Below are 42,622 nucleotides of genomic sequence, written 5' to 3'. Positions count from 1 at the left end.
TGCCCCCATCGTTTTGCCCCCATCGTTTTGCCCCCATCGTTTTGCCCCCATCGTTTTGCCCCCATCATTCTGCCCCGAATCATTCTGCCATCCCTCCCCTCCATCCCACCGACTTGCCATGTCACGAAGAATCCTTGATAACCAGCCACCAAGCCATCTCGTTTAACATCGCCACCTGACTCCTTCATGCCTTCTTCGCCCCCCGAATCGCTCGAACAAATCGACCATCAACTGCTGCAGATGATTCAACATCGCCGCAGCCTGGTAAAAACCTTGGCCGATCAGCAATCGCTTCCTTCGGTGGGCGAATCAAATGCCCGACAGGACCAAACGCTTCAGTCCTTTTGCAGCGATTCAAAACAATCGATTGCCCCCAAAGAAATCGACGCGCTGCGGCAAACCCTGCGGCACATCGACAGCGTCTGTCGCCTCGGGGTCGGGCCGGGGGCGATCAGCTTTCTTGGCCCCCAGTACAGTTACAGCCACTTAGCCGCGATCAAGTATTTCGGGGACGCGGCGCCGTTTACTCCCGTGGCGACGATCCCGGCGGTCTTCGATGCCGTCCAGCGTGGGGACGCGGTCAGCGGCCTGGTGCCGATCGAAAACAGTACCGACGGGCGGGTCGTCGACACGTTGGGCATGTTCGCAAGGCTGCACATGCCGATCTGTGGTGAAGTCCTGTTGCCGATCCATCACAACCTGCTGGCCAGCGGAACACGCGAGCAAATCACCGAAATCCATAGCAAGCCCCAAGCGCTGTCCCAGTGCCGGGGCTGGCTGGCGGCCAATTTTCCGGCCGCCTCGTTGATCGAAGTCGGCAGCACGACCACGGCCGCCGAGTCCGCCGCCCGGAACGCCCATATCGCTGCGGTCGCCAGCCTGCCCGCCGGGCGTGCCTATGGCTTGGATGTGTTGAACCAGAACATCGAAGACAACAAAGACAACGTCACTCGATTCGCCGTGCTCGGTCGCGACGAACCCGCTCCCACCGGCAAAGACAAAACGTCGTTGCTGTTCCAAGTCGAACATCAGCCCGGCGCGCTGGCCGGCACGATGAAGATCTTCAGCGACGCACAGCTAAACCTCACCTGGATCGAATCGTTCCCGCTACCGGGATCGCGCAACGAGTACCTGTTCTTCGTCGAACTGACCGGCCATCGCGGTGAGGATCGTGTCGCCGATGCGATCGAGCAACTCGCCGCCATCACCCGGCGACTGGAGATCTTGGGGTCCTATCCCGTCGCCGTGCTCTGACCGGCGGAAATCCATTGCTCTTCGTAGCTACGCTCGATGCGAGCGTGGAAACGCAGACGGACCATCTGGGCTGCGCAAAATCGTTCGATTTGTTTCCGTTTTCGTTCGCAAGATTTTGTCGTTTTCGATTCCGCGAAACCCTGTTGGGATCAGCCGTTTGGCGCCAGCCTACGGGCTTCATGGACACGGGGGCTCCACCGACTCTGGTGCCCGAACGCTTGCGCGAATCGGCTGATGTCACTCGTGTTTCGTCGCCCGATGGCGGCTGTGAGTCGACCTTCCGTCGCGGAATGAATTCGCTTGAATTCTGAACCACCGCGGAATCTCGATTTTGCGCAGCGCACGCGCCACCTTCTGGCGAAGGAAGCGACGTTCGGACGTCAGGCTGTAGGCTATCGTCGATCAGCCATTCGCGACGCTTTACAAACATCGGCCTGGCGATTCCGCATCCGCCTCACACGCACTCCGCAACGTCAATTCGCAAGTTTCACGGCGAAAGTTTCCTATCTGACCTTTCTTCCACTCCTGCGAATCTCTAAGACTGGATCGTTACCCGGTCGACCAAGGAAGGTTTGATGAAGACTTTACGAAAATACCGCGGCGCATCCAGTGACGCAGATCGCGACGACGGCCCCCGCCAGCCCGGGGCCCTGTTTGACTACCCGGTCCGCTTGCTCGTCTACGCGATGGTCGCGTTCTTGGTCTGCAACCTCGTATTGCTGGCGGCGCGCGGTTATGGGCCGGAAGTGATCGCGCAGGAGAACGGCCCGGTCGAACTGTCCCAAGCCTTGATGGCCATGTTCGCCGCCGGTTGCCTGTTTCTGGCGGCGTCCAGAATGCAGTTCGGACGCCCGCTGCTAGTCGTCTGCGGCTGCCTGGTCGGCTACGCGGCCGCGCGAGAGTGCGACGCCTGGTTCGAAACCGTGTTCTTTGACGATGCGTACAAGTACCTGGCCGGAATCCCGCTGTTCGTCATCGGGGCCCTGGCGTTGTACCGTGGCCGAAAACAGGCCGTCGACCAATCGCTGGCACTCCTTCGTACGCCTGCGATGTCACTGTTTGTGTTTGCCGGACTGTATGTCTGCACCGTCTGCCAGGCGATCGATGTCCCCGACCTTTGGACGGCAATCGGGCCAAGCGACGCGGCGGAGATGACCAAAGCGGCGGTGGAAGAGTTTTCCGAACTGTTCGGCTATTTGCTGCTGTCGTTCTCCGGCGTCGAATCGCTGGCGATGGCGTTTGCGGCCAGCGAATCCGAGGGCGCCGAAGTCGAAGAAGCGGCCATCGCGATTCGCAAAGCGGCATAACAACGCAAATGTACGATGGCCCGTCCGGGCTGTCGACGGCAAGCCTCTCGGCGCGACGACCTGAAAAGGACGTCGTACCCTCAAAGCCACCGACCGCTGCCGAACGTACGATGGCCCTTCCGGGCCGTCACTAGCCGCGGACGACCCCGGTCACGATGCACTTGACCGATTTCCCGCCGTTCAGGTCGGTGTTGATCTGGATCTCTTGGCCCACGCGATCTTCGACAGCCCCGGCGTTGAATCGCAACGTCACGAAGTGCAGCTTTTTGCTGCCGCTGGGCGCGACGAACTCGAACCGTTCATCGGCACAGAGGATTTCTTTGATCGCGAAGGGCTCGTCGCCGCGGATCACCAACCGTTTTTCGACCGTCGCCCCCGGATCGGCCGTCCCGAAGCTGACCGCCGACGGCGAAACGCTTAACGAAGGCCGGATCCGGCCGTTGATCGACATCTCCGTCGTCGGGAAATCAGAATCATTGCTGATCAACGTCAATCGCTCATGGACGTCCCCTTCGGGCATCGTGCCCAGGATGTTCACCCGCATCCGGTAACGCACCATCCCCGGTGACTTCTGCGGCGCACTCAATTGGACTTCCAAATCATCGCAGAAACTGCGGACGTCCGTGATTTGCCAATCGCGGTTACCGGTGTGCGTGATCACGATGTCCTGGGTGGTGCCGCTACCCGAGGCGATTTCTCCGAAGGCGACTTCCGGCGGATCAAACGTGACATCGGTGCGGATAAATCCGCTGACCTTCAATTGCACTTCGGCGTAATACGGACGATCGATCACCACCGTCACGACCGCCGACTTCTGGCCGATGAACGTGCTGGTGTTAAAACGCGCCACCACCGAAGCCGTTTCGTGGGTCTTCAACGTGTCCTGGGTGACCGTCGGCGTCGTACACCCACAACTGGATCGCACCGCCGCGATGTGAACGTCTTCCTGATACAGGTTCGTGAAATCGAACCGATACTCACACTTGGTCCCGCGTCCGACCGTACGAAAATCGTGAGTGGTCGTTTTGAACATCTTCTCCGCCCAGTTTTCGCCGGAAGACGACGAGGCGGCGGAAGACTGTGCCGTCGCCGGTTCGCCATTGACAGCAAAACAAGCGAGCACACATGCCAAAACCAGCTGCAGGGGCACGCCCGGGGGCAGGAAAGTGCGTCGTGACAACAAGGTGGGAAAACTATCAGTCATCAATTCGGACCGTTCGGTAAGAGTCGATGTCGGCCATCGGCAAACCACCGTCAAACTTTACCAAATCTCACTGGTTTGAAGTAGGCGATTCCGATTGCGTCGCTTCTATGGTTTCGGCAACTGAATCGAAATTTTCCAGTAATTCTTTCAGCCGCTCCATTGGCAGTCCGACAACGTTGCTTGGACTGCCATCGCCAACGATCTCGATCCAATCATTTCCGTCCTGATAGCCGAACGCCCCCGCCTTGCCTTCCCACAGCAAGGTGTCCAGGTAGTCGCGGATCATGGAATCGGAAAGCGAATCCATCTGCAATTCGGTGCGGACGACTTCCACGACGCAGCGCGACGATTGCGACTCCCACAGACAAACGCCGGTGAACACGTCGTGCCGTCGACCGCTGAGCGTCCGCAACATCTCTGCCGCATGGGCTTCGTTGTGCGGCTTACCCAGGATCTGTCCGCCACAGGAGGCGACGGTGTCGGCGGCCAAGATCATCGCCCGGTCGTAACGCCGCACCACACTTTCCGCCTTTCGATACGCATACCGCGCCACCAATTCCGGAGCGGTTTCACGACTACACACGCCACACTCGGCATCGTCGCTGGCCGGATCGATCGTGAATTCATAACCCGCGGCGCGCAGCAGTTGGGCGCGCCGAGGCGAACCGCTGGCCAGCACCAGCGGCATCGCATCGGGAATGGTCGTTGCTTCGAGTCCGCGCATCAGCGGAAGGTCGTCTGAGATTGCCATGGTGTTGGTTGAATCGAGATTCTGGGGCGAGGCAATTCAATCGTAGCTGCTCTTGCCGGTAGCGGAACTCGCCAAGAGTTTCGGGCGTCGCCGGCGAATCGCCGAAAGTCTTGGCGACTTCCGCTACGTTTTGGATCGTGTACTAGCCGTCTGAATCCGTCGGCCCAGCAGGTGGCGGATCCGTCGGCGGTGCGGCGGGCGGCGGCGGGTCGGTCGGCGGCAATCCCTGCCGTCGCTGCTCCAGTTGGCGGACCGCCCCCTTGAGTGATTCCAGCAGCCGCGGCACCTGACCGGCAGCGACAAACACCCGTGCGCTGACCGCGGACTGTGGAAAGAAGCTGGTCAAGAAATCCAGCCCGAATTCAGTCGCACCGTGCCCGATCATCACCCCGTTGGCATAGGTCCCGCTGAGCACCTCGTCGGGCATTTTTAAATCATCGTAGATCTCTTGCGGACTCGGCCGGCGTGCGTCCGGGTTGGGCGGTTGAGGCTGCGGCGTGTGGGGATCCCCGAATCGGCCCCGATACAATTCCAAATTGGTCGTCAACGCCTCGATGAATTGCGGCATCACCTGATGGGGGATCACCACCCGCGCGGCGACCTTGTGCGGACGCCCGATCGTCTGCAGGAAATCGACGATGTATTCGCTCGGCCCGGTCATCACGATCGCACCGGTGCTGAAGGTGCCGCCGGCGACGTGGTCGGGAACCCGCGCCCGCAGCGGCGGATTCGGCTGAGGCTGTGCACCGGGCGGACCGGATTCGGGAGGACCAGATTCGGGCGGATCAGGCGTTTGGTCGTCGGAAGACATGCGTGAGTCGCTGGGGACCGGCACCAAGATCAGCCGTACCGGCGTCTCGCGGTCGGGGATCTTGGATTCAAACGGGACGAATCGCAGCGAGTCGGTATCGGCGCTGCTGGGGATCGCCACGTCCAGCATCGCGCTGGAAANGTTTTGCCCCTCACCGTCCTGCCTCCCATCATTCTGCCCCGAATCATTCTGCCATCCCGCCCCTGCCCCCACCAACCAAATCCCAGCCAACACTTGACACCGCCCGCCCCACATTGTATCACTGAATTAACACAAGGGCACAACTCATGCTGATCCAGATTCAATCCGGCCCCCAGCCGATCTACCAGCAGATCGTCGAACAGATTCGCTTCCGAATCCTCTCGGCGCAACTCAAACCCGGTGACGAGTTGCCGACGATCCGCGGGCTGGCCGAATCGCTGAAGGTCAATCCGAACACGATCGCCCGGGCCTATCGGGAACTCGAACACGAAGGCCTGGTGGAAAAACGCCGCACGACCGGGACCTTCGTCGCGGAGACCTCGGGAAGCCTCAGCCGCACCCAGCGCAAGCAAATCCTGACGCCCGAGATCGACAAGCTGCTGGTCCTGGCCAGCCATCTGGGAACCGACGCGGAAGAGCTCGACGAGTTGATCGCGTCACGTCACCACGCCCTCCAACGAAAGGTCCAACGCCAATGACTTTCGACGACGATTCTCCCGTCCGCGTTCGGTCACTCTCACGTGCCTTCAAAGGGACTGCCGCTCTGGTCGACGTCTCGTTGGACATCCCCCGCGGCTGTGTCTTCGGCCTCGTCGGGCTCAACGGAGCCGGCAAGACGACGCTGATCCGGCACTTGATCGGGTCGATGAAGGCGTTGCACGGCAGCGTCCAGGTCCTCGGCCAAGACCCGACGATTCGCCCCGAAAGGTTACTGGCGAAGATCGGTTACATGAGCGAAGAAGACTCGTTGCCGAAATGGATGCGGATCAGCGATCTGATCGGGTTTTGCCGAAGCGTCTACCCGACCTGGTCGGACGACTACTGCGGCGAGTTGTGCGAGATGTTCGACTTGTCACCGGACGCCAAACTCAAATCGTTGTCCAAAGGCGGACGCGCCCGCGCGGCGTTGTTGGCCGCGATCGCGCACCGGCCGGAGCTTTTGATTCTGGATGAACCCAGCAGCGGGCTGGATCCGATCGCGCGGGCCGACATCTTGGAAGCGATCATCCGCACGGTGGCTGACGAAGGCCGCACGGTCTTGTTCTCCAGCCACTTGCTCGACGAGATCGATCGGGTGTGCGACCACATCGCATTGATTCATGACGGTGTTCTCCTGGAATCGATTCCCGCGGCGAGCTTGCCCGAGCGCTACACCGAGTGTTTTTATCGCACCGACAGCTCCTCGGCTCGCCCGCCGGAGATCCCCGGTTCATTCGGTGCGATAGGCGATGCGTCCGAATGGTCGGTGTTGATCGACACCCGAAACGAGGCGTCTCCATCGACGACCACCTCGATCGAATCCGGCGCCGCGCGCTGGGAATTGGTGCGTCGACAACCGGCGACGGTTCACCGTTGGTTTGCCGGCCGTGTGCAACGCCAGCCGACAGCAGCGGCGTCGCCCCAAACGGAGGGCATGCAACATGTCTGAAATCACCGCGCTGACGCGATTGTTGATCGCCCGCTGTCGAACGGCGCTCATCATCGCGATCACCTACATGCTTTTGATCCACGTTGGAGCCATCGCCTACAGTTTTAGCGACGCCGGGGTCACGATCGCAGGCCAGCGTGCGGTCACTTCGATCGTCGTGATGTTCTCGCTGCCGCTGCTCGGGATCACGTTTGCCTTGTTCGACTTCAGCGAACAAGGCGACATCAGTGGCGGCGCGACGGGATACCTGCCCTGGTTGTTGCGGATGCCGGTCCGCAGTTGGAAACTCGCCGCCGTCCCGCTGGGTTTGAAAACATGCTGGACCTTGGCCGTGTGCGGCGCGATTGCGTTGACGGCCCGTTTTTTCGGAATGCCGCTGGAACGCTGGTTCATCCCCGCGATCGGGATCGCGACGCTGTTCGTTCTTGCCTGCCTGGTCACCTGGCAACCGTTTCGCTGGACCTACACACGCCTCTCGTTGATCGGCATACTGTTCGTCCCCGCCTACGCTTGGCTGATTCTCTCGGTCTCGTTTGCCTTTGCAGACAACCATTCACATCCGCCGGCCGATGCAACCATGGTCACCGCGGCATGGATCGTCGGCCTGTCGACCTACACGGCGCCGGCACTGCTCGCCGCCCGCGCCGTCCGTCTGGCCCGCTGCAACGTCGCCGGACGAATCAGTGAATCGCAGCGTTGGATGTCGTCTGCGTCGACCGCATCGCCGACCTTGGCCGCGAGTCATTCGATCACGTCAAGTCAGAAACGTCGTGCCACGATCTCGCCGATCGGCGCGCTGCTTCGATTTGAAGCGACGAAGCTGGCGGAGTTTGGGACCAGGATCATCGTCGCCAGCTGGTTGCTGATCGTGCTGTTCTTTTCGCTGTTTGATCAGACCGCGACGGACACCTTCGTCTTTCTGGTCGTCGTGTTTCTGTTTCCGGCGCTCTTCTTGAACGAATGGAAACTCTCGGGATTGCACGACCGATTCCTGCAACCGACGCTCGCGATCGCGCCGATCCCCACGACGACGATCGTGTGGACACAACAGCTGATCACGACGGCGATCTGGTTCGCATCGCTGCTGGGCGTGCCGGTCGTGATGCTGATCTGGCATGCCAGCGGCGCGAGCGTGCCGATGATCGACGACTGGCAGCGGGTGATCGGGTCGCAGTTCGACGCGCCCGACGCACTGGGTCGGCTGGGCATCGTCGCTGTCATCGTTGCGGCGCTGCTGGTCGTCCGCCAAACGACCTGGAACGTGGCGGCGACATCGACGGACGAAAAGCGTTTCGTGTACTGGATGATCGCGGCAAAATTTGCCGTCGCCTTCGCCGCGTTCAGCTGGTTCTTGTTCCAATTCTTGCGGTTCCCCGATTGGGAAGCCTGGACGCAGTGGATGTGGCAATCGATCGCCGAGTTACCGGCGATCTTGCCCTGGTTGGCAACGGCCAAAGCGATCCTGGTCATCGCCGCGACAGCGTTGCTGTACCGCTCCGGCTTGGCCAGACCACAAACCGTCACCGGACTGTTGGTCGGCTACCTCGCCTGCACGTTCGCGATCGCGGCAATCGTCTGGCACTTGTTGCCCGGCAACCGCGTCACCTTGTGGCACTGCATGGCCGCGATTGCCGTGTTGATGCCCTACAGCCGGATCGTGCTCGCGCCCCTTTGCCTGGCCTACAACCGCCACGCCTAAATCTTCCGACCTCTCCACTCAGGCAACTTGTCCTGGCGAGTCGGTAGGAATCAAAGGAGGGGTGGCAGAATGATTCGGGGCAGAATGATGTGGTGCGCGTCCGTAAAAGGTGTCGGACACGAATGGCACGGGCATCAGTCAAACGGAACGCAGCATTCGCTGGTGTCCCGGCTTTAGCCCAATACCGCTAAGTTAAGCCCAGCGCGGAGGCCCGGACGCTTGCGCGAACCGACTGATGTCAAACGAATATCAGCCGTTTGGCGCGAGCCTACGGGCCCTCCCCAAAGCAAACGACGCCTAATTTAGCGGTATTGGGCTTTAGCCGCCCACTGTCGCTGCTTCGCAGCGACCGGGAATCGCCTAAAGGCTAGACACCAACGATTGCCTCTTCGTCTTCGCTCTCTGGTGCACTGCAAAAATCTTCCGACTCCACCATCAGCGTCTCGATCTCGTCCAAAAGCTCAACACGCCGGCCGATCCAATCGGTTGGCAGATCAACATCCGATCGCCAAGCCGCCGCATCGAGTTCCTCCAACGCACAAAGTTTCCGCAACAGTCGCAGCGATGGACGGCAGTACTTCATCACGATGTCACGTTCCGAAAGATCCTCGCCGACGACAAGACAGCCCTGACTTCTCAACGCGGCACTGATCTGGGGTTCGCGCTGGATCCACCAAAGCGGTTGATCCGCCGCGACCTCGATTCGGTTGATCACCCGATCGGGACGACACGTGATCGTGATTCGACTGACGTCTCCGCGCAGTCGCTGAATCAACTGCAGACCCCTGAACCGCGACTTGTACACGCCGGGCAATTCGATGACCACGGCGTCGTCTTCGACCTGAGCATCAAGCCCCGTGTCGGAGAGGGCCTGGGAAACCGAGCGAGCATCCCAACGCATCTGCAGAGGAAGGTAAAAACGCATTGGCTTCAATCGCTTGACGGACGAACGAAAACACACCGACGATAAAGACGCCAGTTTAGTACGATGGCCGGTAGGCCGTCCTTTCCAGGTCGTCGTCGGAAGTCCAGCGGACGACGGCCCGGAAGGGACATCGTACTCCACAATGTCCTAACTCGGCCGGTCTTCTAATACAGTGCCATCATGCTTGACATCAAAATCATCCTAGCAGATCTCAGCAACGAAGGGCATCAAATCGCGATCCTTGCGATGATGGACGCGTATTCGGCCGATCCGATGGGCGATGCCCGACCGCTATCTGACTACGCCCGGCAGAATCTGATCCGCGGACTGCGTGAGCATCCGACGTCGTTGGTCTTCCTGGCCTTTCAAGCGGACCAGCCCTGCGGGATCGCCACGTGCTTTCGTGGGTTTTCTACCTTCGCCGCCAAGCCACTGATCAACATCAGCGATTTTTATGTCGTCCCATCGCATCGCAAGCGCGGGATCGGCCGGCGACTCCTGCGCGCGATCGACGACCATGCGGTTGCCAGCGGATGTTGTAAACTGACACTGGAGGTCCAGCAAAACAACGCCCGAGCCCGCGAAATCTACGGCCAGTTCGGCTTCACCCAAGCCGTCTACGCCGCCGATGCAGGTGGCGGCGGATCGCTGTACATGGTCAAACCGATCTGAAGCTGAAAAGGTACCGGGCACGTTGGCGTCTAGCCTTTAGGGACCGTCCAGCTAAGGGCGATGCTCTTCTTGGGGTACGATGGCCCTTCCGGGCCGTCCCCCGTGGGGCTCAGCGCGACGACCTAGAAAGGACGTCGTACACCCCTCCACCGACCACCTCGTACCCAATCGGCCAGATCATTTGGATTCGTCGCGTTTCGCCTCCGCCCTAAGCTGGACGGTCCCTTTAGGCGATTCCTGGTCGCTACTTCGCAGCGACAGCGGCTTTGGCATGGGTCACCTTTTTCACCGGGCACCTAGTTCACTTCCTGTCTTGGAGATCGATCATGAGATTCAACTTTCCCAAACGCTTGCTTCTCATTTCCAGCTGCCTTGTCGTCGCACTTCTCGCGGCAGCTCCGGCCGCCGAAGAATCCATTCGTGTTCGCAACGACACGCTGCTGGAACAGGTCGAACAAGATTGGAGGTACCCGGAAACGGGCTATTCCGGTCGCGGTCGGACTGGAAGCATCAGGACATTGGTCCAACACGCAGAGGCCTCCTATGACAAAGTGTGGCAACACTACGCCGATCGATGTGGATTCGACCAGCGATTCGATGAGGGCCTGTTCGTGCTCGGACGCGAAGTCGACGACACCGTCTATCTGGTTGATGATCGGCGATCCCGAACCGACGGCAAACGAACACAAACCTTCTTCGTCTGCAACGCCCCGAACCACTCCGTCACGGTGATCTTGGAACCGCAATCCGACGACGCGACTGGAATCTTGATGACGATCACCGTTCGCTAAAATCGGATGATCTGGCCGATCTCATGCGGATAAACTGGCGGCACAGACCGTCGACCGGCGCAGAATGGGGCTTCGCTTTCCACAGCGTTCCAAGGGGAATCCTTAGAACGAGACTGGAAAGAAAGCCCACGGATGGCAGTGCGAACCCACGGATGGGTTACGGCCAGGGATCCGTGGGTTCGCGCTGCTATCCGCGGGCTTTCAGAACGTTCCCACCAACATCCTGCGTCGCAACCGCTATTCCTTCAGCTCGCTCAAATCCCAGACGCGGATGGTTCCGTCGCGGCCGCTGGTGGCGATCTGGTGTGCGACCGGATCCAGCGACACATTGTGGACGGCCGATGCGTGACCGGACAGCGTGGTCACAAGCTCTCCGCTGGCCAACTCCCAGATCCGGCACATGCCATCTTGGCTGACCACAACCGCGTGCGTCCCATCCCCGCAAAACGCCACGCTCCAGTTGTCGCCGCTGCTGCCTTCCAGCTGACGTTCTTCCAACCCCGTCGCCGTATCCCAAATCCGAATCGTCTTGCCCCAGCCGACGGTCGCCACTTGGGTTCCCGTGGGTGCGAATTTGACGTTGTAGATCGGACCTTCGTGACCGAGCAGTGTCTGGCGGGTCTCCAGAGTTTCGGCATCCCAAATCCGCACGATCTTGTCGCTACCGACCGACGCGATTAGGCGTCCGTCGGCTGACCAATCGACACTGTAAATGGATCCCGGCTGGGTCACGCTGGCGAGCGGTCGCCCCGAGTCGATGTCCCAGGTATGGATCACACCATCGTGATCGCCGGCCACGATCCGTCGGCCGTCGGGGGAAAAGGCGATGTTGCGGACCGCACTGTGGGCGTCCCATTCCTGCAACAGCTCCAACGAATTGGAATCCCATAACTTGACCATCCCGTCGTTGCCGCTGGTGGCCACGATCGGTTTGGTCGGATGGTACTGAGTCATCCATACGATCCCGCGGTGGGCATCAAAGCTGCGCAACACCTTTTGACTGGCGACGTCCCACAGACGCACACTGCCGTCCTCGATCGCCGCGACCACTTTCTTGCCGCTCGGGTCAAAGTCCACCGCCCAGACCGTTCCCGGGTTGCCGGCCAAGACGGTCGATGGGAATGAGGGGCCGACGTCGGCTTGCACCACGCCATCGGGTTCACTGCGCGTCGCCAAAAACAGGATCGTCGCGCACAGGCTGGCCACACCGATCAGCCCGACCGCCCAGGTGGCGCGGAGCGTGTTGCGCGAGACCAGTCGATGCGAACCGCTGCGCCGCGCCTTTCCCGCCGTCTTGGCGACCGCGGGGACATGCAAGGGCGAAACGGCGCCGAAGCCGGAGATGATTTCGGCAAGCGTTTCGGCGACCAACGCCGCCGACTCGGGCCGACGCGCCGGGTTCTTGTCCATCAACGCCATCGTCAGTTCCGACAGCGGCAACGGGATCTTGGGGTTCAACTTGGCCGGCGACTTCGGCGTCTCGTCCATGATGCGTTTCATCACCCCGACGATCGACGGGGCTTCAAAGGCCGACACGCCGGTCAACATTTCGTACAGCACCGCGCCGAGCGAAAACAGATCGCTCTTTTCATCGGCGGTCGCTCCGGTCGCCTGCTCGGGTGACATGTACAAGGGCGTTCCGGTGACCATGCCGGTCTTGGTCAAACGCACGTCATCGGTCGCGCGGGCCAACCCGAAGTCCGTCAACTTGACTCGTTCGGTGCCCCGCTCGATCAGGATGTTCGCCGGTTTGATGTCACGGTGAACCATGTCGCGCTCGTGCGCGGCCGAGAGACCGGCAGCGATCTGCATCGCGATCCGCGCGGCCTCGTTCGGCGGCAGCGGCTTCTGTTCTTGCAGTCGTTTTTCCAGCGTCACGCCATCGATGTACTGCATCACTAAGAACGCGACTTCACCTTCGTCCTCGCGAGCGACCTGGTGCATCGCCACGACGTGTTCATGTGAGATCGCCGCCGCGGCACGGCCTTCACGGCAGAACCGCTGACGGGCCACATCGTTCTTGGCATACTCGGGGTTCAGCACTTTGATCGCCACGTTGCGCTGCAAGTGCGTGTCGAAAGCTTCCAACACGATCCCCATGCCGCCACGGCCGATCACCCGCGAGACTTCGAAATGATGCAGCCGCCCGATGTAGGCCGGGTCGTCCGACTTTTTCAAGAAGGGCAACGCGACGGGACTGGCCGCTTCGATCGTCGGCGTGTTGTCCGGATCCGACGCTTCGGAAGACTGGACGGCGGCAGCCTGCGACGGTGCCGCCAACGTCTCGTTCGTGTCGTTCGCATCGACGTTGGGCGTGTCCTGGGTTTGAAACTGCCCCGACACCGCCGCGACCGCTTTCCAGTACGCCGAATCGGTCGGCGGCAGCGAACCGACCGCTTGCCCGACCAAATCCTCGATCGGGACATCCTTGGGGACGCCCCCAGTGACACCCCCGGCGACGCCGGAACCGCCGGAGATCGCGACCGATTCCAAGGCGCTTTGGCAATCGGAACATCCGCCGATGTGCTCGGTCGCGCCGCTCGCCTCGGCGTCTGGCATTGAACCGCTGACCAACGCCTTCAACTGTGCCTTGGTCGGGCACGCAGAAACTGTCATCACGCTTCCTCTTCTTGTTCCAGTCGCTCGATTTCCGCTCGCAGACGCGCCGTCACACGACTTTTGGCGACGTAGATCGCGCCCGTACTCATCGACAACTCCTCGGCCGCCTCGGCCGCCGATCGGCCTTCAACGGCCGTGATCCGGAACGCCGACCAGGTTTTGGGATCCGAGTTTTCTTCTACGGTTTTCATCGCGATCGCGGCAAGTGAACGAAGGTGTTCCAATTCCCACTGCTCGCTGAGTTCGTTGCGACCGTCAGCAGCTTGGGACAACAATTCCAATTGAGCCGTGTCGTTTCCCGTCGGGCCGGCTTTCTTTCGCTTCTCAAAATAGGTGTACAAGCGGTTCCGCGTGATCGTGAACAACCAGGACCGGAATCCGCCTTTCTCCTTGTCATATTCCAACCGCCCGATCGCCGAACCGACGCGGCGAAAGACGTCTTGCACGATATCCGCCGCATCGGCGTCCTGCAGTCCCCGACTGCGCACGAACCGATACAACATCGGGCCATAGTCCCGCAAAAAATCGCTCCAGGCTTCGTGATCGTTGGCGTCGCGAAGCCGCAGCAGGAGCGTCGCTCGCGTCACAGGAGAATCGCTCACCCTGTCTGTCTCAGTATTGGAGTTCGGTCCACTCGGCCACCGGCAGCGACGGCGCAAAAAACCAAGCGTGCGATCGTGCAAACAGTATAGCGACCGGACCGAGACTGACAGTCGGCACGTTCCTCCGCTGATGACTACCCCGTGGGAATCGCCTCCTTACAGCAGCGGCGGTAAGTTCCGATTCTTTTGCGTTTCGAAGGCTCCCTCGCGATCCGAACATTCCGCCCCACCGCCCCCCCGATTAGGATTCAGGGCGGAACACGACGCGGGGATTCGCGTCTTTTGCGATCGGCCGATTAGTTTCACCTTCCGGATCCATTTTCCTCCAGCAACCCGCGATTGACGCAGCCACGCCCCGTGACGAGCTTTTCGAAACCATCCGACGGCGCCACGGCCCCCACCACCCCCTCTGGCGATCCGCCGCACCAGCCCCCAAGGTCTCAGGAAGATCGGGGCGCCGATTCGCCGGTTTCGGAAACCGTGCTCTCGATCGCGGCTCGCTCGACCAGCCCGACGGACTTTCTGCAGCAAATCGCCGCGTTGTGGACCGAGACGTTTTCGCTGGCGGCGATCGCGCTGACGCATCCCGACTGGCCCCGGCCGATGATGTTGGCCCGGGACGCCGACTTTGCCAAACGCCTTGACATCGACTTCATCGACCACCTGCTGGCGTCCAGCCGATCGGCCGCCACCGCCTGCGATTTGCCCCTGCGTCGCGCGGCCGCGGATTCGTTGGCTGAAGGAACATCGGCGACTGAAACCCCGCTTGCCCCGACGCGGTCTTCGGATTCGCCGGACGGAGCCCGCGGAATGCACATCCAGTTGTTGCCCCAAAGCGATCGCTGTGCGGCCTTGCTGATCTACTGCAACGATCGACTGCCCGACACTGCCACCCAAATACGCGACTTGAAGCGATTGGCCGATCACGCCCGCTGCTGCCGCGCCGCGCTGGAAGGATTCAGCAACGATCGTGCAAGCGACTCGATTCCGTCGACGATCAGTCTTTCCGACGGCACGCGTGCACTGCGTCACTTCCACCATGACTTGGACCTGACGGGCACGGCCTATCGGATTGCCAACGAAACGCGACGACTGCTTTCACTCGATCGGGTCACGGTTGTGGTGTCTCGCCGAAGCCGGTTGCGGGTAGAAGCGGTCAGCGGCGTCGCGGTCGTCGACCGACGAGCCAACGCGATCACGGCCGCAGCGACGTTGGCCGCGCGCGTCCTGCCCCTCGGTCGCCCGATCATGCTGCCTACGGCCGAACCACTGCCGCCACAAATCGCCGAACCGTTGGATCACTACCTGGAAGCAACCGATGTCGCTTCGGTTTCGATCGTGCCGCTTTACCGACCGTCACCCTCCGCCCCCGATCGCAAAGGGCGACGCAGTCAAGAGTCATCCGACGTGGCCGAACCGATGCCGTCCTCGTTTTTCGATGACGATCGTGGCAACGCCGAACCGATCGCCATGCTGCTGTTGGAATCATTTTCCGATGCCGACCGCGTACCGATCACCCCCGCAATCAAAGCCATCGCTGCCGAAGCCGCGATCGCACTGTCCAACGCCCGCGAACACCAACGAATCTTCGGCCTGCGCGTGTTAAAAACACTCGGCGATTGGTTCGGCGGAAACCGTCTTCCATACAGCACTCTCGGATTGCTTGCGACCGCCGCCTTGCTGCTGGCCGGAAGCATGATCCAAGTTGACCATAAGATCATCGCGACCGGGTATGTCGAACCGGCAGAACAACAAAACGTTTTCGCCCGCTCCGATGGCATCGTCAAACAGATCTTCGTCAGCGACGGGCAACCGGTCACCGCGGGTGACGTGTTGATGCGTCTGGAGAACGCGGACTTGGAAACCCAAGCCGAATCGTTGTCCGGTGAAATCCAAACGACACTGCAACGCCTGACATCGATCGGATCGATGTTGCTCGATCCCGCCACGGATAAAAACCTGTCACAGCGGATGGCGATCGAGCAGCGGCAACTGCAAAGCGAATTGAATCATCTTCAAGGCCAACAGGAACTGGTCGGGCGACAACTCGCCGAACTTGAAATCACCGCCCCGATCGATGGCGTTGTCGCGGCGTGGCAACTGAAACGCAAACTGTCCGGACGGCCCGTCGGCCGGGGCAATCAATTGCTCAGCATCGTTCGCACCGACGGCCCCTGGCAATTGCGTCTTGAAATCCCCGACCAGGACGCCGCCGAAATCACGCGGGCCCGCGCGGTCGAAGGCGAACTGGTGGTTGAATTCGCCGCCGCATCGCATCCCGAGTCGACCTTTTCGGCCACACTGGACTCCATCGCCGGTGTCGCCCGACGCAACGACCAAGGCCGCACCGTGATCGACGCCGAAGCAAGCGTTGATCCCCAAAGCCGAAGCGTTCACGCAAGCGACAACCCAGTCTTTGCGTCGGCCGGTGCCCACAACGGTGTCGACGCGACCGCGAAAATCCACTGCGGACGACGCTCGCTGCTGGCGAGCTGGTTCGGGGACGTCGCCGATTTTGTCAATCGCAACCTGCTGTTCTACGTGCGATGACACCACGCCGATGACGCTTCGCCCCCGCCGCCACCATCACGCCGCGAACACGCCGACCGGACTTCGCAAACGACCGGACCTGGTCGTCGTCCAAACCTTTCACAAACACGATTCGGCGGTGGTCGTCAAAGACCCCGTCGCGATGAAGTATCACCGTCTGCGCGACGACGAATGGTTCGTGCTGGAACGACTCTCGCCCGGTGTTTTGCTGGAAACACTGCGGCGGCAATACGAGGCGCGTTTCCCTCCGACAAAACTGTCACTGTCCCAACTCAACGAACTGCTGTTCCTCTTTCACCGACTCGGATTGGCCGTCTCCGACAGGGCAGGGCAGGGCGATCGACTGTTGGAAAAACGGGATGCGGATCGACGCCGACGGATCCAAGAGCCGCTGGCAAACCTGCTGTTCCTGCGGTTTCCGGGCGTCGACCCCGAACCGCTGTTGCGGTGGCTGAGTCCGTTTGCGCGTCCACTGTTGAGTGTTGTCGGATTGACGGTGATGGCTTTGATTGCGGCCGCGGCGATCCTAACGCTGGCGTCTCAGTGGCCACGGTTCGTCGCGGAGTTCCCGGCGATGGACCAGTGGCTACACGTGCGCGCGGTGTTCACCTTGGCCGCCGTCATCAGCGTTACCAAGGTGCTGCACGAACTCGGACACGCCGTTGTCTGTAAACATTTCGGCGGCGAGTGTCATCAGATGGGTCCGATGTTGTTGGTGTTCACTCCCGCGTTGTACTGCGACACCTCCGACTCGTGGATGCTGCCCAATCGATTCGCGCGTGCGGCGGTCGGACTGGCCGGCATCGGGACAGAGATCATGCTCGCATCGATCGCCACGCTAATCTGGGCGTCGACGGGGCCGTCACTGATCCATCATGTGGCCATGAACGTGATGCTCGTTTGCAGCGTCAGCACGGTGCTGTTCAACGCCAATCCGCTGCTGCGTTTCGATGGCTACTACGTGTTGTCGGACCTGTGCGATGTGCCCAACCTGGGACATCAATCCCGCCAGCAGCTGTCTCGCCTGACGGCGCGTCTATTTCTCGGCATCACCTCGACGGATCACACACCGACCAGTGGCCGCGAGCGGTTTTGGTTGGTCGTCTACGCGGTGATGGCCGCCGCCTATCGTTGGATGCTCACGTTGCTGATCCTCTGGTTGCTGCTAACGATGTTGCGTCCTTACCGGCTGGAATCGGTCAGCCAGGTGCTGTGCCTGTTGGCAATCGGCGGCCTGTTTTACTCTGCCCTTCGTGCCCCAATTTCCTTCTTGAGTCATCCCGGACAAAGGAGACGGATCGACATGAATCACGTGATCAAATCGGGGGCGGTCCTGGCCATCCTGTTGGTCATCGCAAGCATCCCGCTGCCGTCCGGTGAATCGGCGACCGGTCGCATCGTGCCCCATGACGAAACTCCGATCTACATTGGCACTGCCGGGCATCTGGATCATCTGCTGGCCACCGCTGGCAGTCGCGTTGAACAAGGCGATCTGGTGGCTACGCTGGAAAACCCCGAGATTGTTCGCCAATACTCCCGAGCCGAATCGCGGGTGGCGTCACAGCGAGCGTTGGTCGACGCACTGAAATCCAGCCGCTTGGTTATCTCCGACGCGGCGAATGAATTGCCCGTCGCCGAAGCCACGCTCGTCGAATTGGAACGGCAATTGGAAACACGCCGCGGGCGGCTCGAAGCGTTGAAGATTCACGCGTCCACCAGCGGGCGATTGATCGCGCCCCCCAAGCGTCCGCCGTCGCAGCAACTGGCGACCACGTCGCGGGCCGCCAACGAAGACGCCGACGTAACGCTTGCGGGCTGGAGCGGTGATCCGACGGAGCCGCGAAACCGCGGTTGCTTTCTCGAATCCGGCAGCGAACTATTCACCCTGATCGGTGACGACCGCTGGGACGTCGAACTGATCGTTTCAGCCACGCAGGTTCAACGAATCAATGTTTCCAACGACGTCAAATTGGTCCTGGAATCCGATCCCGCACATCCGCTGATCGGCTCTGTCGCCGAGATCTCCTCGAAACAATGGACCGTCGACGACAACCGGCAACGACACGACGACCAGCGGGCGGTGCAGCACGAAACGCCGCTGGAAACCTCCTACGTCGTCCGCGTGGAACTCGCCCCATCAGACTCGGCCGCCAAAGACGCCTTGCTACCCGGAGCCGACGTGTCGGCCAGGATCACCGCCGAACCGATCTCCCTGCTCGGCCGCACCACCCGATTCCTCAACCGACTACTCCGCTTCCGCTAACGCAACCGTGTCGAACCATTGTCTCAATTGTTCACCCAAACCAGTGTAGAACAATTGTCTCAATTGTTCCCCCTCAGCCGCCCCGGCTGACCCGCGCTCCAATGCGATTCGCCGCGCTCTCACACCAGAACAGCTGGGACAGCGGTTCTACATTCAATTCGTCAACGGCTAAATCAACTTGGTCTTACCCGGGACGGCGCATGCGGGCTCAGGCAGGTCTCCATTCCAATCCAGATGCGGGGGGAACAGGTCAAGCTTTGATTGCTCAGAAACAAACTCCCAGCTCACCTCTTGGCCGGTGTAGGCAGCCACGCGGCCCATGACGGCCGTCAGTGAGCTCTCCGCCGTTTGTCGAAATTCGACGATCGGCTGACCGGCACGAATCGAATCGACCAAATCCTTGTGCTCCTGCTTGTACGCGTCGGCAATGCTACCTTTCATGGACCAGATCTCGTTTCCGTCACGGTCGACGATCCGCGAACCGCTGCTTCCCGCACCGATGAAAGCGATTCCTTTGCTGCCGTAGATCACGTTTCCATTGTCGCCCTTGGTGCCAGGAATCTGGCGACACATGAACGACAACACACGGTCGCCGGGATAGACATAGTCGATCGACATGCTGTCCCACATTTCACTGTCATCGGGGCGGGTGAACCGGCCACCGCTGCCGAACGCCGTTTGCGGAACCGCCCCCATGACCCAATTCATCGTGTCAATGTTGTGAACCGCTTGCTCGCAGATCTGGTCGCCGGCAAGCCAAGTGAAGTGCATCCAGTTGTCGAGCTGGTACTGTGTGTCGCTCACGCCTTCCTTGCGATTTTTGTACCAGATGCCGTTGGAGCAATATCGGCTTTGAGCACCAATGATCTCACCGATCGCTCCGTCGCGAATCTGCTCGACCGCACCAACGTAGTTGACCTGACGCCGATACTGCGTCCCGGTCACGATCGCGGTTTGTCGCCTGACGGCCTCGGCGTGAGCCTCCAGACAGATGCGGTATCCGGCAGGATCGACACAGGAAGGTTTTTCACAGAAGACATGCTTGCCGGCTCGCGTCGCCTGCAAGGTGTGTGATGGATGGAATCCGGGCGGCGACGCGATCAACACCAAGTCGACTTCGGGATCAGAAAGCACCTCTTTGTATCCGTCCAACCCGACGTGGATGCGACTCGGTTTCACATCGACCTTGGAACCGTGTCTTCGTGACATGCCGGCTAGCGTCCGTTCGCACTTGGAACGGTCAATGTCTGCCATCGCAACCAAACGCACCTTGTCGTTGATCGTGAGTGAATCATTGATCGCGCCGGTGCCACGTCCGCCGCAACCGATCAGACCGATCCGGATCTCTCGGCCGGGGTCGTCCGAAGCCCCGTCCGCTGCGTGCAAACATCGCGAGGTGGTCGTGGCGGTGATCAGGGCAGCGGACATCACGCTACCGTTGCGCAACCACGCTACCGTTGCGCAACAGTGTACGTCGGTCTGATTGGCTCACTTTGGTGGTCCTACGGGTTTCCAAGGCTGGGTGGTCGGAAGACATCAACGGTGCAACCGGACCATTCTGTCGTCCCGGGCAAAGGTTTCCTCGCCCTGCGATGCCAATCCTGGTATTATTTGTGCGCCCACGGGCTTTGGATAACCAAGAGATGCTTTTTCATGCGCCAATTGATGTGTTTTGTGCGCGTTCGCCGGCTCTTCTCGCGAGTCATGCCATGAAACCGTCCTACGAAAAACTGATGCCCGCGAGTGGCCAATCGTTTCGGTGCTTCGATCGCTCCCGGCTTCGATCACCGGTGAAATGGCATCGTCATCCGGAGATCGAGTTGACGTACATCCCCTGTGGTTCCGGCTCACGCATCGTCGGCGACCACATCGACAGTTACACCGACCACGATCTGGTGCTGTGTGGATCCCAGCTACCGCACACCTGGGCATCCGACGAGTATCGTGGCAAACAGTACGACCGGCATCGCGCCCTCGTGACCCAATTTCACCCCGACTTCCTGGGAACCGAGTTCTTCGGCACCGACGAAATGCGGGACATCGCTTGCTTATTACAACGGGCCGATCGCGGCTTGTGGTTTCCAACGCCGATGGCGATCGAAATCGGGCGGCAGATCGAATCGCTGATGCATTGCACGGGAGCCGAGCGGCTGATCGGGCTGCTGAAGATCTTAGATGGGCTCTCACGTTGCAAGGACGCTGTCTCACTGACGAGCGAGCTTTATTGCGTCACCCAAAGGGCTGCAGCGAGCGACGCGACCGAATCGCGGATCCAATCTATCTGTGATCACATTGCCTCGCATCTTTCAGATCCGGACTTGAGCCAGCGCGAGCTTGCTGAATTGGCAGACATGAATGCCTCGGCGTTCAGTCGGTTCTTCAAGCAATCGACCGGACGCACACCCTCGGCCTACATCGGCGAGTTGCGGATCGGTTTGTCATGTCGCTTACTGACCGATACCGACGATTCGGTTCTGTCGATTTGCCATCAGTCAGGCTTTGCCAACCTCTCCAACTTTAATCGCCGCTTTCGGCAGCTTCGTGGCATGACGCCTCGCGACTATCGCACACGATTTCGCACCACCTTTGACTCATCGGAGCGGCAAGGGCGCAAGAGAAAGCAGCCGGCGTGAAGGCCGGCTGCTACTACGTGACGTTCGAGTCGTATCGCTGTGATCACTCGCCCCTCGGTCAAGCTCGGGGCCGAGGTGATCATTCAACTTCGTCGACCGTCTCGCCGTCGTTGTCATCCATCTCCTCGAGGTTATCGGCTCGAGCCTCACCAGCGTTTTCGACGCGATCGGCAATCGTTTCGCCGCGTTCTTCAAGTTGCTCGGCCTTTTCCTCCGCGGATTCCTCAAGCACCGGTCGAGCCGATTCGTATCGCTCTTCGACGTTCTCCGCTGCGGCGTCATAGCCGTCACGGATTTCCGCGGCAACCTCCTGAGAACTGTCACGCACCTGCTCCGCCCGCTCGTCATAGACAGAGTCATCGCAGCCGACGAAGGTCAATCCGATAGCAACAGTCAGTAGAGTGAGAAAGGATTTCATTGTGCTTCCTATTTTGAGATCGGGTTCACAGCCCCCACCGATGCGGCACGCGCCGGGTGACGACCTGCGTTTCTGATGCCTGACGACGATTGCAATCTCTGTGCCAAAACCGCAGCGATCCACAGAGCGTGGGCAGGTGGAGCCAGCAGCAGGTCGAGCGAACAGATTGACAACCACCGCGAACACCGCTGATCGGTCACTCGCGATGCAATTGCCGTCGGAAAACCAGCTGCTCGTTCGACCATCGTCTCTGTCGGATCGGCCCGCATTGCGAGGCGAGGTGGTTCGAACCAGTCGCAGCCATGCTTGGGGAAAAGCGGCCTGCCGATTCACAAGCCCGCAGCACTAGCAAGGGGCGCAGCAGATCCCCTTGCTAGCGTCTCGCTCCTCGTATTGTGCTGTTCGTTCATCGAAAACGATTTAATCAACAGGCCGAAAGGGCACCGGTCGGGGCAAGCGGACGCCCGGCTGAACCGAGAACGACCAGGCTGATGGAAACGACACCGCCGGAACAGGTTGTCGATGTACATCTGCAGCGTTGTTCGGCCTGACGCCAGTCGGCAAGCAGCCAAGTGAAAAACCAGGATGAAGTCGTGGGACACCTGTTCCTAGGTAAGGTCGGCCGACGACGACCTTCGTCGGCTGCCGGTACGCGGTTTGCGTCCCACGTCACCGGCAGACGTTTTTTTGCGTCGACGATCAAAGAAAGAAATTTTCCACCCTGAGACGCGCCGGGTAAATGACGATCTCAAAACGGACGCGTTCAACGATATCGGGGAACGTTGAACCATGAACGACAGATCACTCGATCCAACGACAAATGATTCACGACCGCCCCGTTATGACATCTTCTCGAGTGGGGTTCGCTGGCGTCGCGAATTGGACTCGGTAGCCACTTCGCCGTGGGTGATTTGCATTGCGGTCATTTTGTTGCTTGGTGCCATCTATGTCGCCAGTAACCTGCTGATACCACTGGCCATCGCGGTGATTGCGTACCTGACGCTCCGCCCCGCTGTGGCCAGCTTGTGCCGACTGCACCTGAGTCAAACGACGGCTACCGCAATCATCATCTTGACGTTTTTCTCGATCATCGCAATCGCGGCCACGTTTCTGTACGCTCCTCTTCAACAGTGGCTGTCCGAGGCGCCCGAGAGTGTCAACCGGCTCCGTGAAAAAATCGGCCAAGTCGCGGAACCGCTGACCACAGTCGATCGAGCCGAACAGCAATTGGACACGGCAACCTCTGGGCTGCGGGAGGAGGCGACCGAAGTCACGGTTTCGGTTGAAAAACCAAACATTGTCGACCCGTCGTACCTGATCAACACAACCGGCCATGTCCTGTCTTTCATTGCTGCGATCGGTGTGCTGACGTTTTTCATGCTCTGTAACGGAGACGACCTGCTGAATCGAATCTTGATGGTTTTACCGGACGAAGAACAGCGTGATCAGATCCTTGAGACGATCACGGACATCCAGGACAATGTCGGCAGGTACCTCGGCCAAATCACCCTGATCAACATCGCATTGGGGATCGCAGTGACTGGAGTCATGTGGTTGGTCGGAATGCCGACGCCCTATCTCTGGGGTGCGATGGCGACGTTGTTCAACTTTGTTCCCTTCATTGGTCCGATTGCAGGCACGGTGATCGTTCTTATCGCAGCCGGAACCACCTTCGACTCTTTTTCCAATGTGGCATTGGTGGCTGCTTCCTTTTGGTTGACCACCGCCGTCGAAGGGCAATTTGTGACGCCGGCGATCCTGGGAAAGACGCTTAAAGTCGGTTCACTGGTTGTTCTTGTTGCAGTCGCGTTTTGGGGATTCATGTGGGGATTGCCGGGGATCTTCTTGTCAGTGCCACTGCTGATCGTGATGCGACAGGTTTTTGCGAGCTTCGAAGCGACCTACCCGTTCGCCGTTGTGCTCGGGGAGGATCCGTGCATGCCGGGACAGGATTGTGAACCGATCCAAGAAGACGAACCGATCGCCGAATTGGTTTGATCGACTGCATCGCTTTGTCAGAGCTTCGACGCATGCTGCGAATGCGTGATGACCTGACTGAGGGCACTAAACCAGCAACCTCACCGGCAAGCCCGGCAAGTTTTTTTGTCTCCGGCGGCGTAGGGCGTGAATCAACCGCCGTCCCGAATGGCCTAGTGAGCCGACGGCGCTAGCCGCGGGCCTTGATACGCCTTTAACAGGGCGGCAAGGCCCGAGGCTAGCGCCTACGGCTCATTGTATTGGCTCAGCCGCTCCGGCTGCCCCGTGCTCCAATGCGGTTCGCTGCGCTCACGGGAGAACAGCTGCGACAGCGGTATTACACTGGAGCGGTTCGCTAGCTCGGGGTCTGGCCTTCGACGATGACGTCGGCCAGGGCCGCGCGGAGCGGATCATCGTCGGGGCCGCAGAAACCCCAGTGCAGGTGTTTTCGCCAACCCTCGGCGTATTCAAACCTGCCGCTCATCTTGCCCGTCTCGGCGTTGATGTCACGCATCGTTTGCAGGTAGCTGTCCATCCCTTGGCTCTCATCCAACCACTCTTTTTGGCTGGCATGGCAGGCCAGCAACTCGACCTTTTTGTCGATCAAATCGGAGTGGTCGACGAAGAAGTGCGGCATCACGAGTTCGCCCAGCGGAGTCCGATTTCCGACCGGCTGACAATGATAGACCGTGACCGGTTCAAAGAACGGCGGCACCGGAGGGTCGCTGACCAGGTTCGGCATTCCGTGGGAAAACGCGGCGCTGACCGCCAGACGACAGGCGATCTCGTGGTCTTCCATGTAGTCCGAGGGCGAATGGGTCAGCACGACCGACGGCTTGGCCGCACGAACGATCGCAGTGACCTTGGCCAGGTTTTCAAACGTGTACGATGCGGCCATGTCGGGATAGATCGGAGCATGAAACGTTGCTCCCATCTGCTGACAGGCATCCTGCGCCTCCGCCAGACGCGTCTTGGCACACTCGTCTCGGTTCATCGTCGTGCTGCCACGCGAACCGTCACACAAGTTGACATAGTGCAAGTCCCAGCCGCGGCGCGCGAGCTGTAACATCGTGCCGACCATCAAGTACTCGATGTCATCTGGATGGGCGGCAATGGCAAGAACCGAAGGCATCAAACTCTCCTCTGAAAAATCAACGGAGCGGAAAAAGGGGTCAGGTACGAATGGCACGGGCTTAGTGAGCCGACGGCGCTAGCCTCGGGCCTTGATACGCCTTTAACACGGCGGCAAGGCCCGAGGCTAGCGCCGACGGCTCAGCGTATTGGCTTAAGCCCGTGCCATTCGGGTCAGGTACCAAAAAACAAATGCCCCGAAGGGTGCTTCGCATTTTTGGTACCTGACCCCTTTTCCGCGGCACCCTAAATCTAAAAGTTGACGGGGCACAAGCGTAAACCGTCATCGTGACAAAGGATCAACGATCGAACAATGTGCCGAGCGCGCGATCGAATTGGCCACGCGTCATCACCAGCGGAATCCCCGCCTGCTTGGCCTGGTCCAACCGTGCGACTTGAACGTGCGGCCCATACGCCACGACCCGCGCCCCCGGACAGACCTGGTGACAGCGATCCATTAATCCGTCCACCGCACCACTCCGCGTGGAAAGATCGACGATCACAAATTCGATCCCGCCTCGATCGGGCAGCGATGCGGCCAGCTGAAATTCCAACCCGGCGGATTCGGCGGCGGCGCGAACCCGTGACGCAAACATCAAATCGCCGGACAGAAAGACGACGACCGATCCATCGTCGGGACCGTCGGCAGATTCATCGTCCGAGCTCACTGACGTTTTTCCAATTCCGATTTCATGAATGCCAACCCCTCGGTGGCCAAAGTCATCTCGTCGGAAAACATCTTGCGCCAGATCTTGGTGGCCGCCGCGATCTCCGGCAGCGCCAGTCCGAAGGCTTCGATCACCAGCCATCCGTCGTAGCCGCTTTTTACGATCGCGTCAAAGTTCTCTTGCCAGTTGACGCCGCCTTTGCCCGGCGTGCTGCGATCGTTTTCGCTGATGTGAATGTGGAACAGTTTATCACCGCCGGCCAGAATCGCATCGGTGACACTTTTTTCTTCGATGTTGCTGTGGAAGGTGTCATACATCATCCCGCACGCCGGGTGATCGACCTCGCGGACGAATCGTGCCGAATCGGCGTGGCAATTCAGCAGGTAGCACTCGAATCGGTTCAACGCTTCGACGCCCAGACGCACGCCGACTTGCCCGGCGTGTTCGGCGACCTGACGCATGCTGTCGACACCCCATTTCCATTCGTCGCTGGTCGGACCGGCACCGCTGAACAGCCCGATCGCCGAATGATAAGGCCCCACCAGCGTCTCGACACCGGCGGCGGCACACAGGTCCAACGTCCGCTTGGTCAGATCGACGCCTTTTTGACGCACCGCGGCGTCGGGCGAAATCGGATTGTCTTCTTCGCCGCGAATCGTCACACCGGTGCGACCGAGTCCCAGAGAATCCAATTGCTTGCCGATCGCGGCATAGTCCAAATCAAGGTTGAAAATCGGCAGTTCCACGCCGTCAAAACCGGCCGCCTTCAGTTTTTCACACACCGGGTACATTGCTTCGGTGACTTCGCCGCTCCACAGCAGCAGGTTCATGCCGTACTTCATTGATCGTTCATCCTAGGGAAGGGGTGGAAAAAGCGTCGATCCGTCCGGCGGAGTCAGGAATCGAACACGCCGGGATTCTACCAACTCGCTGGCTTCTTGGAGCCAGGGGAGCACCGAATCCGGCATTTCGGCCAGCCCGACACGCCGCATCACCTGATTGAGTCGCATCAACAACTGGTTGTGGTCCAGATAGTCGTACAGAAATCGGGCTTCGGCGTAGCGACGAATCGCCCCGGCCAATTTTTCAGTCGGCTTTCCCGTGATCTCGTTGACGCAGCGCTGAACCAACTCCGGTGGCGTATCGTCGATCACGCGGTAGTATCGACGAGCGATCTCGGGAAAATCGCGAATCCACAATGCGTCCAACAGCACTTCGATCAGGATGTGACCGACGAACATCGGGCGAAAACCGCGATCACCGGGCAATAAATCACGCAACCCGACGGCCAATTGCAAGTTGGTTTCGACGAACGCCGGCGTGTTGTGAAACCAGCGATCGTCGCGGATATGGTGCAGAATCCCACCGGCGACCTGACGCACCTGGACATCATCCGACTGAAGCGCCGCGGTCGCCATCCGCTCGCGGGCGCGAATGCGCCGATCCACCACGCTCAAAAAATCCGGCACCCCCGTCGAGACCGCGACCAGCGGATCGTCCAAATAGGGAATCGCGTGCGAGAGAAAATTCATGCGCGGACAGGGGAGGGCGGGGCGGTGTGGACGCAGGGCCTGGCCGTTTTCGCTCCGCCCGACTCATAGCGGAAGCGGCCAAGGCTTTCGGCTGTTTACCGGAGAGAACCAGCTGGCGGCTCGTTGGTCGATCCGACTCCACGCTCCCTAGGCTAGCCCGACGCGTAAGCGAGGGGCGCCGCGTGGCCCCTCGCTTACGCGTCGGGCTGGCATGATCACATCGAATTCGGAACTTTGATTGAAATCGACAAGCCGTTGGCGAGTTCCGCGACGGGAAAACAGGCCGCCAAGGTTAAGCAAGATACCGCTCGACCCCCGCCTGCGGATAGCCGTCATAAAAACGTCGAATCCAATGCCGCCCGGACCAATGCTCCAGATGCCGCTCCCACCCCATCCGCTGAAGGAACCGGTCGGAAATTGATCCGTTGGAAACATGGGCCACGATCGCCGATGCACCGCGCAGCCGGGCGATTTCATCCAGCACATGGCAGGCCCCGGCAAAGGACCGATAACCCGCACGACGACCGCTGCGGACGTAGTCCAAGGTCAAGAACGCCGGCATCCCCAGCGGCTGGTGGTAGTCCAGCCAACACAGATCATCGTCGCCGCGACCATAACGGTTCTGCCACCAGACCTGCGCCATCGAGACGCTGCCGTTGACCCAGCGGCGCTGGATCCGAACCAGTTTTCCGGCTTGCATCACGATGCGGCCGCAACGCCAACGACGAATCAAGTCCGGTTGTTGCTGGGGGTTCGTGATCGAGCCGGCGAAGAACATGGTGACAGACCGCGCGAGGAGGGAAGGATCGAGTCGCCAAAACTCTAGCTCGCCCCAACCGGATCGCCGCCGCCTCGGGAAAAATACAGCCAGCTGAAAGACAGCTCAGGAGAAATCCAAACGCGTCAAGAATCGCTGCCCGAATCGACCGTAGTCCTGGCCGTCAACATCACCATCGCCCTCAAAATCGAGCGTTTCATTAAAAGCCGATGCCCCCAACGGCTGCAAGAACGTCTGCCCGAATCGTCCATAGTCTTGACCATCGACGTCGCGATCCCCGTCGGTATCACCGAAGTGTCGGAAGAAGCGATCGGCTTCGGCCGCGCCGTAATGGAAATCCGCCGCCATCGCGACGCCGCTGACGGGCGATGAGACCAGGCCGCTCAGGATGGTCAATTGGTAATTGCCGTCGGCGAGTGAATTGCGCAGCCCCGTCGTGCCGTTGGGGTCGCGGTCGACGACCGACGGCCCGCTGCCGAACGTGACTTCGACAAAGGTCTGGCCCGATTCGAAGCGACGATCGATGATCAGCGACGTCAACGACGTATTGGTATCTCGATTGACCAATTGAACCGCCCCCGCTGGAACATCGACGTTGCCGTCAAACACCACCGTCACCTGATCCACGGTCGAACGCTGCAAATGCTCGACCGCCGCCCCCGCCTGTCCACCGACGATCACATCGACCACCGCCGGAGACACCTCCTGCAGCGTGAACAGCTCGCGTCCAAAGGGACCGTTCTCGGCAACAAAGTACAACTTGCCTCCGATCTCGATGATCTCGTCGGGATCGCTACCGAACAACTCCGGCGGATAAAGGTCCTCGACCAACAACGTCAGCGCCTCGCTCCCATCGGTCGACCACAATTCGCGATCGTTGTTGATCGTTCCGGCGGCGCTCAACAGCAGCCGATTTCCGGTGTCGTACAACGGGACCGGCTGACTGCCTCCGCCGGATTGAATGTCCGAAACCAGCGTCGCATTGCCTGCCGCCCCGGTCGTTTTCCAAAGCTCTTCTCCGCTGCCGCCATCGTCGGCGGAAAAATACACCTCGCCGAGCGCCGGGAAAAAACCGCCGGGATCACTGTCTGCGTTGCCGGGATTGATGTTCGCGATTTGATACGTGCCGATGCCTGTTCCGTCGGAGCGATAGGGTTCGAAACCGTCCGCCCCGTTGTCGGCCGAAAAGTAAAGCGTTCCGCTGACATCGGCCAATGCGGTGGGATTCGAACCGTTGCCTCCGCTGCGAAGGTCCGCCACCAAGTGTGTCGTCCCCAAACTGTCGCGCCGCCAAAGCTCTCGCCCGTTGACGCCGTTGTCGGCGGTGAAAAACAACTCGTTTCCGACGACCGTCAAATCCTCCGGCGATGAGTCAAAGGTGCGATTCATGTCATTGGGATCGACCACGCCGTTGATGTCCATCACCAGACTGACCGCCGTTCCGTCGGTGCGGAATAATTCTCGGCCGATGTCCTTCATGTTGACACCCGCAGTGACCGTCTCGGACGAGGTGTCGGCCGAAAAGTACAGAAAACTCTCCAACGCGACCAATTCCATCGGATTGCTGCCGGCCGACCCTGGGATCAGATCCCAAACCATTTCCGCCGGACCGCTGCCGTCGGTTTTCCACAATTCGTTGCCGCTGACTCCATCGTCGGCGACAAAATAAATCCAACCGTTGGCGATCACGAACATCGTCCCGTTCTCATCCAACTCCACCGGTCGCCGATCCGACAATTGCCGCGTCGGCCCGTTCGGGTCGGTCAGGTAAACTCCTCCCGCGGTGCCCAGCGAGTTGTTGTAGAAAACGATTTGTTCGGTCAACGCACTGTACACCGTCAAGGTCGAAATCCTGTCGGTGCTCGATGGTGAAATGTCCTCGTACAATTCGACCGTTCCCGCCACCGTGTCGGCCTTCCAGATCGCCTCGCCGTTGATCCCATCGTCGGCGACGAAGAAGAGATCGGTGCCGAAGAGAACCAGATCTCTGACGTCGGCATCTTGGGTGGACGGGTTGATGTTGACCAACACCTCGGTGCCCAGCGGGTCGCCGTCGGTGATCCACAGTTCGCGGTCCCGCGCCACATCGGTCGCCGTGAAAATCAACTGGCCGTCCACTTCACCCAACAACCGCGGTGCTCCATCCAGCGGCGCGCCGTACAAGTCGTTTCCCGGCAGCGAATCGACGACCTGCATCGTGCCTTCCGCGGTGCCATCGGACATCCACAATTCCAATCCGTCGTTGAAGACATCGTCGGCCGCGAAGTACAGTTTGCCTCCGGCCTGCGTCAAATCCGATGGATTGGAACTGCCCATCGGAACAATGTCCTTGACCATCACCGTCCCCTGCGGTGTCCCGTTCGTCTTGTGCAACTCGCGTCCGGCATCGACGACCTGAGTCGTTTCCGAACTCAGATCGGCGGAAAACGTCGCACCGACAACAAAGGCTTCGTTGCCGCCGTCGGGATAATTGGCGAACATCGAATTCCCGATCGACAATCGCACCGTGGCCGTCGTCACGGACGCACCACCGGGATCGGAAAGATTGACGTTGTCGGCGTCGCGGCCGAGATACCAGTTGTCCAGTTCCGGCCCCGAAACCGTCGTGCTGCTCGTCGGCGTGGAACTACCGTTTAGAAACAACTCGAACAACAAACCTTCGGCGTCACCGGGCGTGCTGGTCGTCAATTCATTCCCCGAGGCGAACCCCGAGAAGGAGAGATTGGCCAGCCCGGCGGGATCGGACAGCGTCCACTCCCAGGCATTGACCACCAACTCGCCTTCGTCGATGTCCTCGACATACAGATCGCCGACTTCGATCGACTGCAATCCGACGCCCGCATCACCGATTCGGGCACCGGAAGAAACCCAACCCAAGTTATTATTTGATCCGCCCTGGGCCGTGCTATTGAAGGTGATCGATGCATTGAAGCCCGACAGCGTCCCGCCGTATGCCGTGATCGTCTCGGCGACGATCCCCGCATAATTGCCGTTGACCACGCGTGAGTTGTCCGCCGTCATTGTGGGCGAACTGACCGAGATCCTTGTCGCCGGCACCGCTCCGCTGGCGGCAAAAAACAACTCCTCACCCATGACTTCCAAACCGATCGGCACAGACGAACCGAGCCCCTTGGTCGTGTCCGCAACCAACGTGATCGTTGAGCCGTCGGATTTGAACAAATGGCGCCCGCCCGTTCCGTCGGATGCCGCAAAGAACAGCTCGCCATTGAACGACGTCAACTCTTCCGGATACGACGAGCCGACGGGATTCAAATCCGCTACCCGCACCGTCCCTGATTCGGTTCCATCACTCTTGTACAACTCCACACCATCGACGTAGTCCTCGGCAGCAAAGAACAGCAAACCGTTGTGGTTGGTCAAGAACGTCGGATTCGAACTGAATGTCGGATCGTCGTCGGCCGGTCCGGGATCGATGCCGGGGTCAATTCCCAAGTCGGCAACCATCATGGTGCCCTCGGCCGTCCCGTCGCTCTTCCAAAGCTCGCGGTTGTAGTAACCGTCGTCGTAACTGGTAAAGAACAGCGTGCCGTTGACATCGGTCAGCTCTTGAGGCCGGTCGATGACGAACTGGTCCGGGTTGATGTCTTTGACCAACGCCGTTCCGCCGCTGGTGCCATCGTGAACCCAAAGCTCATACCCCGTCGCCGGCTCGTAAGCGGTGAAGAACAACTTCGTCCCCGACGCGGTCAGGTCGGTCAAGTAGTACACACCGGACGCATCGGCGTCATAAACTTTGACCGTCCCTGATTCAGTCCCATCGGTTTTCCACAAATCCGTTTCGTCGTTTTCATCCAAGGCGGTGAAATACAACTCATTGCCCAGCACCGTCAAATCGGCCGGTACCGACGCGTCCGGCCCGGGCAGCAGATCCTTGACCATCACCGTCCCGTCGACGGTCCCATCGGTCTTCCAAAGCTCGGCACCATGTTTGCCGTCGTCGGCTACAAAAAATGATTCATCACCCAGCCGGACGACCTGCTCAATCCCCGATGACACGCCAAGCGTGTTGATGTCCTGGAACAGATCGATCGCAAACGTCAAAAGCTCTCGCCGTTCCAACGATTCGATCGCCGCCCCCAACCGACGACGGCGTGATCGTCGAAGCAAGGCTCGGTCACGTTTCGCATCGGAATGTTTTCGCTCGTCGGAGCGGAGCGAACCGAGTGGTGCTGCCAATGGCCGCGATCGCAATCCATCCATCGGGGGCGTCTCAAGAGAGGTCGAGCGTGATCAGGTTGCAGAGAAGCACGCCTGGATCCACGGCAGCGCACCAAACGTGACGCCGACTTTATCCACATGACAAGGGCCGCATTATAGCCAAACGCCGCCATCGCGGCCGCATCATCGGATGTTTCAGCAAATCCGGTTTCTTTGAACGCACACGCCTTCGCCCACGTCCACGATCGCGTCGACCTGGTCGGCAAGCGGAACCACCCAAACGGGCCGCTGCTCATCCTCTCGCGGATAGGGGCCGCACAGCACGGTACGACGACTTCCCGCAATCACTTGAACATCAAACAGCTCTTCGACGCCGCTTTCGAACTCGACAAACGCAAGGCTCTGCCCTGTCATCCAATCGATCACGACCACACCACAACGCATCGCGGTCCGGTCCTCGCAGATCGGCACCCCTCCAAAAACGGAGGTCTCCCTCGCCCGACTCATTCCGACAAACGCGTACCGATCATAAAAGGCCAAACCGCGGCCATAACCCGGATAAGACGCCACGTCCTCGGCGCGACCACTCTGCTGGTCGATCGTGACCAACTTGCCTCGACCGCTATCGAGCAGAAACAGTCGGCCGCCATGCAAACGCGGCGAGTGCGGCATACAGAATCCCCGTGCGATCGTTTGCCCACTGGGCACATCGATCAATACACCGCCATCGGACTTGTTCTCACGCCAGCCGCGCGCCGCGTCGCTTTCCCCCAGCGCGCTGACGTACCTCGGCTTTCCGTATTGCATCGCCATCCCATTGAGATGGCATCGATCTTGGGGCGCCAGTTCGCTGATGAACGGGGGCTGCCAGCGGGGGACAAAATTAAACTCCGCGTGCAACGTCGACAAACACGAAAACAAGGTGTTGACGATCCACAATTGACCGTCATCCCCCCACTGCATCTCGTGCACATGAATGTTCCCCGTGACAAACGATTCGCGGGCCAAAAACGCCCGGTCATAAGCCCCCGCCGGATCGACCTGCTGCGCCAGCGCCGCTCCATCGCGCAGGAACCAGATCACATTGGGTCCTCCGACCGCAATCGACGACGTTGTAACGCCTCCGGGTTGCACGGTCTGATGCGGTGGCGCGATCCCCATCGCCTGTTGGAAATTGGAGAACCCCAAGTGCAGCCGACCATCGTTCGCGCCGATGCTGACCACCTTTCCCGCCGCGTAGGTCGAAACCAACAACGAACAGCCGAGGTGCTCCAACAGCGGAACGAATTGCGAGCTGTGCCGGTAATTGATCTCCCGCATCGCGGCAGGCCGCCGGCCCGGTGCCCCGGTGGAACTTTCCGACTCGCCTGCGGGTTGCTGTTGGTGGTCCATCGACTCGATTGGGGTGGAAGGGGAACTGCCGTCGACACGGTGACGCCTCCGTGCGGCAACATCGTTAGATCCTCAAATGCTCCGCCCGACGGGTTGAAGCCGCTCTCATCCCCGGTCCTTCTCCCCCGCAAAGCCGGGGGAGAAGGGAGCCATGGTAAGCTGTGTCGACAACAGTGCTGTTGGAGAGGATGACTCGCGAAACGACGTGACTGCCGACGAACAAGAGCCACAGCCTAGGGGATCTCCGCCGACGCGGGGCGCTGGATCACGTGGCTTTGATCCACGGCCAAGGGATCGATCTCCTGGTGCGCCCCGTCGGCCCAATGGACCGTGATCCGGTCCACCTTGTCGGCGGCCCCCAGCCCGAACGTCAGCGGCAGCTCGACTTGCGAAAGATAGCTTCGCGTCGGCATCACCTGCTGTCGAATGATCTCGTCACCAACCTTGATTTCGACCCATGAGCCGATCGCATCGCGATTGCAGTGTTGGCCGTCGCCTTCCAACTTCAATCGCAACCAATGATGGCCGAGTTGTTGGTCGTTGCGCAACAACCGCGGCGCCCGCCCGGTGGCGGTGATCAGCAAGTCCAAATCGCCGTCGCCATCGATATCGGCATAAGCCGCACCACGCCCGGCCATCGGCCGCAGCAAGTCCTCTCCGACGTGTGACCGGTCGGCCGCCAAGAACTCCGTCCCGTGTTCCGGTCCGGCGTTCCAAAACAGTTGAGGCGGCTGTTCGTAATGCTGACTCGGTTGCACCCGGTTGATGTCTTCTTCCAAGTGACCGTTGGCACAAAACAAATCCGATCGACCGTCCAAGTCATAGTCGACATAGACCAAACCGAACGTCAACAACAACCGCGTGCTCGGCCCCAGTCCGGTTGAGACTGCTTCGTCATAGAACTGCATGCGTCCGAACTTGGTCACGTACAGCGCCGTCATTTCGTTGGAAAAGTTGCCGATCGCCACGGCCAGGGCTTTGCGACCGCGGAACGAGGCGACGTCGATTCCCATCGCGCCGCGGGCGTTGCCGCTGGAATCAAACGCGATTCCCGTCAGCGCGCCGACCTCGGTGAAATGGCCTTTCCCGTCGTTGCTGAGTAACAGGTTCTGAACCGTGTCGTTGGCGACGATCACATCCAGCGTCCCGTTGGCATCGAAATCACAGAACGCCAACCCCAGTGACTTGCTGAGCGGCACACCGGTCGACGGGTTGCGAATTTGAATCCCGGACTCCTCCGAGACGTCGGTAAATGTGCCATCACCCTCGTTGCGATACAGATAGGGGAACGTGCCTTCAAAGTTCTGCGGACGACCGTATGCCCGTCCGCCTCCGACCAGCTGAAAGTCTTGCGACTGATCGTACTCGCGGCTCCATCCCACGTAGTTGCAGACGAACAGATCCAGATCGCCGTCGTTGTCGTAATCGAACCATCCCGCGCTCGTACTCCAACGATCCTCCTCGCCGGCCACACCGGCCAGATCGGTCACGTCTTCGAACCGGCCCTCGCCGACGTTGCGAAACAGGTGGTTGTGGTGAAGACTGGCGATGAAGACGTCGACGCGATCGTCGTTGTCAAAGTCACCGACCGCGACACCCATCGCATAGTCCGTCAGGTCCAACCCCGAGGTCTCACTGACATCGACGAACTGACCGCCATCGTTGCGATACAGCACCGATTTGGACAGTCGATCACTGGGCTCGTCCCACGGCCAATCCTTACTATTAATGAACAGAATGTCCTGATCGCCGTCGTTGTCGAAATCGAACACGGCCGCCCCGCCCCCCATCGTCTCGGGCAACAACTTGTCGCCGACCGCTCCGTTGTTGTGCACGAATTCGATCCCGGCTTCGGCAGTGATATCAGTGAACGTCACCTTAGGCACTTGCACATCAGGCATTTCGCGAACGCTGACTTTCGCCAACTCGGATTCGCGGACCGGCGGTGCGGCCTCGGGCCGTGACAAATAAAACGCCAGCGTGCCGCCGACGGCGACCAGTGCGATCAACGCCACCAGCGATCGCCGCAACGCACGACCGATTTCGGCATCGTCACGGAGCACTTCCTCCTCTTCCTCTTCCACTGCTTTCGGTTTCATCTCAACCGCCTGCGGATTGGACATCGGTCGCCTCCCTTTTTTCTTGACGGGTAATCGCTTGCGTTTCATCGGGTTCGGGCTGTTGTAATTGGCGATCCAAGGGGTAGATCACGACCGCTTCGGCCGCGTGATTCGCCGCGGGATACTTTTCTCGGGCCAGCCGAATGGCGCGGCCCTGGGCGTTGTCGTCCGGCTTGTATCGAAGATGCAACTCGCGATGCACGGCCGCGTTCTCGGTGTCCTCCAACGTCTCGTACAAGAGCTGCAGGTTGTGGTGCGCGGTGACATTTTCGGGATCGATTTGCAACGTCTTCTTGTAGCGTTCGACCGCTTCGTCGAAGTAACGTTGGCTTTCCTCTTCGCGACCCTGGCGGTCCCGAACGACTCCCAAATCGAACAGCGTTCGCCCCAACAGGTTGATGACTTCGATGTCCAAACTGAAATCAAAACCGCGACGTTGCATGTCCTCGGTGTTGTCCTCCAACACGCTCCGCAAGTTCTGCTCGGCTTCGACCAGCCGGCCTTGCTGTGAATTGACCACACCGGAAAGCCACGCCCACGTCCACCGCGGGAAACCCTCGGTGTCACTGTAACTCTCGGCACGATTGAGCGCTTCGACCGCTTCGTCCAGACGCCCTTCCATGTTCAACACGCGGGCCAGGTTCATCGGCCCGTCGTATCGGTCCAGCTTTTCCACTTCGGTGAACGCCTCTTCGGCCTGACGCAGTTCCGCTTTCCCTTTCAACAGCAAACCGATGCCGTAGTCATTCCAGCGTTGCCATTGGGGGATCTCACGCGGCTCGTTTTCCACCACCGCGTCGCTCCCCTCGACCGGGAACACGATCGAATCGACCGCCATTGTCGTGATCGGCAACTCGTTGACGTAATCCTCGCCTGGCTGGTGGCCACGAATCATCCGCCCCAATTGCTCGTTCTTCTTGGCGACGAAATCCATGTACCGTTGGTCAAACTTTCGGTACTGCAATTTCAACTCGACCTTGACCGGCGCGGTGACATCATCGGGAATCTTCAACCCATAGTGCACCGTCTGGCCCGCTCCCGGCGGGATTTGGTGGTTGTACAGGGGCGTGAAGATGTCTTGCGGATTGCGTCGATCGATGCGGTTGCCGTCCTTGTCCAACATGAACACGTTGACAAAGTGCGACCAAGGATCGACCTCGTTGTGTTTTTCGTTGTTGATTGCTCCGCTGCGACCGATCACGCGGTCTCCGCTGGTCACGGTGACGTCCAACCAGATCTCGTTGGAATCGACCGTGCCCTGCGAGAACAAGTGGCCCAGCTTCAACGTCCGGATCACCGTTTCCAACAGGTAGGTTTCACCGGGCTTGAGTGTGGGCAGCTCGGGACGCAGCGGCGCGGTCAGCTTGCCGTCGATCTCGCCCCCTTCGCGAACGCCGAAGATGTCGACGCGCACGATGTCCTGCAAATACTCCTGATGCGCGGTGATGATGTCTTCGCGATCTCTCAGCCATGCGATCCCCGTGTTTGCCGACGGGAACAGGTGATCGTGAACGCTCAGCTCCGTCGCGTCATCGAACATTTTCGCGCCGAAGTCATCCGACGCCACCAACGGCATGTGACACTTGCTGCAGTTATCGACCGCTTTGGGCGGATAGTAGAAACTGCGAGCCCCGTGACCGGAAACACCGCTGAACAAGTAAGGATCGTAGTGGTTTTGGCCGCGCAAGAACTCCTTGTAGTGGTTGAGCGCCTCCGGCAGGTGGACCTTGTGGCACGTCGAACAGAATTCCGCCGTCTTGTGGAACGGCTTCAAAAACGTCTTCTTGTGAAACGACGGCTTCGCTTTGACCAGTTGATTGTTGACCCACTGCAGAAGCGAATTGTCGCTGCTGGCAAACGGGTAATGCAGCGGTTCTTCGATCGTGTAATCCGCGTTGCCGCGAACACTGTTGACATTGGTGATCGCGTGACACGCCGTGCACGTGATTCCGGCACTGGCCGTCTTGTGCTCCAGCATGTCGAAGTTGGGATCGTCAAACGCACCGGAGAAAAACGGGACGGGGTCGTGACAACCGGCGCACCAACGTGAGGCCTGGACGGATCCATCACGCTGCAGCGAAACCTCCCGCGTCTCGCTGACGCTGGCAAAGTAGGGCGGGTTGTTGAAGGAACTGAATCGGTGAACGCTGTCGCTCCAATCCTTGTGGATATCGGCGTGGCACTTCAAACAGTATTGATCGTTCATCAGCGCGTCGGCGGGAATGAAGTTCCCGCTGGATGTCCGCGCCAGAGAGGGTTCAAAGTATTGCGTCCCCGATTCGGGACCGACGGCGTTCCACTGTCGCGGATCCTGCATCTGCAACACCACCATGACGGCGATCGCAGCGCCCGCAACGCCGGCGAACCTCATCCCGATCTGCCACTTGATTCGCGGTCCCGCCAGACGGTGCAGCCAGTACAGCCAAACCGCCGCCAAGGGACACGCGACATGCAACCAGTACACCGTGTTGCGGGCAAGCGGCTGCTTCAGATCAAACCCGCCGATTCGCACCAGCAACGTCCCCGTCGCCAGAATCACCAAACTGACCGCGAACAACGCATACCCGATCCGCACGGCCCGCCGATTGCGGCGATTTTTGGTGTTCCACATGTGGACGAACCCAAAAATCACCAGCGGCAAAATCAGAATCAGCCCCAGCACCAAGTGCGCCAGGAACATGTATTGGTAGTAAAAGTCCTGATAGGTTTCTTCGCGCAACCACTCCAAAAAGGTGACCAGGGCCAGATAGCCCGAGTTGGCGAACAGCAGAGCAACAAGAACAAAAATAAAGTAAAGCAGTTTCCGAAGACGCGGCCCGACGGCGCGCACGTACTTCTTGCGAGGCGCCGCGGGGGCGGCGCCGGAAGCAACGGATGACATCAATGAATTCCCAGCGAGATGAGTTGACCAACTTGGGCGCCGCCTCCGCAAGTTCGGCAGGCGTCGCGACCGGACGCGGCCCCTTCAGGCCTCGCCCACACGTCAAACAATGAATCGTCGCGGTAGAGCAGTGCAGGCACCTCGGCGGCACCGAATCACCGATCGGCTTCGGTCATCGACGATTCTCGGCAATCGACACGCCGCGCAAACACACGGGCATCGAGCTTCACCGTCGTCAAACCGCAATTGGCGGCTGCACAGAAGAACGGCCGACCGACCAGGCACAGATGCCCGCCGATGAACGTTCATCGCGACAACGAGAGAGCTAGCCTCGGGGAGGCCGCTCGATCGGGGACGCATGTCCGCTAGGAAGATGGATCAATTCGTCTCGCTCAAACCGTGCCGGAAACAATTCCACATCGGCGCGCAACTGCGACGGACAAACCGCGTCGTGATGCTCGCGCTGGACTTGAGGGGACGGCGGCGTGGCCGGCGAGAGCGGACCGACAGGCGACTGCCGGCACGTCGGGCCGTCGCAAGGTCGCGGGGCCGACGAAGCGTCGTCGGCCGATTCGCCATCGTGCTGCGACATCGCGACTTCACCCGGATGCGCCAACCAATCACCACAGCTCGCATCGGCACGACGAGACGCGAAAACGCCTGCCGTGAGGATGACAAGAAGGGTCAGGAGAACGTGACGCAGCATGTGCTGTGAATCGGAAGAGCATCGGAGGAGACGGGGCCGAGTAATAGATTACGGCGTGGCCCCCCCAATGTCAATGAAAACGCCGCAAAGAGGGGGCGAGAACGGTGCAGATGGACTTGTGCGGCGGCCTTCACCGACCGTTCTCTCTGCTGGGAATTTCCCCCCTGGAAGCCAATGGTAGTTTCACACATCGGTTCGAAATTTGGGGACATGGCTCCGCTCTCCCTAAAACAGATCGCGCAAATAGAAGTTCGATCACAGAGTGAAGTCGACTGCGATCTGTTTTGGGGAGAGGGGTTGGGGGTGGGCTGGCGAAAATCAATGGCACTTGGAACGTTGGGTAGGTTCGGAGACGTTCAGCGATTCTGCTGGATCCCTCGATTGCAAATTGCAGACTGTTCATTGCAAAATTCAAATTTGCCGGGAATCGTCGCTCAAATCATTTCGCAATTTGCACTGTTCATTTTGCAATTTTCAATCGTTGCCGGTTCACCAGTTTTCGACGCCACCTACTTTTCATCAGGCCTGATCGGGAGTGAGGGGCCGTCCACCCAAGCCATCTGTGCCTCATCCTCATGGCTTTTGGCAGGCCGCTGGCCCCCCGAGCTCAGAGGTTCTTGACGATCCGGCTGATCGCTTTGAATTGCGGGTGATCGGCGGTTCCGAGCCACTGGAACAGGACCGATTCCAAACTGCTGATCGTGACGCCTGATGAACGCATCTGCTCGATCGCCAACTCGTGTTCCCATCCCCCGCGGGCCGCGACCGCTTCGGCGACCACGAACGGATGCAGACCTTCTTCGGCAAGATCCAACACCGTTTGCAAGACGCAGACGTGCGTTTCGATGCCGCAGATCAAAATCTGATCGCGGCCTGCGGCGATCCAAGCATCCAACGCGCGCCGGCACACCGCCGACGAAAAATCAAGCTTCTCCTCGGCATCTGGAAAACGCCGGTCCAACGGTGCAACCAACCCGCCGAGCCCCTTGGGATACTGCACGGTGGCCGCCGAGGGAATGCCCAACAGATCCGCCGCCTCCAGCAGCGACTCGGTGAATTGCACCGCGTCCTCGCCCGAGGGGATCGCCGGGACCAATTTTTGCTGGAAATCGATCACCAGGACGGCCGAGCGATCGGCGAACAGTCGACGTGATGACAGCTGGTGCGGCATCGTGGACTCGGGGTTGGGGTTGGCCGCGGGGGATCAGTCAGACGAGCTCGACTTGGCGCCGCTGGACTTTGCCTTCGAATCGCCCGACTTGGATTCCGACTTGGTTTCGCTGGTCGATTTCTTGTCTGCTTTGGCGGCCTTCTTGTAGCCTTCGCTGCGGTAATCCGTTTGGTAGAAACCGCTGCCCTTGAACACGATCGCGGCGCCGCTGCCGAACAAACGCTTCAGCTTCAGCTTGCCGCACTCGGGGCATTTCTTTTTGACCGGGTCGTTAATGCCTTGGAACAGCTCCATTTCGTGTCCGCAAGCACCGCATTCGTAATCATAGGTCGGCATCGATGTGATCCCAAAGGTGAATGAATTGCAAAACCAAACGCTCTACCTACCACGAACCGCCACCGAGGCGGTGTACTGCCGGCCCAGTTGCTATGCGGGTCCGGTGCTGACAACCACTTGGCTGGGTCGGATCACACGATCGTGAAGCTTGAATCCGGTCACGGCAACGTGGGCAACTTTCCCACTTTCAACGTCGCTGGGGATCTGCGAGATCGCTTCGTGCACATTGGGATCAAACACCTCGCCTTCGGCGGGGATCTCGACCACACCGTGTTTGCCCAATACGTCGTCCATCTGCTTGATGACCATCGCAACGCCCTCGAGTAACCCGCTGGCTTGCTCACCGGACTGCGCCGCCTCGATCGCACGACTCAAGTTATCGCGGACCTGCAACAAATCGACGATCAAGTCGGTGGAGGCGAACTTGAGTTGGTCTTCGTAATCGCGGCGCATCCGCTTGCGAAAGTTCTCGGCCTCCGCCTGGGCCTGCAACACGCGTTTGTCGGCTTCGGCGGCGGTCAATCGCAACCGCTCCATTTCCTCGTCCCGTGTCGGCGGAACATCCGCGACCGAATCGTCCAGCAATGCCTCGTCGGTCGATTGCCCCGCATCGGCTGAGGGACCTTCGTCGGCGGAAGGCTCTTCCTCGACCGAGTTTTCGATTTCCAGTTCTGTTTTTCCGTCGCTATTCATGATTCTTCGCAATCACAGATTAAATGAACTTAAAAGTGAGGCCCTAAAACAGATCGGCTACTTTTTCCAGAAAGGTCTTTCGGTGCGGCAACACCGATTCGCTATCGAGTTCGGCCAATTTACGTAGCAGCTCTTCTTGTTCGACACTCAGGTGTTTGGGGACTTCGATAAAGACCTGCACGAGCAGATCACCGACTCGGCCCCCGCGTGGATCGACGACACCTTTTCCGCGGACGGTGAAAACTTCGCCGTTCTGCGTGCCCGGTTCGATCCGTAACTTTTCCGGCCCGTCCAGCGTGGGGATCTCGATCTCCGCGCCCAGGGCGGCCTGGCTGTAGGAGATCGGCAATTGCAGAATCAAGCTGCTGCCGTCGCGTTTGAACAGCTCGTGCTCTTTGACGGTGATAAAGCAGTAGCAATCTCCGGGCGGGCCGCCATCGGGGCTCGCTTCGCCTTCGCCTTGGACACGCACGCGCATCCCGTCATCGACACCGGCGGGAATCTCGACGGTCAACTCCGCTTTTTCGCTTTGCAGTCCCGTGCCACGGCAATCGCTGCACGGCTGGCTGATTTGTTGTCCCGCACCGCCGCAATGCGGGCAGGCGGTTTGCACGCGGAGGATGCCGGCCGATTGGACGACTTGTCCGCGACCGCCACAGGTCGCACAGGTTTCCGGTTGGCTGCCGGGGGCCGCACCGCTGCCTTCGCAGGTCTTGCAGCCGACGTTGCGCCGGAAGGAAAGGTCTTTACTGACGCCCTTGGCCGCCTCGTCCAACGTCAACGTGACGTTGCAACGGATGTCGGCTCCGCGTCGCGACCGCCGCCGTCGACCACCACCGCCGCGTCCGCCGAACAGATCGCCGAACATGCCGCCGCCACCGCCGAACATCTCGCCGAAGGCCTCAAAGATATCCTCGACGTCGTTGAAC

The 42,622-nt window shown here is 59.9% G+C and carries 33 protein-coding genes; 11 read left to right on the top strand and 22 right to left on the bottom strand.

Translation table 11 applies throughout. The features are described 5' to 3' along the window. Positions 1-186 precede the first annotated feature (186 nt). The gene (gene pheA / locus Mal15_RS32390; protein WP_147871511.1) at positions 187-1,254 is read left to right on the top strand and encodes a prephenate dehydratase; all 1,068 of its coding nucleotides are present in this window, start codon (positions 187-189) and stop codon (positions 1,252-1,254) included. Between the two features lie 575 nt (positions 1,255-1,829). Next, entirely contained in the window at positions 1,830-2,561 is a 732-nt protein-coding gene (locus Mal15_RS32385) for a hypothetical protein (protein ID WP_147871510.1), read from the top strand. Between the two features lie 130 nt (positions 2,562-2,691). Here Mal15_RS32385 and Mal15_RS32380 read toward each other — a convergent pair whose 3' ends face one another. The 3 genes from Mal15_RS32380 to Mal15_RS32370 form a co-directional block, all read right to left on the bottom strand. Further along, entirely contained in the window at positions 2,692-3,765 is a 1,074-nt protein-coding gene (locus Mal15_RS32380; protein ID WP_233903164.1) for a DUF1573 domain-containing protein, read from the bottom strand. Positions 3,766-3,832: 67 nt separating this feature from the next. Continuing rightward, positions 3,833-4,516 (bottom strand): Maf family protein, encoded by a 684-nt coding sequence (locus tag Mal15_RS32375; RefSeq protein ID WP_147871509.1) that lies wholly within the window; start codon positions 4,514-4,516, stop codon positions 3,833-3,835. A 142-nt stretch (positions 4,517-4,658) separates the two neighbouring features. Beyond that, positions 4,659-5,456, bottom strand: coding sequence for a DUF3467 domain-containing protein (locus Mal15_RS32370; protein ID WP_233903163.1), 798 nt, complete (start codon positions 5,454-5,456; stop codon positions 4,659-4,661). 158 nt (positions 5,457-5,614) lie between these two features. Here Mal15_RS32370 and Mal15_RS32365 point away from each other — a divergent pair, with 158 nt between their 5' ends. Genes Mal15_RS32365 through Mal15_RS32355 form a run of 3 tightly spaced genes read left to right on the top strand, consistent with a single transcriptional unit; the run spans position 5,615 to position 8,656 of the window. After that, positions 5,615-6,007 (top strand): GntR family transcriptional regulator, encoded by a 393-nt coding sequence (locus tag Mal15_RS32365; RefSeq protein ID WP_147871508.1) that lies wholly within the window; start codon positions 5,615-5,617, stop codon positions 6,005-6,007. Next, positions 6,004-6,957, top strand: coding sequence for an ABC transporter ATP-binding protein (locus tag Mal15_RS32360; RefSeq protein ID WP_147871507.1), 954 nt, complete (start codon positions 6,004-6,006; stop codon positions 6,955-6,957). The genes Mal15_RS32365 and Mal15_RS32360 overlap by 4 nt, the downstream gene beginning before the upstream one ends. Beyond that, on the top strand, positions 6,950-8,656 hold the full coding sequence (locus Mal15_RS32355) for a hypothetical protein (RefSeq protein WP_147871506.1): 1,707 nt from the start codon (positions 6,950-6,952) through the stop codon (positions 8,654-8,656). The genes Mal15_RS32360 and Mal15_RS32355 overlap by 8 nt, the downstream gene beginning before the upstream one ends. Before the next feature lie 367 nt (positions 8,657-9,023). Here Mal15_RS32355 and Mal15_RS32350 read toward each other — a convergent pair whose 3' ends face one another. Then, entirely contained in the window at positions 9,024-9,581 is a 558-nt protein-coding gene (locus Mal15_RS32350) for a hypothetical protein (protein ID WP_147871505.1), read from the bottom strand. A 180-nt stretch (positions 9,582-9,761) separates the two neighbouring features. Between Mal15_RS32350 and Mal15_RS32345 the strand changes: the two genes are divergently transcribed. Then, a complete protein-coding gene (locus tag Mal15_RS32345; RefSeq protein WP_147871504.1) occupies positions 9,762-10,253 on the top strand; it encodes a GNAT family N-acetyltransferase in 492 nt (163 codons plus the stop codon). A gap of 326 nt (positions 10,254-10,579) precedes the next feature. Then, entirely contained in the window at positions 10,580-11,044 is a 465-nt protein-coding gene (locus Mal15_RS32340; protein ID WP_147871503.1) for a hypothetical protein, read from the top strand. Positions 11,045-11,281: 237 nt separating this feature from the next. On the opposite strand, the gene Mal15_RS32335 is transcribed toward Mal15_RS32340, so the two are convergent. Together Mal15_RS32335 and Mal15_RS32330 are read right to left on the bottom strand one after the other, a co-directional pair. Further along, positions 11,282-13,660 carry a WD40 repeat domain-containing serine/threonine protein kinase gene (locus Mal15_RS32335; protein ID WP_233903162.1) on the bottom strand — a complete coding sequence of 793 codons (2,379 nt, stop codon included), beginning with the start codon at positions 13,658-13,660 and terminating at the stop codon, positions 11,282-11,284. Then, positions 13,660-14,265: an RNA polymerase sigma factor gene (locus Mal15_RS32330; protein WP_147871501.1), complete on the bottom strand. Its 606-nt coding sequence runs from the start codon at positions 14,263-14,265 to the stop codon at positions 13,660-13,662. Before Mal15_RS32330 ends, Mal15_RS32335 begins: the two co-directional genes overlap by 1 nt. A gap of 357 nt (positions 14,266-14,622) precedes the next feature. Between Mal15_RS32330 and Mal15_RS32325 the strand changes: the two genes are divergently transcribed. Next, a complete protein-coding gene (locus Mal15_RS32325; RefSeq protein ID WP_147871500.1) occupies positions 14,623-16,815 on the top strand; it encodes an efflux RND transporter periplasmic adaptor subunit in 2,193 nt (730 codons plus the stop codon). 10 nt (positions 16,816-16,825) lie between these two features. After that, positions 16,826-19,078, top strand: coding sequence for an HlyD family efflux transporter periplasmic adaptor subunit (locus tag Mal15_RS32320; RefSeq protein ID WP_147871499.1), 2,253 nt, complete (start codon positions 16,826-16,828; stop codon positions 19,076-19,078). Positions 19,079-19,246: 168 nt separating this feature from the next. Here the strand turns inward: Mal15_RS32320 and Mal15_RS32315 are convergent, their stop codons facing one another. Then, complete coding sequence (locus tag Mal15_RS32315; RefSeq protein WP_233903161.1) at positions 19,247-20,524, bottom strand: Gfo/Idh/MocA family protein; 1,278 nt, start codon at positions 20,522-20,524, stop codon at positions 19,247-19,249. A 263-nt stretch (positions 20,525-20,787) separates the two neighbouring features. On the opposite strand from Mal15_RS32315, the gene Mal15_RS32310 reads away from it, so the two are divergent. Beyond that, a complete protein-coding gene (locus tag Mal15_RS32310; RefSeq protein WP_147871497.1) occupies positions 20,788-21,711 on the top strand; it encodes a helix-turn-helix domain-containing protein in 924 nt (307 codons plus the stop codon). A gap of 79 nt (positions 21,712-21,790) precedes the next feature. Here Mal15_RS32310 and Mal15_RS32305 read toward each other — a convergent pair whose 3' ends face one another. Further along, the gene (locus Mal15_RS32305) at positions 21,791-22,129 is read right to left on the bottom strand and encodes a hypothetical protein (protein ID WP_147871496.1); all 339 of its coding nucleotides are present in this window, start codon (positions 22,127-22,129) and stop codon (positions 21,791-21,793) included. 789 nt (positions 22,130-22,918) lie between these two features. Between Mal15_RS32305 and Mal15_RS32300 the strand changes: the two genes are divergently transcribed. Further along, positions 22,919-24,127 (top strand): AI-2E family transporter, encoded by a 1,209-nt coding sequence (locus Mal15_RS32300; protein WP_147871495.1) that lies wholly within the window; start codon positions 22,919-22,921, stop codon positions 24,125-24,127. 334 nt (positions 24,128-24,461) lie between these two features. On the opposite strand, the gene Mal15_RS32295 is transcribed toward Mal15_RS32300, so the two are convergent. The 14 genes from Mal15_RS32295 to Mal15_RS32230 all read right to left on the bottom strand — a co-directional run. After that, complete coding sequence (locus tag Mal15_RS32295; RefSeq protein WP_147871494.1) at positions 24,462-25,238, bottom strand: PIG-L deacetylase family protein; 777 nt, start codon at positions 25,236-25,238, stop codon at positions 24,462-24,464. A gap of 298 nt (positions 25,239-25,536) precedes the next feature. Further along, the gene (locus tag Mal15_RS32290; protein WP_233903160.1) at positions 25,537-25,905 is read right to left on the bottom strand and encodes a histidine kinase; all 369 of its coding nucleotides are present in this window, start codon (positions 25,903-25,905) and stop codon (positions 25,537-25,539) included. Further along, positions 25,902-26,747 carry a sugar phosphate isomerase/epimerase family protein gene (locus tag Mal15_RS32285; RefSeq protein WP_147871493.1) on the bottom strand — a complete coding sequence of 282 codons (846 nt, stop codon included), beginning with the start codon at positions 26,745-26,747 and terminating at the stop codon, positions 25,902-25,904. Before Mal15_RS32285 ends, Mal15_RS32290 begins: the two co-directional genes overlap by 4 nt. A gap of 12 nt (positions 26,748-26,759) precedes the next feature. Further along, positions 26,760-27,437, bottom strand: coding sequence for a hypothetical protein (locus tag Mal15_RS32280; RefSeq protein ID WP_147871492.1), 678 nt, complete (start codon positions 27,435-27,437; stop codon positions 26,760-26,762). Positions 27,438-27,729: 292 nt separating this feature from the next. Continuing rightward, the gene (locus tag Mal15_RS32275; protein WP_147871491.1) at positions 27,730-28,215 is read right to left on the bottom strand and encodes a hypothetical protein; all 486 of its coding nucleotides are present in this window, start codon (positions 28,213-28,215) and stop codon (positions 27,730-27,732) included. Between the two features lie 105 nt (positions 28,216-28,320). Then, the gene (locus Mal15_RS32270; protein ID WP_167547181.1) at positions 28,321-32,412 is read right to left on the bottom strand and encodes an ELWxxDGT repeat protein; all 4,092 of its coding nucleotides are present in this window, start codon (positions 32,410-32,412) and stop codon (positions 28,321-28,323) included. Between the two features lie 177 nt (positions 32,413-32,589). Continuing rightward, positions 32,590-33,786, bottom strand: a complete 1,197-nt coding sequence (locus Mal15_RS32265; RefSeq protein ID WP_199773775.1) for a TIGR03032 family protein — start codon at positions 33,784-33,786, stop codon at positions 32,590-32,592. A 233-nt stretch (positions 33,787-34,019) separates the two neighbouring features. Beyond that, a complete protein-coding gene (locus Mal15_RS32260; RefSeq protein ID WP_147871489.1) occupies positions 34,020-35,909 on the bottom strand; it encodes a CRTAC1 family protein in 1,890 nt (629 codons plus the stop codon). Further along, on the bottom strand, positions 35,887-38,787 hold the full coding sequence (locus Mal15_RS32255; RefSeq protein WP_147871488.1) for a multiheme c-type cytochrome: 2,901 nt from the start codon (positions 38,785-38,787) through the stop codon (positions 35,887-35,889). Before Mal15_RS32255 ends, Mal15_RS32260 begins: the two co-directional genes overlap by 23 nt. A gap of 325 nt (positions 38,788-39,112) precedes the next feature. Continuing rightward, positions 39,113-39,379 (bottom strand): hypothetical protein, encoded by a 267-nt coding sequence (locus Mal15_RS32250; RefSeq protein ID WP_147871487.1) that lies wholly within the window; start codon positions 39,377-39,379, stop codon positions 39,113-39,115. A gap of 721 nt (positions 39,380-40,100) precedes the next feature. Continuing rightward, positions 40,101-40,664: an isochorismatase family protein gene (locus Mal15_RS32245; RefSeq protein ID WP_147871486.1), complete on the bottom strand. Its 564-nt coding sequence runs from the start codon at positions 40,662-40,664 to the stop codon at positions 40,101-40,103. A 33-nt stretch (positions 40,665-40,697) separates the two neighbouring features. Continuing rightward, positions 40,698-41,000 (bottom strand): FmdB family zinc ribbon protein, encoded by a 303-nt coding sequence (locus Mal15_RS32240; RefSeq protein WP_147871485.1) that lies wholly within the window; start codon positions 40,998-41,000, stop codon positions 40,698-40,700. 90 nt (positions 41,001-41,090) lie between these two features. Continuing rightward, positions 41,091-41,693 carry a nucleotide exchange factor GrpE gene (grpE, locus tag Mal15_RS32235; RefSeq protein WP_147871484.1) on the bottom strand — a complete coding sequence of 201 codons (603 nt, stop codon included), beginning with the start codon at positions 41,691-41,693 and terminating at the stop codon, positions 41,091-41,093. Between the two features lie 43 nt (positions 41,694-41,736). Then, positions 41,737-42,622 (bottom strand): DnaJ C-terminal domain-containing protein (locus tag Mal15_RS32230; protein ID WP_147872786.1); only part of this gene is annotated, 886 nt, incomplete at its 5' end.

It is taken from the genome of Stieleria maiorica (genome assembly GCF_008035925.1).
In the GTDB taxonomy this organism is placed as follows: Bacteria; Planctomycetota; Planctomycetia; order Pirellulales; family Pirellulaceae; genus Stieleria; species Stieleria maiorica.
This window is presented reverse-complemented; position numbering and strand designations above follow the sequence as displayed.

What these genes read in the sequence shown, in the direction of transcription:
- pheA (WP_147871511.1), top strand. Translation starts at nt 187, where the DNA reads ATGCCTTCTTCGCCCCCCGAATCGCTCGAACAAATCGACCATCAACTG.
- Mal15_RS32385 (WP_147871510.1), top strand. Translation starts at nt 1,830, where the DNA reads ATGAAGACTTTACGAAAATACCGCGGCGCATCCAGTGACGCAGATCGC.
- Mal15_RS32380 (WP_233903164.1), bottom strand. Translation starts at nt 3,765, where the DNA reads ATGACTGATAGTTTTCCCACCTTGTTGTCACGACGCACTTTCCTGCCC.
- Mal15_RS32375 (WP_147871509.1), bottom strand. Translation starts at nt 4,516, where the DNA reads ATGGCAATCTCAGACGACCTTCCGCTGATGCGCGGACTCGAAGCAACG.
- Mal15_RS32370 (WP_233903163.1), bottom strand. Translation starts at nt 5,456, where the DNA reads ATGCTGGACGTGGCGATCCCCAGCAGCGCCGATACCGACTCGCTGCGA.
- Mal15_RS32365 (WP_147871508.1), top strand. Translation starts at nt 5,615, where the DNA reads ATGCTGATCCAGATTCAATCCGGCCCCCAGCCGATCTACCAGCAGATC.
- Mal15_RS32360 (WP_147871507.1), top strand. Translation starts at nt 6,004, where the DNA reads ATGACTTTCGACGACGATTCTCCCGTCCGCGTTCGGTCACTCTCACGT.
- Mal15_RS32355 (WP_147871506.1), top strand. Translation starts at nt 6,950, where the DNA reads ATGTCTGAAATCACCGCGCTGACGCGATTGTTGATCGCCCGCTGTCGA.
- Mal15_RS32350 (WP_147871505.1), bottom strand. Translation starts at nt 9,581, where the DNA reads ATGCGTTTTTACCTTCCTCTGCAGATGCGTTGGGATGCTCGCTCGGTT.
- Mal15_RS32345 (WP_147871504.1), top strand. Translation starts at nt 9,762, where the DNA reads ATGCTTGACATCAAAATCATCCTAGCAGATCTCAGCAACGAAGGGCAT.
- Mal15_RS32340 (WP_147871503.1), top strand. Translation starts at nt 10,580, where the DNA reads ATGAGATTCAACTTTCCCAAACGCTTGCTTCTCATTTCCAGCTGCCTT.
- Mal15_RS32335 (WP_233903162.1), bottom strand. Translation starts at nt 13,660, where the DNA reads ATGACAGTTTCTGCGTGCCCGACCAAGGCACAGTTGAAGGCGTTGGTC.
- Mal15_RS32320 (WP_147871499.1), top strand. Translation starts at nt 16,826, where the DNA reads ATGACGCTTCGCCCCCGCCGCCACCATCACGCCGCGAACACGCCGACC.
- Mal15_RS32310 (WP_147871497.1), top strand. Translation starts at nt 20,788, where the DNA reads ATGAAACCGTCCTACGAAAAACTGATGCCCGCGAGTGGCCAATCGTTT.
- Mal15_RS32305 (WP_147871496.1), bottom strand. Translation starts at nt 22,129, where the DNA reads ATGAAATCCTTTCTCACTCTACTGACTGTTGCTATCGGATTGACCTTC.
- Mal15_RS32300 (WP_147871495.1), top strand. Translation starts at nt 22,919, where the DNA reads ATGAACGACAGATCACTCGATCCAACGACAAATGATTCACGACCGCCC.
- Mal15_RS32295 (WP_147871494.1), bottom strand. Translation starts at nt 25,238, where the DNA reads ATGCCTTCGGTTCTTGCCATTGCCGCCCATCCAGATGACATCGAGTAC.
- Mal15_RS32285 (WP_147871493.1), bottom strand. Translation starts at nt 26,747, where the DNA reads ATGAAGTACGGCATGAACCTGCTGCTGTGGAGCGGCGAAGTCACCGAA.
- Mal15_RS32280 (WP_147871492.1), bottom strand. Translation starts at nt 27,437, where the DNA reads ATGAATTTTCTCTCGCACGCGATTCCCTATTTGGACGATCCGCTGGTC.
- Mal15_RS32275 (WP_147871491.1), bottom strand. Translation starts at nt 28,215, where the DNA reads ATGTTCTTCGCCGGCTCGATCACGAACCCCCAGCAACAACCGGACTTG.
- Mal15_RS32265 (WP_199773775.1), bottom strand. Translation starts at nt 33,786, where the DNA reads ATGGACCACCAACAGCAACCCGCAGGCGAGTCGGAAAGTTCCACCGGG.
- Mal15_RS32260 (WP_147871489.1), bottom strand. Translation starts at nt 35,909, where the DNA reads ATGTCCAATCCGCAGGCGGTTGAGATGAAACCGAAAGCAGTGGAAGAG.
- Mal15_RS32255 (WP_147871488.1), bottom strand. Translation starts at nt 38,787, where the DNA reads ATGTCATCCGTTGCTTCCGGCGCCGCCCCCGCGGCGCCTCGCAAGAAG.
- Mal15_RS32250 (WP_147871487.1), bottom strand. Translation starts at nt 39,379, where the DNA reads ATGTCGCAGCACGATGGCGAATCGGCCGACGACGCTTCGTCGGCCCCG.
- Mal15_RS32245 (WP_147871486.1), bottom strand. Translation starts at nt 40,664, where the DNA reads ATGCCGCACCAGCTGTCATCACGTCGACTGTTCGCCGATCGCTCGGCC.
- Mal15_RS32240 (WP_147871485.1), bottom strand. Translation starts at nt 41,000, where the DNA reads ATGCCGACCTATGATTACGAATGCGGTGCTTGCGGACACGAAATGGAG.
- grpE (WP_147871484.1), bottom strand. Translation starts at nt 41,693, where the DNA reads ATGAATAGCGACGGAAAAACAGAACTGGAAATCGAAAACTCGGTCGAG.